At 46.0% G+C, this 57,671-nt stretch carries 54 protein-coding genes and 1 riboswitch (2 of these 55 cut by a window edge); of the genes, 12 read left to right on the top strand and 42 right to left on the bottom strand.

Annotated features, from left to right (window positions below; translation table 11 throughout):
- From argH to FN782_RS08690, 7 genes are all read right to left on the bottom strand, one after another.
- A protein-coding gene (gene argH / locus FN782_RS08660) for an argininosuccinate lyase (protein WP_142505395.1) crosses the window boundary here: on the bottom strand, positions 1 to 1,089 show its 5' portion. Its footprint begins 315 nt before the window's first position; the window shows 1,089 of its 1,404 coding nt (coding positions 1-1,089); it begins with the start codon at positions 1,087 to 1,089; its stop codon lies off the left edge, out of view.
- Entirely contained in the window at positions 1,040 to 2,302 is a 1,263-nt protein-coding gene (locus tag FN782_RS08665; protein WP_142505396.1) for an argininosuccinate synthase, read from the bottom strand. The genes argH and FN782_RS08665 overlap by 50 nt, the downstream gene beginning before the upstream one ends.
- A 239-nt stretch (positions 2,303 to 2,541) precedes the next feature.
- Positions 2,542 to 2,994: a hypothetical protein gene (locus tag FN782_RS08670; protein ID WP_142505397.1), complete on the bottom strand. Its 453-nt coding sequence runs from the start codon at positions 2,992 to 2,994 to the stop codon at positions 2,542 to 2,544.
- 211 nt (positions 2,995 to 3,205) lie between these two features.
- On the bottom strand, positions 3,206 to 3,643 hold the full coding sequence (locus FN782_RS08675) for a DUF350 domain-containing protein (RefSeq protein WP_142505398.1): 438 nt from the start codon (positions 3,641 to 3,643) through the stop codon (positions 3,206 to 3,208).
- 31 nt (positions 3,644 to 3,674) lie between these two features.
- Positions 3,675 to 4,913, bottom strand: coding sequence for a glutathionylspermidine synthase family protein (locus tag FN782_RS08680; RefSeq protein ID WP_142505399.1), 1,239 nt, complete (start codon positions 4,911 to 4,913; stop codon positions 3,675 to 3,677).
- Between the two features lie 9 nt (positions 4,914 to 4,922).
- Positions 4,923 to 5,234 (bottom strand): hypothetical protein, encoded by a 312-nt coding sequence (locus tag FN782_RS08685; protein ID WP_246064902.1) that lies wholly within the window; start codon positions 5,232 to 5,234, stop codon positions 4,923 to 4,925.
- Complete coding sequence (locus tag FN782_RS08690) at positions 5,235 to 5,696, bottom strand: hypothetical protein (RefSeq protein ID WP_142505400.1); 462 nt, start codon at positions 5,694 to 5,696, stop codon at positions 5,235 to 5,237. It lies immediately after the preceding gene.
- 151 nt (positions 5,697 to 5,847) lie between these two features.
- On the opposite strand from FN782_RS08690, the gene FN782_RS08695 reads away from it, so the two are divergent.
- Positions 5,848 to 6,753 carry a DUF4349 domain-containing protein gene (locus FN782_RS08695; protein ID WP_142505401.1) on the top strand — a complete coding sequence of 302 codons (906 nt, stop codon included), beginning with the start codon at positions 5,848 to 5,850 and terminating at the stop codon, positions 6,751 to 6,753.
- A gap of 406 nt (positions 6,754 to 7,159) precedes the next feature.
- Here the strand turns inward: FN782_RS08695 and FN782_RS08700 are convergent, their stop codons facing one another.
- From FN782_RS08700 to FN782_RS08715, 4 genes are all read right to left on the bottom strand, one after another.
- Positions 7,160 to 7,681 carry a peroxiredoxin family protein gene (locus FN782_RS08700; RefSeq protein ID WP_185956165.1) on the bottom strand — a complete coding sequence of 174 codons (522 nt, stop codon included), beginning with the start codon at positions 7,679 to 7,681 and terminating at the stop codon, positions 7,160 to 7,162.
- Positions 7,682 to 7,695: 14 nt separating this feature from the next.
- The gene (locus FN782_RS08705; RefSeq protein ID WP_142505403.1) at positions 7,696 to 8,229 is read right to left on the bottom strand and encodes a MauE/DoxX family redox-associated membrane protein; all 534 of its coding nucleotides are present in this window, start codon (positions 8,227 to 8,229) and stop codon (positions 7,696 to 7,698) included.
- A complete protein-coding gene (locus FN782_RS08710) occupies positions 8,226 to 10,028 on the bottom strand; it encodes an ABC transporter ATP-binding protein (RefSeq protein ID WP_142505404.1) in 1,803 nt (600 codons plus the stop codon). Before FN782_RS08710 ends, FN782_RS08705 begins: the two co-directional genes overlap by 4 nt.
- A 1,242-nt stretch (positions 10,029 to 11,270) precedes the next feature.
- The gene (locus FN782_RS08715) at positions 11,271 to 12,254 is read right to left on the bottom strand and encodes a helix-turn-helix transcriptional regulator (RefSeq protein WP_142505405.1); all 984 of its coding nucleotides are present in this window, start codon (positions 12,252 to 12,254) and stop codon (positions 11,271 to 11,273) included.
- A 290-nt stretch (positions 12,255 to 12,544) separates the two neighbouring features.
- Between FN782_RS08715 and FN782_RS08720 the strand changes: the two genes are divergently transcribed.
- From FN782_RS08720 to FN782_RS08740, 5 genes are all read left to right on the top strand, one after another.
- Positions 12,545 to 13,261 carry a response regulator transcription factor gene (locus FN782_RS08720; protein ID WP_142505406.1) on the top strand — a complete coding sequence of 239 codons (717 nt, stop codon included), beginning with the start codon at positions 12,545 to 12,547 and terminating at the stop codon, positions 13,259 to 13,261.
- Positions 13,251 to 14,264: a sensor histidine kinase gene (locus FN782_RS08725; RefSeq protein WP_142505407.1), complete on the top strand. Its 1,014-nt coding sequence runs from the start codon at positions 13,251 to 13,253 to the stop codon at positions 14,262 to 14,264. Before FN782_RS08720 ends, FN782_RS08725 begins: the two co-directional genes overlap by 11 nt.
- Before the next feature lie 103 nt (positions 14,265 to 14,367).
- Complete coding sequence (locus FN782_RS08730) at positions 14,368 to 15,288, top strand: ABC transporter ATP-binding protein (RefSeq protein WP_142505408.1); 921 nt, start codon at positions 14,368 to 14,370, stop codon at positions 15,286 to 15,288.
- Positions 15,281 to 16,006: an ABC transporter permease gene (locus FN782_RS08735; RefSeq protein ID WP_142505409.1), complete on the top strand. Its 726-nt coding sequence runs from the start codon at positions 15,281 to 15,283 to the stop codon at positions 16,004 to 16,006. The genes FN782_RS08730 and FN782_RS08735 overlap by 8 nt, the downstream gene beginning before the upstream one ends.
- A gap of 98 nt (positions 16,007 to 16,104) precedes the next feature.
- On the top strand, positions 16,105 to 16,923 hold the full coding sequence (locus FN782_RS08740) for an undecaprenyl-diphosphate phosphatase (protein ID WP_142505410.1): 819 nt from the start codon (positions 16,105 to 16,107) through the stop codon (positions 16,921 to 16,923).
- A 122-nt stretch (positions 16,924 to 17,045) separates the two neighbouring features.
- Here the strand turns inward: FN782_RS08740 and argF are convergent, their stop codons facing one another.
- From argF to argC, 7 genes are all read right to left on the bottom strand, one after another.
- Positions 17,046 to 18,017 carry an ornithine carbamoyltransferase gene (gene argF, locus FN782_RS08745; protein WP_142505582.1) on the bottom strand — a complete coding sequence of 324 codons (972 nt, stop codon included), beginning with the start codon at positions 18,015 to 18,017 and terminating at the stop codon, positions 17,046 to 17,048.
- A 2-nt stretch (positions 18,018 to 18,019) separates the two neighbouring features.
- On the bottom strand, positions 18,020 to 21,265 hold the full coding sequence (carB, locus tag FN782_RS08750) for a carbamoyl-phosphate synthase (glutamine-hydrolyzing) large subunit (RefSeq protein ID WP_142505411.1): 3,246 nt from the start codon (positions 21,263 to 21,265) through the stop codon (positions 18,020 to 18,022).
- Complete coding sequence (locus FN782_RS08755; RefSeq protein WP_142505412.1) at positions 21,258 to 22,325, bottom strand: carbamoyl phosphate synthase small subunit; 1,068 nt, start codon at positions 22,323 to 22,325, stop codon at positions 21,258 to 21,260. Before FN782_RS08755 ends, carB begins: the two co-directional genes overlap by 8 nt.
- On the bottom strand, positions 22,303 to 23,496 hold the full coding sequence (locus FN782_RS08760) for an acetylornithine transaminase (RefSeq protein ID WP_142505413.1): 1,194 nt from the start codon (positions 23,494 to 23,496) through the stop codon (positions 22,303 to 22,305). The genes FN782_RS08755 and FN782_RS08760 overlap by 23 nt, the downstream gene beginning before the upstream one ends.
- Positions 23,465 to 24,259: an acetylglutamate kinase gene (gene argB / locus FN782_RS08765; RefSeq protein WP_142505414.1), complete on the bottom strand. Its 795-nt coding sequence runs from the start codon at positions 24,257 to 24,259 to the stop codon at positions 23,465 to 23,467. The genes FN782_RS08760 and argB overlap by 32 nt, the downstream gene beginning before the upstream one ends.
- Positions 24,260 to 24,366: 107 nt before the next feature.
- Positions 24,367 to 25,611, bottom strand: coding sequence for a bifunctional glutamate N-acetyltransferase/amino-acid acetyltransferase ArgJ (gene argJ, locus FN782_RS08770; protein ID WP_142505415.1), 1,245 nt, complete (start codon positions 25,609 to 25,611; stop codon positions 24,367 to 24,369).
- A 29-nt stretch (positions 25,612 to 25,640) separates the two neighbouring features.
- Positions 25,641 to 26,672, bottom strand: coding sequence for an N-acetyl-gamma-glutamyl-phosphate reductase (gene argC, locus FN782_RS08775; protein ID WP_142505416.1), 1,032 nt, complete (start codon positions 26,670 to 26,672; stop codon positions 25,641 to 25,643).
- A 150-nt stretch (positions 26,673 to 26,822) separates the two neighbouring features.
- Between argC and FN782_RS16825 the strand changes: the two genes are divergently transcribed.
- A complete protein-coding gene (locus FN782_RS16825) occupies positions 26,823 to 26,993 on the top strand; it encodes a hypothetical protein (RefSeq protein ID WP_185956074.1) in 171 nt (56 codons plus the stop codon).
- Between the two features lie 243 nt (positions 26,994 to 27,236).
- Here FN782_RS16825 and FN782_RS08780 read toward each other — a convergent pair whose 3' ends face one another.
- The gene (locus FN782_RS08780) at positions 27,237 to 27,986 is read right to left on the bottom strand and encodes a sulfite exporter TauE/SafE family protein (RefSeq protein ID WP_246064908.1); all 750 of its coding nucleotides are present in this window, start codon (positions 27,984 to 27,986) and stop codon (positions 27,237 to 27,239) included.
- Between the two features lie 178 nt (positions 27,987 to 28,164).
- On the opposite strand from FN782_RS08780, the gene FN782_RS08785 reads away from it, so the two are divergent.
- Positions 28,165 to 29,061, top strand: a complete 897-nt coding sequence (locus FN782_RS08785) for a LysR family transcriptional regulator (RefSeq protein WP_142505418.1) — start codon at positions 28,165 to 28,167, stop codon at positions 29,059 to 29,061.
- Between the two features lie 290 nt (positions 29,062 to 29,351).
- Here the strand turns inward: FN782_RS08785 and FN782_RS08790 are convergent, their stop codons facing one another.
- The 4 genes from FN782_RS08790 to FN782_RS08805 form a co-directional block, all read right to left on the bottom strand.
- Positions 29,352 to 29,666: a c-type cytochrome gene (locus FN782_RS08790; RefSeq protein WP_142505419.1), complete on the bottom strand. Its 315-nt coding sequence runs from the start codon at positions 29,664 to 29,666 to the stop codon at positions 29,352 to 29,354.
- Positions 29,667 to 29,817: 151 nt separating this feature from the next.
- Positions 29,818 to 30,021 (bottom strand): hypothetical protein, encoded by a 204-nt coding sequence (locus FN782_RS08795; RefSeq protein WP_142505420.1) that lies wholly within the window; start codon positions 30,019 to 30,021, stop codon positions 29,818 to 29,820.
- Positions 30,022 to 30,165: 144 nt separating this feature from the next.
- Positions 30,166 to 30,951: an enoyl-CoA hydratase/isomerase family protein gene (locus FN782_RS08800; RefSeq protein ID WP_142505421.1), complete on the bottom strand. Its 786-nt coding sequence runs from the start codon at positions 30,949 to 30,951 to the stop codon at positions 30,166 to 30,168.
- Between the two features lie 113 nt (positions 30,952 to 31,064).
- Entirely contained in the window at positions 31,065 to 32,207 is a 1,143-nt protein-coding gene (locus FN782_RS08805; RefSeq protein ID WP_142505422.1) for a conserved virulence factor C family protein, read from the bottom strand.
- Positions 32,208 to 32,394: 187 nt separating this feature from the next.
- Between FN782_RS08805 and FN782_RS08810 the strand changes: the two genes are divergently transcribed.
- Entirely contained in the window at positions 32,395 to 33,180 is a 786-nt protein-coding gene (locus tag FN782_RS08810) for a YwqG family protein (protein WP_185956166.1), read from the top strand.
- Positions 33,181 to 34,051: 871 nt separating this feature from the next.
- Here the strand turns inward: FN782_RS08810 and FN782_RS08815 are convergent.
- A complete protein-coding gene (locus FN782_RS08815; RefSeq protein ID WP_142505424.1) occupies positions 34,052 to 34,444 on the bottom strand; it encodes a hypothetical protein in 393 nt (130 codons plus the stop codon).
- Positions 34,445 to 34,819: 375 nt separating this feature from the next.
- On the opposite strand from FN782_RS08815, the gene FN782_RS08820 reads away from it, so the two are divergent.
- Positions 34,820 to 35,689 (top strand): MBL fold metallo-hydrolase, encoded by an 870-nt coding sequence (locus FN782_RS08820; protein WP_142505425.1) that lies wholly within the window; start codon positions 34,820 to 34,822, stop codon positions 35,687 to 35,689.
- Positions 35,690 to 35,889: 200 nt separating this feature from the next.
- Here the strand turns inward: FN782_RS08820 and FN782_RS08825 are convergent, their stop codons facing one another.
- The 11 genes from FN782_RS08825 to FN782_RS08875 form a co-directional block, all read right to left on the bottom strand.
- Complete coding sequence (locus FN782_RS08825; protein WP_185956167.1) at positions 35,890 to 36,318, bottom strand: hypothetical protein; 429 nt, start codon at positions 36,316 to 36,318, stop codon at positions 35,890 to 35,892.
- A gap of 134 nt (positions 36,319 to 36,452) precedes the next feature.
- Positions 36,453 to 37,566, bottom strand: a protein-coding gene (gene prfB, locus FN782_RS08830) for a peptide chain release factor 2 (RefSeq protein ID WP_142505427.1) whose coding sequence is annotated in 2 segments (ribosomal slippage) — positions 36,453 to 37,493 and positions 37,495 to 37,566 — 1,113 coding nt in all. Because the reading frame shifts where the segments join, the coding sequence is not laid out codon by codon here.
- An 81-nt stretch (positions 37,567 to 37,647) separates the two neighbouring features.
- The gene (secA, locus tag FN782_RS08835) at positions 37,648 to 40,188 is read right to left on the bottom strand and encodes a preprotein translocase subunit SecA (RefSeq protein ID WP_142505428.1); all 2,541 of its coding nucleotides are present in this window, start codon (positions 40,186 to 40,188) and stop codon (positions 37,648 to 37,650) included.
- 269 nt (positions 40,189 to 40,457) lie between these two features.
- The gene (gene hpf, locus FN782_RS08840; protein WP_142505429.1) at positions 40,458 to 41,015 is read right to left on the bottom strand and encodes a ribosome hibernation-promoting factor, HPF/YfiA family; all 558 of its coding nucleotides are present in this window, start codon (positions 41,013 to 41,015) and stop codon (positions 40,458 to 40,460) included.
- Positions 41,016 to 41,197: 182 nt separating this feature from the next.
- The gene (locus FN782_RS08845; RefSeq protein WP_221930173.1) at positions 41,198 to 41,401 is read right to left on the bottom strand and encodes a cold-shock protein; all 204 of its coding nucleotides are present in this window, start codon (positions 41,399 to 41,401) and stop codon (positions 41,198 to 41,200) included.
- Between the two features lie 319 nt (positions 41,402 to 41,720).
- Complete coding sequence (locus FN782_RS08850) at positions 41,721 to 41,993, bottom strand: HU family DNA-binding protein (RefSeq protein ID WP_142505431.1); 273 nt, start codon at positions 41,991 to 41,993, stop codon at positions 41,721 to 41,723.
- A 189-nt stretch (positions 41,994 to 42,182) separates the two neighbouring features.
- Positions 42,183 to 42,887, bottom strand: coding sequence for a ComF family protein (locus FN782_RS08855; protein WP_185956168.1), 705 nt, complete (start codon positions 42,885 to 42,887; stop codon positions 42,183 to 42,185).
- Between the two features lie 5 nt (positions 42,888 to 42,892).
- A complete protein-coding gene (locus tag FN782_RS08860; protein WP_142505433.1) occupies positions 42,893 to 44,533 on the bottom strand; it encodes a DEAD/DEAH box helicase in 1,641 nt (546 codons plus the stop codon).
- A gap of 60 nt (positions 44,534 to 44,593) precedes the next feature.
- Positions 44,594 to 44,989, bottom strand: coding sequence for a glycosyltransferase family protein (locus FN782_RS08865; protein ID WP_142505434.1), 396 nt, complete (start codon positions 44,987 to 44,989; stop codon positions 44,594 to 44,596).
- Between the two features lie 198 nt (positions 44,990 to 45,187).
- Entirely contained in the window at positions 45,188 to 46,384 is a 1,197-nt protein-coding gene (gene metK, locus FN782_RS08870) for a methionine adenosyltransferase (protein WP_142505435.1), read from the bottom strand.
- A 173-nt stretch (positions 46,385 to 46,557) separates the two neighbouring features.
- The gene (locus tag FN782_RS08875) at positions 46,558 to 48,837 is read right to left on the bottom strand and encodes a S8 family peptidase (RefSeq protein ID WP_142505436.1); all 2,280 of its coding nucleotides are present in this window, start codon (positions 48,835 to 48,837) and stop codon (positions 46,558 to 46,560) included.
- A gap of 110 nt (positions 48,838 to 48,947) precedes the next feature.
- Here FN782_RS08875 and FN782_RS08880 point away from each other — a divergent pair, with 110 nt between their 5' ends.
- Both FN782_RS08880 and FN782_RS08885 read left to right on the top strand, forming a co-directional pair.
- A complete protein-coding gene (locus FN782_RS08880) occupies positions 48,948 to 49,892 on the top strand; it encodes an LCP family protein (RefSeq protein WP_185956169.1) in 945 nt (314 codons plus the stop codon).
- A gap of 252 nt (positions 49,893 to 50,144) precedes the next feature.
- Positions 50,145 to 50,777, top strand: a complete 633-nt coding sequence (locus FN782_RS08885; RefSeq protein WP_142505583.1) for a YigZ family protein — start codon at positions 50,145 to 50,147, stop codon at positions 50,775 to 50,777.
- A gap of 81 nt (positions 50,778 to 50,858) precedes the next feature.
- Here the strand turns inward: FN782_RS08885 and FN782_RS08890 are convergent, their stop codons facing one another.
- The 7 genes from FN782_RS08890 to FN782_RS08920 all read right to left on the bottom strand — a co-directional run.
- Positions 50,859 to 51,656, bottom strand: coding sequence for a MetQ/NlpA family ABC transporter substrate-binding protein (locus FN782_RS08890; RefSeq protein ID WP_142505438.1), 798 nt, complete (start codon positions 51,654 to 51,656; stop codon positions 50,859 to 50,861).
- A 24-nt stretch (positions 51,657 to 51,680) separates the two neighbouring features.
- The gene (locus FN782_RS08895) at positions 51,681 to 52,337 is read right to left on the bottom strand and encodes a methionine ABC transporter permease (protein ID WP_142505584.1); all 657 of its coding nucleotides are present in this window, start codon (positions 52,335 to 52,337) and stop codon (positions 51,681 to 51,683) included.
- Complete coding sequence (locus FN782_RS08900; RefSeq protein WP_142505439.1) at positions 52,330 to 53,328, bottom strand: methionine ABC transporter ATP-binding protein; 999 nt, start codon at positions 53,326 to 53,328, stop codon at positions 52,330 to 52,332. The genes FN782_RS08895 and FN782_RS08900 overlap by 8 nt, the downstream gene beginning before the upstream one ends.
- 89 nt (positions 53,329 to 53,417) lie before the next feature.
- Positions 53,418 to 53,530: riboswitch (SAM riboswitch) on the bottom strand.
- A 430-nt stretch (positions 53,531 to 53,960) separates the two neighbouring features.
- The gene (locus FN782_RS08905) at positions 53,961 to 54,608 is read right to left on the bottom strand and encodes a sugar transferase (RefSeq protein ID WP_142505440.1); all 648 of its coding nucleotides are present in this window, start codon (positions 54,606 to 54,608) and stop codon (positions 53,961 to 53,963) included.
- A 179-nt stretch (positions 54,609 to 54,787) separates the two neighbouring features.
- Positions 54,788 to 55,720 (bottom strand): SDR family oxidoreductase, encoded by a 933-nt coding sequence (locus FN782_RS08910; RefSeq protein WP_142505441.1) that lies wholly within the window; start codon positions 55,718 to 55,720, stop codon positions 54,788 to 54,790.
- Between the two features lie 335 nt (positions 55,721 to 56,055).
- Positions 56,056 to 57,312 (bottom strand): glycosyltransferase family 4 protein, encoded by a 1,257-nt coding sequence (locus FN782_RS08915; protein WP_142505442.1) that lies wholly within the window; start codon positions 57,310 to 57,312, stop codon positions 56,056 to 56,058.
- A gap of 22 nt (positions 57,313 to 57,334) precedes the next feature.
- Positions 57,335 to 57,671: the 3' end of a glycosyltransferase family 4 protein gene (locus tag FN782_RS08920; RefSeq protein ID WP_142505443.1), read on the bottom strand. Its footprint extends 764 nt past the window's final position; 337 of the gene's 1,101 nt are visible here — the last part of the coding sequence; its start codon lies off the right edge, out of view — the gene reads right to left on this strand; its stop codon occupies positions 57,335 to 57,337.

Genomic DNA, 57,671 nt, shown 5'->3' on the forward strand with positions numbered 1-57,671 from the left:
AAAGCCTTCTTCAGCGTTCTCGCGCATCTTTTTCTCATTCACTTTCATCCCTTCCACCATGGGAGCCATGAGCGCCAACGCTCCCGTCAGTGTTTCAACCGTATCAAAAATCCCTTCCTTATCCTCTTGCATATCTTTATTATAAGCAAGTGGCAAAGCTTTCAATGTGGTCAATAAAGCAATCCAGCTACCCATAACACGCCCTGTCTTGCCCCGGATCAATTCCGGAACATCCGGATTTTTTTTCTGGGGCATCATACTGCTCCCGGTACAAAACGCATCATCCAGTTCAATGTAACCAAATTCCTCACTGGACCACAAGATCAATTCCTCCGACAATCGGGAAAGGTGTACCATAATCAATGAAGAAATCGATAAAAATTCAACCAGATAATCCCGATCGCTTACCGCATCCATGCTGTTGTCATAAAGCCTTTTGAACCCCAATTCCTCCGCCACCTGTTCCCGTTGGATGGGAAATGTCGTACCGGCGAGCGCTCCCGCTCCCAAGGGGAGCATATTGACCCGTTTGTAACTATCCACAAGCCGCTCAATATCTCTTCCAAACATATCGACATAAGCCAAAAGATGGTGAGCCAGCCTCACAGGCTGAGCCCGTTGCAAGTGGGTGTATCCAGGAAGAATGGTATCGACGTGCTGCTCTGCCTTGGACGTCAAGGATTCTCTCAGACCGAGCAATCCCTGTACCAAATCCAGGGTCCGAGCTCTGACATACAGATGCATATCCAAAGCGACTTGATCATTTCGACTCCGACCGGTGTGAAGCTTTCCGCCCACGGGTCCCACTTCTTCAATCAAGAGTTTTTCAATATTCATGTGAATATCTTCATGGGTGACGGAAAATTCCACCTCACCGGATTGAATTCGCTTTCTGATTTTTTTTAATCCCTCTGTGATCACTTTGGCCTCATCCGGCTCAATAATGCCACAATCCCCCAGCATTTTTACATGCGCCAGACTTCCCCGGATATCTTCCTCAAACAGTTTTTGGTCAAAATCAATCGATGCTGTATATTCTTCAACGAGCCGGTTGGTTGGCTTCGTAAAGCGACCGCCCCAAAGCTTCATCTAGATCTGAATCCTCCTTTTTCTGATTCACCTTGGCGTGAACCTCGGTGGGCAATCCCCAAAGTTGAATAAATCCAACCGCTGATTGATGATTGAAGGTGTCATCAGGAGTATAAGTTGCCAGATCCTCCCGATACAGCGAATGCTCCGATTGTCTTCCCATCACAGATGCCTGCCCCTTGAAAAGGCGTACCCGAACGGTTCCTGTCACGGTTTGCTGGGTTTCATCCATAAATACATCCAATGCTTGCTTCAAAGGGGAGAACCAAAGGCCTTCATAGATGAGCTCCGACCATTTGTTTTCAGCCATCGTTTTAAACCGTGTCATCTCCCGCGTATGGGTGAGAAATTCCAACTCCTTGTGCGCATGAATCAATGTGACTGCTGCCGGACACTCATAAACTTCCCTTGATTTTATGCCTACCAGCCGATTCTCTACATGATCAATCCGCCCCACTCCGTGCTTGCCGGCAAGCTGATTCAGTTTATTTAACAACTGATCAAAAGGCATCTTCTCTCCATTTAGAGCAACCGGCTTACCTTTCACAAACGTGATCTCCACTTCCTCCGGCTGATCCGGGGTCTTTTCCACTGATTGGGTCCATTCATAGGCTCCTTCCGGAGGTGAAGCCCAGGGGTTTTCCAACACACCACACTCACAACTTCTGCCCCACAGATTCTGATCGATACTGTACGGGTTATCCAGATCCACGGGTACCGGGATTCCATGATTGCGGGCATACGCGATTTCTTCATCCCTGGACATCGCCCATTCACGAACCGGAGCAATCACTTCCAAATCAGGATTTAAGGCTTTAACCGCCACCTCAAACCGAACCTGATCATTTCCCTTACCCGTGCACCCATGAGCCACCGCTACGGCTCCTTCGCTTTCCGCTGTTTTCACCAATATTTGAGCAATCAGGGGACGGGACAAGGCAGAAACCAAAGGATATTTTCCTTCATACATCGCATTTGCCTTTAATGCAGGTAGCAAATAATGTTCCGCAAAGGACTGCCGGGTATCCACCACCATTGATTTGACAGCACCCACTTTTAGCGCTTTTTCTTTAATAAATTGAAGATCCTTTCCTTCTCCCACATCCAAGGCCACAGCGATCACATCATAACCATAGTTCTCCTTCAGCCACTGAATCGCTACCGATGTATCCAACCCGCCTGAATATGCGAGTATCACTTTCCCTTTGCTCATCCGAAACACCTCGTTATAAAAATTCATCTTGTTGCATTATTATACATATCACTTCATAAAAAGTCCATACCCGTTTTTGTATGAAATACAGGAATGGATCTGAAGGAGCATCAAGTGAACCTATTACATTTGTGGACGGCAAACGTGCAGAGACAGAAATCACTCCCCACACTTCAATGAATCAAGAATACCTCCTATAAAAAGACCGTTTCCCTCAACAAGGAAACGGTCTGCTGCCTTTATGCCGATGCAGCTTGGGCTTCCATGATATTTTTGAGGTTTTTTAAGTAAACGGCGAGGGAGCGTCGAGCTTTCCATGCGATCAACCGCGTCTTTAACGCATTTCCCCCTACAGCCATACTGACTTCACAATCACAGGACAGCTGAGTCTCTTCCTGTTTCTCTTCCAAACTGAAGAAGACATCCAGATAGGTTTGGGGCAAGTACAACCGAACACCAAACAGATCCGGTTTGCGATAAGCGATGATCTCTCCCTCAATCATCCGTTGCTTTCGGCCGGGTCGGAAATGCAATGTAAACGTCGTTCCCTTCCATTCACCGTTTTCCGGCAGTTCTTCATACGTCATTCGATCCAAGCGGGGAAGCCACTGCTTTAATTTCCCTTCCATCTCCAGGGATTCAAAAAGGGATTCTTGTAATGTTTTTATCCCTACATCCATGGTAAAATGCATACTTCTTCCCTCCTTTAAAAGGTTGAAACCAACCCTCCACCCTTTCAACAGTCCATTATCATACTCGGTTTTTCACTGGAGGTAAAATTTCTGATTTTTGGGAAATATAACTGTCTAACTCTCCTTATGTCTAAAACTTTAATCTCAAAAGCCCCCTCGGCTGAAAAGAGGATACAAGCCAAGGGGGCAAACAGATGTTTCTTTTCCAAAATCAGTAACTGATCAAGGCAGCCATCAACAATCCAGTAGAGATGCTTAATAAAGAAGTAAAAATCCCTACAGACACATTTCCGTTTGGAATTTCAGAAACAATTCGAAAGGGGGTAATGAGCTCAAACAGGTAAAAGATGATCACCTGAAAAACAGCCCCGATCACTCCCCAGATTACCAAATCCACAAGCCCCAATGAATGGTAGATGGCGGAGGCCAGTACCAAACAGAGTCCAAGCAGCTTCCCTCCCAGATCGTAAGCGGCTGCTTTTGCCGCATGAAACGCCTGGGAATCGGACGCATCTGCCCCTTCTTTAATCAGCTGAATTTCCCGGTAGGGGGTTGTAAGCAGGAACAAGAGTGCTCCCAGAACCACCAAAGGAATTGTTACACCCAAATAGGACAAAAAATTTAATATATAACTCCATTGTTCTAACAAATGAATACTCCTTTCCCTTTTAAAATATGGATCAATTTGACAGACCGACCGGTAAATAATAGGCTAGATTGCCGGTGATCGGTCCATCCACTCGCGCCAAGATTGCAGAAGCCTGTCCTCCAACCCAAAATGATCCCCAAAGCAAATGCCCCTGATAGCGCCCTTTCAATGTTTCCGTTACAACCGTCTCCATCTCCACCCGCTTTTGATAAACCATCATCTGATGGAGATACAGCGATTCCTGATTGGTATGCTCCATCTCTCCATTGGGACCATAAAGGTGAACCGCATCTCCTTCCCGTCCAAAAACGGGTTTCATCACATAAGGCTTTCTCCCCAGAAACCGATTTTCCAAATAGGTAGGTAACATGTAGGTTCCCACCGCTTCGCGTTCTCGACTGTCCAGAAATTGACCGGTTTCAAAGAGATTCCAAATCAAGGCTTGCAGTGCTTTGCTTTGCGAAATAAGAGCTACCGGAGGATTGATCACCGACAGCTTTCTCCGGGCGATTAAATCCAGAACATGGGCACCTGTCGGATAACCCTCTTCATCTGTATCCTTGGCTAAAATCTCCAGGGGATGGAGACGATACAAGAGATCGATGGGAATGGACTTTCCATCCATACCAGCCGTTAACTGATCCCCTTCCACCCGAAGCTCCTCCAAAGGAACAAAATGCCCTTTCAGTCCGGAACGATTCATCAGATAACGCGTGGTGCCGGCATCTTCCTTATGCCAACCGAGAGAGCTAAAGAATACCCGATCGGTTCTCTGCCCCATTTCCCGGTAACGCTGGACCGCTTCCTGAAACGCTTCCACAATCTGCCGATCCATTCCGGCATTGGGGTTTTTTAACCCCGCCATCCGACAAGCGTAACCATTGACATAAAAAGCCTCTACCACTCCGGTGGGAGTATCACTGTTAAATTCCAACATCTTTAACCCTTCCGGGGTTTGGGCAAAGTCAAATCGCCCAATCACCGTTGGAAGACCGTTTCCAAGATGGACCTGAACGGCTTTCCATGTCTCCTCAGGGAGAGCCAGCTCCTTTAACAGCTCATCGCCTCCCAGCCGTACCACTTCAGACACCCTGGCAAATACACAACCCAGCGCCTCTGTTGCTTCAGACAACTCTCTTCGAAATTTCCCAGAGATGGAATGAACCGATGCCAGAGCGTATTCCTCACCTTCAAACCAGTCCCAAGTAAAGATCCCTTCCTCGCGCAATGGGAGGTACAGATTGCGCCGTCGTTCTTCATAGTTTTTCATCAGACTGGATCAACCCCCGCGTGAACTGCCACTGGACCTGCCAATCCCGCCTTTGGCTCCGGAAACTTTTTTAAACACCTTTTTTCCGTTTTTGTAGAAATAACTGCTTCCCGTAACCCCGCTTCCATCATCGCAATAGCCATCTTCATCCCGGTCTTGACAAACCTCGTCATCGCAGTATCCATCCTTGTCTTTGTCCCGACAAACAGTCTCCGGTTCCTGATCGGTACATCCGGCCAAAAGAGCCGCCATCGCAAACAGGCTGACAACCCGTCCAGTCCGGCTGCCGACCCAATCCATCTTGACTTCCCTCTCTTGCATTCAGGCATCCTCCTTCATCGGTATGGCATAGAATACAAACACTTTTCGATTCTCGTCAATTTCTACCGATGTTTTCTCCCATTGAGCTCCTTCAATATGGAGTACCGAACTGGTCAAACAGAGCAACACCTCAGAATAATGTTGAAAATGAAGGGTATGAACCACGGGGTAGTAAAACCCACTCTCCTTAAATTCTCTCACTTCCACCCGAAACCCGCTCCACTTCGGATGAACCACAACTTCCTGACTGACCACTTCTTCATCGTCTGCTTCCCGAACCCATATCACATATTTACGACCGGGTTCCACCTCTGTCGACACGGTTTCATAAACGCGGCTGCCTTTCACCAGATAATCACACAAAAAGCGAAGGGCAGCTCCCTCTTCCTCCATCTCCTCATATTCATACACCAAAGAGTTTTCTTCTTCATCCCCCATCACTCGATATTCCAATTCAGCCATCCTGTTCCACCCCCTTCCCCCTCTCTCTGTTTCAGCTTACCTTGTTCATTAATTTTGGTAAAGAATCCGAGTTTTTTAAAATGGATATCTACCCGATCCGCAACTTTTCCCCCTTTGTTTGCGTCCAACAGAAAAGATCGGAAAGGAGAGGATGATCATTCGCAGTTTATGGATCTGTTCGTTAACCTGTCTATTGTTTTTCAGCCTTTTAGCAGGTTGTGGTCCATCCAAAGAGACTCAAATGTCTCAAACAGCCAATGACTCTGCCGTTCACCGGTCGGACCCGCAAACGACTACGGAGAAACAGGAAGGACCCTCTGCAAAAGGATCTTCTGAATTAAAAAAAGCCCTCAACAAAAAGGGCTCCGCAGCCACAACGGAAAAACGAAAAGTGATTTATAAAGGAAATCTGCAAATCGAAGTTCCAAATCTAAAACGTGCAAGAACCGCATTGGAGAAGAAAGCAGAAAAAAAGGACGGGTATCTGGTTGAAGCTTCGCAGTCACGCAACGGAAAAAAAGTAACCGGAACATGGGTCTTTCGGATTCCCCAGGATGCATTCCATTCCTTTTTAAAGGATGTTGAGCAAACAGCAACGAAAACGCATTCCCAACATATCTCCGGCAATGATGTCACAAAAGAGTATGTGGACCTTCAATCCCGTTTAAAAGCGAAAAAAACAATGGAAAAACGCCTTCTTCAGTTGATGGAAGAAGCAAAATCCACAGAGGATCTCCTTCAGGTATCCAAGGAATTGTCCCGCGTTCAAGAAGAAATGGAACAGTTGAAGGGTCGAATCAAATATCTGGAGGATCAAACCGCATTCTCCACCGTCACCGTTCATGCAACCCAAATCTCTCCCCTGGGACAACATGAAGGAGAACCTGAACTCATGGATCAAATCCATACAGCATTTCTTCAATCGATCGGCTGGTTACAGGATGTATTCCGGGGTGCATTAGTGGTCGGAGCCACCTTGATTCCTCCGGTCACTATCCTTGCCCTGATCACCTTCCCTGTCGTTTGGTGGATTCGCCGTCGCAAAAAGAATATTTGAAAAGCATTTCTTATCAATTAAGCTGAGGGATACTTCAAAATCCATCAGCTTTTTTCTTATATAAAATGAACTGAAAAAGTTTAACCCCAATTCAAAATATAAAAATATCAACGCCCCCGATGTTGGTTGTTATTCTATGAAAAGGAAATCCTTTATATGGATAAAGATTACTGTTATACCTCAAGTAAGAGATCAAACCAAGTGCAAGACCCCATGATTAACGGCACAAAAAAAGAACAGGCCTCACTTCCTGCTCCATCCATACCCTTATGGGGTAGCTGGACTGATTTTTCTCTCTTTTATTCATGGACTGGAAACCCCCACCCCCTCCTTCTATGCAGTGAACCCTGGTTCAAATATAGACCGTCTTCTGAATCATAATGAAGAAGTGTCTAGAGTCCCTGCTTCAAGCCGCTGAAGGAGGAGCCATCAATCCCTCTTCCACTTTTTCAATCATTCCCCGTTGATTCACCAGGACAGAGTAGGGAACACTTTGTACCCAATAATCCGAGGCCACTTCCGGAGCCCGCAGATAATAAACTTCCGGGGGCAACGCTGCAACAATTTCCCGATCATCTTTTTCTGCGTCTCCGTTGATGACAACCAGATGAAAGTCCTGGCGGGACTTGAGGGAATGCAGATCTTGAATACTGGACTTACATGCCGGGCATTGCGTGTTAATAAAGAGAAGCAGCACATTCTTTTCCCGAAGCAACCCTTTCAAATCAACCAACCGGCCCTGTTCATCGTTTTTTTCAAAAACCGGAGCTTTCTCCCCGGATTGTAGCCCCTGCATGCGAATCCCAGGAATCTCACGAATCTTATTGATAAAAGACCCCAGATAACGGAGAAGCAGAAGCATCAGTCCCAATTGGGCGATCACCAGCACCAATTCCACCAACACAATCGACTGAAAAAAACCTGTCATGTTTCCCATCCCCCTTAATCTGTTGCCAATTTTTCGATTTTCCGCTTGATCTCCCAGAACCCCTTGAGGTTTCCGGCAATCAGAATGACTCCAACCGCCACCAATGTCAGGAGCGTCTGATGTATCCATCCCATCTCCGGGGAAGAAGCTAAACTACTCATCCACCCCAGCACAACCATCGCCATCAGAAAAAGATTTCGGACCACAAGCCCCCAACTCAAACGGTCACTTTCCAATACACTCCCGCACCCGCAGGAGATATCTTGATTCCCTCGAACCAAATTGATGACCACAGCACCCGTATACAGAAACAACAGCCCTAAACCCAAACCTATAGTGATGGGTTGAAAACCAAAAAGGAGCAACGTGAGGGCAATATAACATTCACTGATCAAAAACCCTCCCAGAAACCATGGAACCCATCCGGAAGGGATGATCCGATAGGCAGTCATCAGTTGGGTATGGCGATCCCATCCCCTCCATTTGCTCCAGGCTGTTGTCAAAAAAAGAATCGCCAGTGTCATCCTCAAGAAAAATGAAACAATCATCCTATCGATTCCTCCTTTTGCAGATACCACCGGGCTTGTGTCCGGTACAGCCGACTGTATTCACCTCCTGCGGAAAGGAGTTCATCATGGCCTCCTCTCTCCACCACCTTTCCAGACCGCATCACCAAAATTTCATCGGCCAGACTGGAGGCTCCCAACCGATGTGTGATAAAAATGACCGCCTTATCTTTGGCTGATCGGAACAATTGCTCCACAATGTCGATCTCAGACCGAGGGTCCAGAGCAGAAGTTGGTTCGTCCAGAATCACCACATCGCTGTCGCGAAACCATGCGCGGGATAAGGCCACTTTTTGCCACTGTCCCCCTGACAGTTCATTTCCTTTGTTAAAATAACGTCCCAACAGCGATTCGTATCCTTCGGGCAATTGATTCAGGTAGCGATCAATGTCCGTTTTCGCCGCTGCCGCTTCAATTTCGTCCAGCCGATTCATCGATTCCACCCGTCCAAAACCAATATTTTCCTTGGCCGTCAGGTTGTAACGGATATAATCCTGGAACAGCACGGCAACCCTCCGGTGGTAGGAAGCCAAGTCAACGGAAGAAAGGGGGAGGCCGTTCACCCGAATCATCGGGGAATCCAGTTCATATAATCCGCTTAGACACTTGATCAACGTGGTTTTTCCCGAACCGTTCTCTCCAATGATCGCAATCTTTTTTCCGGGGTAAATATCCAGATGGATATCCTGGATGGCTGGTTCCTTTTGATTGGGGTAGCGGAAGGTGAGTCCTTCAATCTCTATCTCACGAATCCGGTCCACGGAAACTAGGGAAGTCTCCTGGGTGGTACGCTCCTTTTGATTCAGAAATTGCTCAATATCCCGGACATAGAAGCTTCCTTCGTAAAACATGGAAATGGTGCGGGTAGAACTGGTCAGTTTATCCTGAACATTCTGGATGGATTGCAGAACGGCCACCAAATCCCCAACCAGCACCTGTCCACTGCGGATCAAAAAAACCACCAATATTCCCGAAGCTGCATAAGTCAGGGTTAAAAACGTCCGTCCCGCCATGTTCCATCGGCTTTGCTTCTTAATCAGATCCAATTTTTTATCCGCATCCAGCCGAAAAATGCGGGACCACTCCCGGATCAGATAATCCCCCAATTGAAAAAGACGCACCTCTTTCAAATGGTCCCGGAGGCTAAGCAAGTATGATAAATACTGCTCCTTTCGTGTGAAAGGGGTGAGATATCGCATCAACTGGTAACGCATCCCGCCAAAGCGCATATCGATCATTAAAACCGGCAAGGTTCCGATGATGAGGATCACCGTCAATCCCCAATGAATCCCCATCAAATAACCGACCAGAGAAGTAATCGTAATCAGGTCGGTTCCAAAGGAGAGGGCCTGCTTCACCATGTTGGTCAGTTGTTCACGACTTTCCACTGACCGTTGAAACCGGTCATAAAAGACAGGATCTTCAAATGTAAGGAAGGGGAGGCGGTTCACTTTTTCCAAGAGATTCTTTTTGATCGATAGACCGATCAAGTTATCCATTTTTTGGTCATTCACTTCCGTCCAAAGCGAGAGAGCATAGCCGAAAAGAATCACCACCATCTGAAACGACAGCAATGTAAGAACGGCAGAAAATCCCTCTCCCGTCTGAACCATCCGAACGACCTGGTTAATCAGTTCTTTGGTCATCCAAACCATGGACAGGGGAATTAAACCCAAAAGAATGCGAATGGTTACAGTCACAAAAAGATAGGATTTATGGGTGCGCCAAACCACACCAAAGGCATATCCCACCGCTTTTAGAACCTGACGCAAGTTAGACAAGCCATTCCCTCCCTTCACAAAAACAAATGAATCTGAGATGATAACCAAAGTAAGGAATCAGGGCATTGTATTCCACAGATTTAACCTCACTGGACCGGCTCAGAATCCGTTCTTTTACCACAACCGTAGGGGCGGCACTCCCCAAGAGAGCTTAAATTACTTCACCCGTAGTAACACTTTTGGCAACATTCAAAGTTGCTTCCCCCAGCATACTTGCACCGGACAAAGCAGTTATAATCAGAAATACGGCACCAATCACCCTGAGGTTGATAATCCTTGACGCCCATCATGTTTTCGATAAATTTCATATTCTATCCACTCCTTTTAGATCAAACTCATTCTGGAGTGCCGCCCCTGCGGTTGTGTAAAAAAGAACCCTTACAATGAATTATCAAGTAACAAAAAGCCACGCCCATCAATCACCCTTTACCACTTGCTCCCATCACCCATAGGAACGGTACCCCGAATGATTCAAACTATCTTACCACTCAACCTCGCACTTAATGCAGCAGTACCACTCTCCGCGACCATCGATCTGACACTTGGTGTAGCATCTCCAATCCACATTATTGCAATTCTGTGCTTGTACATCCTTAACACCCATGAGGGACTCCATCATTTTCATCTCCAACACTCCCTTTCATGATTTGAAATGACAGCGGGGTACCGTTCCTATGAATAAAGGGACTTTTTTAATCTCCGACTGCTGATTCCGTTCATGGCCATGGGGACGGTACCTCGGAAAGGAATAGAATATCAGCAGTCAGCCCAATGGATCCCTTTCACATTTTCAACCGCTAATTTTGCACGACAGGCAGCAACTCCACTCACTTCCGTTTACGATACATTTCAGGTAACAACTGTAATTTACCGGCCAAAAACAACTGGAAGCTTGTACATTTTTCACACCCATCAAGGATTCCATCAATTTCACCGTATCAACACTCCCCGTTTGATTTTGATTCACTCCGAGGTACCGTCTCCATGACTTTGATCAGCGATTCTGTTCCTTGCTTGTCCACTATCATTGTAATCATCATTTTTTGGTTTTTATATCACAAAATGGATATCTTATATCACAAAACAAACAATTTACATAATATTATTAATACCAGGGGGTTGATTGTATATTCCACTGATCTGATTTCATTCATAAGTCATAGGGACGGTGCCCCGGAAAGACATCAGCAGTCAGGTCAATGGGTTGCTTTCAAAGTTGGCAACATCTTCGCCAACCCAAAATTATATATTGGAACGATACTGATTTGGAGTCATCCCATATCTTTTTTTAAACAAAGAGATGAAATAACTGATATGGGAATATCCCACATCCTGTGAAATGTGGGTAACACTTTGGTCCGTCTCCTTTAACAGCCAACTGGCTTGATCCAAACGCAACAACTGCAGATAACCCAATATCGTCGTATGATACAGTTCCCGAAAACCTTTGCGTAACTTGGATTCATTTAAATTGACTCTCAATGCCAGCTCACGTACCGAAGGAGGGTTGGTGAGATCCTGCTTCAGAATTTCCGCTGCATCCCTTATCCTCTCAATATCACGGGAATGCAATGTTTTCGGTTCATCATTTATACCGAGGAGCTGATTGAGGCGTAGTACAAACAACTCTGTCGCCTTGCTTTCCAAATAAACTGCTTCCATCCATTCATCAGAGGGAACGCCATGCAAGATTTGTTGCAAAGCCATGTGCATATTTGAAGTGAGAGATACACTGGAAAAGCATGCCCGTTCTGTTTGCAGATTGGCCAACTCCGCAGGAAGAGAATGTCCGGCTTTTTCCGCAAATGTATAAAACGTCTCCTGGTCAACTGCCAAACTTACGAAAGAAATGGGTTTTCTAATCGGTAAATGAACCTTAAAATTCATATAAGGACCGTAATACATGTTACATCGTCCCTTGGTGAGAAATTCCGTTTTCCTCTTCATATCCATCAGCCCTGGAGCGTAGCCATCCAGACAAAACTTCATTGAAATCAGAGGTGAATCAATTTGCAGATTATACTCAAATGGACGGTGTAACCATAATCGATAGATACTTAATTCAATCCCTGATTGGAAGTGATAGGTTTTGATCTCCCCCTCCCCCAGCTCCTGAGATGTTTTCCAATATTGCTTGATTCCACTGAACTGAATGCTCCCTCCCAAATGGTTATAACATTGTTTCACCATTTCAGATTTATCCACCGATTCCATCGAAATATCCATTCCCTTCCCCTCCTATCAAATATTGGACTATTCTCTTTATACCTCTTTCATGATAAACAATTCAACAAATTATTCTAAAAATTTTATTAATATGAAAATATATTTCTTTACAAAACCAAAAAAGAACGACTTCCCTCTTTCCGGAAGCCGCTCCATTCATCGATGCATTTAAAATATATTTTTTGGATAGCTCATCGATCTAAGCACTTGGCAGAATTCCTGTGCTATAAATAAAGTTGCACGGTTTCATGTAGGGATTTATGATGGAGGTGAAATGAGGCGGTGAGAAGATGGATGATATTCAGATACTGATTGTAGATGATGAAAAAGAGATCCGGGATTTATTGAAAAAATACTTGGAGAGAGAATTATATACGGTGGATGTAGCGGTAAATGGAGAGGAAGCTCTCCATTTATTTGACAAAAAGCCATATAATCTTCTGATCTTGGATCTCATGATGCCCAAAGTAGATGGGATTGAGGTATGCAGAAGAATCCGAAAGGAATCCAATGTTCCCATCCTGATGCTTACAGCGAAGGATCAAGAGGTGGATAAGGTTTTGGGGTTGGGAATTGGGGCGGATGACTACATTACCAAGCCTTTTAGCATCAATGAAGTGATCGCCAGAATCAAGGCTCTTCTGAGGCGGTTTTTGATACTGGGCAGCAAAGAGGAATTACGTGAAAATCAGGCAACGATCGCGTTTAAAGACTTAACGATTGACGTGAAAAAATATACACTCACCATCGCTGAAAAAGAGATCCCTTTGACAGCCAAAGAATTTGAACTGCTGAAATTTCTCGCTTCCCATCCCGGACAAGTGTTTACCAAAACACAGCTTTTTCGCAATGTATGGGGCAGCAACTATATAGAAGATGACAATACCGTGATGGTACACATCCGAAAGCTCCGAAAAAAAATCGAAGCGGACCCTTCCAAGCCCCAATATATTCAAACCGTATGGGGGATTGGATATAAATTTGTTGGTGATAAAGATGAAAAATGACAAAATGATGGTTCTCATTGTACTTCAAATCATTGTCCTCACAGGACTTTTGATCATCGATCTCAATCAACAGATGGAAGATGTCTTGAAATGGCCTCTCGTGATCGCTCTCTGGATGATTGCGATCACGTTTTTACTGATGAGACTCCGCCATCTTACACAACGAAAACAGATCAATACAGCGTTAAAACGGGCAATAAACGGAAATTTAAAAACAAGGCTTCTGGCTAATCAGGATCAGGGATTCAATGAATCGATTTTTCTGATCAATGGACTGATTGAACAAATGGAAAAGGTGCAAATTGAGTCCATCAAATCCCAGGAAGAACGAAAACGAATTTTGTCCAGTATTTCCCATGACATACGCACCCCTCTTACATCGATTATTGGATATATTGATGCTTTAAAAGATGATATTGCTTCATCAGAAGAAGAAAAAAGAGAATATCTTGAGATTATATCCAGGAAGTCCATCGGCTTAAAGCATTTCTTGGATGAACTCTTTAATATGGCAAAGATCGATGCCAATGAAATTTCATTAAAGGAAGAAAGGATCGATTTTGCAGAGATCACCAGAGAATCGATCATCGAATTTTTACCTGACCTTAAAAAAGAAGGAATGGAATTAGACGTCCAGATTCCTGAAAAACATTGTTTCATTATGGCGGATCGCCTAAGTTTGATGCGGGTCATCAGCAATTTAATCAAAAATGCTGTACAGTATGGAAACGAAGGGAAGGTATTGGGGATTGAGCTTACGGAAACAGCCCAGGAATATCAGTTGCTCATTTGGGACCGGGGACCAGGGATTCGAAACGCAGACCTTGGAAATGTGTTTGAACGAATGTACCGTGGAGACCAATCCAGAAATCATTTACATGGCGGGAGCGGACTGGGCCTAGCCATTGCGAAAGCACTTGTCGAAAAAAATCACGGAAGAATTTGGGTGGAAAGTACTCCATGGGAAAAAACGACCTTTGGCTTCTCCATTCCCAAACAATGAAACAGGATTTCACTTTAAGAAACAGTTAAGAATTGTTTAAGCCGCATTTAAAATCATCGTTCTATAATGAAGCCATGAGCTGATGGAAAGCAGGTGTCCAAACATGAGCGAGATCATTAAAACAACCAATCTAACAAAGATCTATGAAACCCAGAAATCAGTCGATAACCTCAGCATCACGGTCAATCAGGGAGAAATCTATGGTTTTCTCGGCCGCAATGGTGCTGGGAAAACAACGACCATACGCATGTTACTGGGGTTAATCAAACCAACCCATGGACAAATTGAAATTTTTGGTGAAAATCTGTTCAAAAATAAAAAGGGGATTTTAAGGCGAATCGGATCCATTGTGGAGGTTCCTGGCTTCTATGAAAACCTGACGGCCAGGGAAAACCTGCAAATCAATGCAAAGATCCTAGGGATTCACAAGAAAAGTGCTATCGAAGAAGCATTGGAGATCGTCGGGTTGCAACACGAAACAAAAAAGCTGGTTGGCAAATATTCATTGGGTATGAAACAGCGATTGGGGATCGCCAGAGCCCTTCTTCATTACCCTGAGCTGTTAATATTGGATGAACCCACAAACGGTTTGGACCCCATTGGAATCAAGGAAATACGAAGGCTTATCAAATCGCTGGCAAAAGAAAGAAAGATCACGATATTAATCTCCAGTCATATATTGTCGGAAATCGAGCAATTAGCCGATTCGATGGGAATCATTCATGAAGGAAAGCTTCTGGAAGAAATCCCGTTTGATCAGCTTCGGCAACGAAATCGCAAGTATTTGGAGTTTCAGGTATCCAACGATCATAAAGCAACGATGCTTTTGGAGACTCATTTTAATATTTTTGATTATGAAGTCCATGGTGAAGGAACTATCCGCGTCTATTCCCATTTGGGCCAACAAGGCAAGCTTAACAAAGTGTTTGTGGAAAACGATATTGAAGTATTAAAAATCAACATCAGCCAGGACAACCTGGAAGATTATTTTGCAAAGTTGGTTGGGGGTGGCACCATTGGTTAATCTTTTATATACAGAATTTTTGAAACTCAAACGTTCCAGTATGTTCTTAATCAGCATTCTCGGTTCATCTGTCGCTCCTTTTATCATCGCTGTAGCTGCCTATATCCACCAGCCCACTCCGCCTATGACATTTGATGAGCTGTTTTACGAAGCCAATCTGTATACGCTGTTAATCATCGGTGTCCCTTTGTATGGAGTCGTAACTGCCTATTTATACAACCGTGAGTATATGGAAAATACATTAAAAAATCTATTAACCATCCCGGTCTCCCGAATCGGTTTGATTCTGAGTAAAATGTTGCTCCTGTTTATGTGGATTATGATGTTAACCATGGTTGCCTGGGTGGTAACCCTGGTGTTGGGAATCATCACCCAGATTGACGGTCTGAACACCTCTTTATTGCTCCAATCGTTGAAACAATTTATCATTGGAGGAATGCTCGTATTTAGCCTTTCTACTCCGATTATCCTTGTTACCCTTGTAACAAAAAATTATGTTCCAACGATTATTTTTACCGTTGTGATCACTCTGATCAACGTGATGGCTGGAAATTCAGAACATCGGGCTCTATTTCCCTGGTATGCCGCAGGAGATATCGCGAATGATACCCTTCTGCCAACCTATCCGCCGGAGTATTCCTATCTATCCATTGCTGCTACCTCAATCATTGGATTTATTTCCATGATTGTCTACTTTAAAAAGGTAGATATCCATTGATCATCACTTCTCAATCACTTGGGAGTACTTCAGGATACCCGTTATTATTATCGGAAGATTGTTTCACTTTACCACGCTACATTGGAGGATTATAAAACATGACTGACATCGGCTTACTACTGAAATATGCTTTATTGGGACTCCTACAAGGAATTACCGAACCGATTCCGGTTTCCTCAAGCGGGCATCTGCTCATTGCCAGTGAATTATTCGGTTTGGAAATTGAAGGGCTAAGCTTTGCAGTTTTTATGAATTTTGCCTCACTGCTGGCGGTGTTGATCATTTACCGTAAAGATTTAATACGGTTGACGGTAAATGGATTCCGTTACATAACAACCGGCGAACGGCAAGCAAAAGACGACTTTATGTTTATTGTATATCTGATTATTGGCACCATCCCAGCAGGCGTAGCGGGTGTCTTATTTGAAGATTACATTAAAGAGGCATTGGAAGGCATCTTGATCATCGGCGTAACATTGATCATCACAGGAATCGCACTCTGGGTGATCCGCAATTTGCGCGGACGAAAGAATGATCAAAACCTTTCGCTGAAAGATGCCATCATTGTCGGTCTTGCCCAAGCTGTCGCACTGATTCCTGGTATCAGCCGTTCAGGAGCAACGATTGTGGCCTCAATGGGCATCGGCATGAAACGTGACACGGCGCTTCGCTATTCTTTTCTGTTATACATCCCGGTCAGCGTCGGGGGCATGATCCTCTCCATTACGGATTTAATGAATGATCCAAAGATAGATACGCTCCTCGTACCATACCTTATTGCCTTTGTGCTTTCATTCATCGCTTCGTACTTTTCATTGAAATGGCTGATGAATATTATGGCAAAGGGGAACCTCGGCTACTTTACGGTTTATTGTGTAGCTGTCGGATTGGCAGTGATCGGGTACTCACTTTTCTAAGTTGCATGATTTTCATCACTTTCCCACCCATGGTTCACACAAATCAATTAGTCGATGAACAAACCCCATAAATCAGGGAGGCAGATGCCTCCCTGATGGTTACTTATATTGATAATTTCGCTTTAACCCAACAATCCTGCCAACAGAGCTTTTTGTGCATGCAGTCGATTCTCAGCCTGTTGAAAAACGACAGAATGGGGACCTTCCATCACTTCCGCTGTCACTTCCAGGCCGCGGTGGGCAGGCAAGCAATGAAGAAATAACGCTTCGGAGTCGGCCAGCGACATCAGCTTCTCATTCACCTGAAACCCTTGAAAATCCTGAATCCGTTTTTCCTCTTCTTCTTCCTGTCCCATACTGGACCATACATCGGTATAGACGGCATCCGCTCCTGCTACAGCTTCCTCAGGAATCCGAGTAAAGGAAATGGTAGCCCCGGTTTGTACGGCGGTCTGAACGGCCTGTTGAACAATGGTTTCATTGGGATCATACCCTTTTGGAATCGCTGCAACCAAATGGATCCCCGTTGCAGCCGCCGCTTCCAGGAGCGAATGAAAGACATTGTTTCCATCCCCGATATAAGCCAGCTTCAGACCTTTCAGATGTCCTTTTTCTTCTTTTAAGGTGAGCAAATCCGCCAATGCCTGGCAAGGATGATGAAGATCCGTCAGTCCGTTGATCACGGGAATGGACGCATGCTCGGCCAATTCTGCAACCAATTCATGGGTAAAGGTACGAATGAGAACAGCGTCCACATAGCCGGACAAAATCCGTGCGGTATCCTGGAGGGTTTCCCCTCGACTCAATTGCAGTTCATCCCGGTGTAAATGAAGGGTATGCCCTCCCAACTGTTTCATTCCCACTTCAAACGAAATCCGTGTTCTGGTAGAAGGTTTGTCAAAAATCATCGCCAAACTTTTTCCGTTTAAGCACTGACATTCTTTTCCCGCAACTTGCTGTTTTTTCAACTGCATCGCTTTTTCGGTCAACAACTCGATCGCTTCCAACGGAAATGCCGACAAGGAGAGACAATCCTTTCCTTTGAGTGAAGGGGCAACGCCACTTGCTGTCTCCTTTACCAACCCTTTTTCCATGCTCACTTTATCATCGCCTCCTTGATTCCACTTGAGTATAGGGGTGTAACGGACCACTCGTTTGCATTTCTTAAATTGTTGATGCGAACCCACCAATGGAACGTATCGATGGATGTAAAACAGGGAACCTGCCATTCCAGGGCCAACTGGCGGAGGCGAAATCCATTACGCCCTTTTGCTCCGCTCCGGGTGGGAATATTGAGGATCAGCTTGGGGACCTCTTTTCGGAACCACTGTTCCAGGCTGTCCGGGGAGATCGTTTCCACCGAAGTCCATCCCCTCTGTTGCAGGAAAGCGGCTGTCCCCTCCGTCGCGGTCAGATGAACGCCCCGTTGGACGAAACCGGCAAGTGATTCATCCAGTTCTTCTTTCATCGCATCGGAGACAGAAAGAAGAAGATGGGTTCCTGGGCCAAAGGGAGGAAGCGAACCGTTCACAGCAAACGGAAGCACTTTGGCCACCGCTTCTTCCAATGTGGCTCCTATTCCGAGGATCTCTCCGGTCGAGCGCATCTCCGGTCCCAGTGCCGGTTCCGCTCCAGGCAGCTTGACGGAGGAGAAGACCGGTCCCTTTACCGCCTTCATCCCACATTTCTCCATGAGTCCCAATGGAGCAAAGGTATAAAGCGGTTCTCCCCATTGAACGCGGGTTGCCCATTCCACCATGGGCACACCGGTCACTTTACTGATCACGGGGACGGTTCGGGATGCCCTTGGATTGACTTCCAGCACATAAACATTGGTGTCATCCAAGACAAACTGGATATTTAAAAGTCCTTTGTGGGAAAGCTTTCTGACAATCCGCCGGGTATAGTCTACAATCCGGTTCTTTTGTTCATCCGTCAGGTCCGGAGCGGAAAGAATCGACAAACTGTCTCCCGAATGAACTCCGGCTTTCTCTACATGCTGGACCAGCGTTGGAATCGCCAGATCCTTTCCATCCGTCACCGCGTCCACTTCCACTTCCATTCCTTCCACAAAGCGATCCAACAGGATGGGATAAGCTTCCTTCGGCAACGAATCCGTAAACCAATCCAGGACCTCTTTCAGCTCTTCCCTGTCGCGAACCACTTGCATCCCCTGACCACCAATGACATAGGAAGGACGGATCAATAAAGGATACCCCAGCTTTTCAGCAGATTGGAGCGCCTCATTGGATGAATGGGCTGTTTCTCCGGGAATATGGGGGATCTCCAGCTGATTCAACAACCCATAAAATCGTTGCCGATCCTCCACTTGATCAATGATGTCAGCAGAGGTGCCCAATACGTTCACCCCAGCCTCTTCCAGCCCTCGAATCAGACGGACGGATGTCTGACCGCCATACTGCGCCAACACCCCTTCCACCCCTTCTTTTTCCACCACATGAAGGACGTCTTCCACCGACAGCGGTTCAAAGTAGAGGCGATCAGCCGTGGCGTAATCTGTACTGACCGTTTCCGGGTTGTTGTTGATCACGACCGACTTCAGTCCCAGCTTCTTCAGTGCATATGCTGCATGAACGGAACAATAGTCAAATTCTATTCCTTGTCCAATACGGATGGGTCCAGCCCCCAACACCAGAACACGACCCCCGTCATCCGGGTCATCCACTTCATCTTCTCCCTCCCAGGAAGAATAAAAGTAAGGCGTTTCGGCAACAAATTCCCCCGCACAGGTATCAACACACTTATAGGAGGGAGACCATCCGTTCTTTTTCCAACGCTTTCGAATCTGATCTTCTGATACCTCAAACCAATCCGCCAACGCAGCATCCGCTATTCCTTTTGCCTTGGCTTCCTTTAACGTTTTGTCATCCACCGTCTCCCAGGAAAAAGATTTCAACGTTTCTTCCAAACGAACCATGCCATGAATGCGATATAGAAACCAGGAAGAGATGGCAGTCAGATCATGAATCTTTTCCACCTTCCAACCTCTTCGAAAGGCTTCTGCCAAAAGGAACAACCGTTGATCATCCGGTTGAGCAAGGCGCCTTGTCAATTGCTGATCAGTCAGATTCTGTTCTTTTGGCCCCAACAGTGTATATCGACCCAGATCCAGGGAACGAATGGCTTTATACAGAGCGGTTTCAAAATTTCTTCCCAAGGCCATAACCTCACCGGTAGCCTTCATCTGGGTTCCAAGGAGCCGATCTGCTTTTGGAAACTTATCAAAAGGCCAACGGGGTAATTTGACGACGACATAATCGATAGCGGGCTCAAAACTGGCGAAGGTATGACCGGTAATGGGATTCAGACATTCATCCAGCCGATACCCGATGGAAAGTTTCGCTGCCAACCGTGCAATCGGATAACCTGTTGCCTTCGAAGCCAACGCACTGGATCGGCTGACACGGGGATTCACTTCAATAATCCGGTAATCCCCGGTCTCCGGATGGACAGCAAACTGAATATTGCATCCCCCGATCACGTTTAATGCCCGAATCACTTTGCAGGCAACGGTGCGTAACTGTTGATACTGTTGATCCGTTAACGTCTGGGATGGTGCTGTCACAATACTGTCACCTGTATGGGTCCCCACGGGATCCAAATTTTCCATATTGCAGACAGCGATACAGGTATCATTGGCATCCCGCATCATTTCATATTCAATCTCTTTCCAACCAAGGATGCTTTCCTCAATCAGAACCTGCCCAATCGGACTGGCGGTCAGTCCCTGTCGTACCACCCGTTCCAGCTCTTCAGGGCTCCGGGCTACACCTCCACCAAAACCACCCAGGGTGTAAGCGGGTCGAACAATCACCGGAAATCCAATGGTATGCGCAAACCGGATGGCTTCCTTTACAGTGGAAAATGTCTGGCCAACCGGTACCGGTTCCCCAATCGCTTCCATCATCTGTTTGAAGGTTTCCCGATCTTCCCCTTGTCGAATGGTGTCCACAGGCGTTCCCAACAGTTTTACCCCGTAGCGCTCCAATACCCCTTTGTCCTGAAGTTCCACCGCCAGATTCAGCCCGGTTTGTCCACCTACTGTGGCAAGTAACCCCTCAGGACGTTCTTTGTCAATGATCCGGGCGACGGCTTCCGCTGTAGGAGGTTCTGTATACACCACATCTGCCACATGGGGGTCGGTCATAATCGTTGCCGGATTATTATTGACGAGAATGACACGGATTCCTTCCTCTTTCAAAGCAAGGCAAGCCTGGGTTCCGGAATAATCAAACTCCGCCGCCTGCCCGATGACAATCGGTCCCGAACCGATCATTAAGACGCTTTTCACTGGGGGCGTGTTGGTTTTCCCTCTATCCATGAACCATCACCTGCTTTTTTTCCTTCATCATTTCGATAAACCGATCAAAAAGTGGCATGGAATCGGCGGGACCCGGATGTGCTTCCGGATGAAACTGGACAGAAAAGATCGGATATTGTCGATGAGCCATCCCTTCCACGGAACCATCATTGACATGTAGATGCGTCACTTTCCATGCCAAATGATCCAATGAAGAAGGACAAACCGTATATCCATGGTTTTGGGATGTAATCCAGACCCGCTCTGTTTCCGTCTCCCGCACCGGATGGTTGCTGCCCCGGTGTCCAAAAGCGAGACGTTCCGTATCCGCACCCAAAATCAGTGCCAACAGCTGATGCCCCAGACAGATCCCCATCGTGGGAATTTGGGTCACCAATGAAGCCCACCGGTTCAGATAGGGCTGAAATGCCTTTGGGTCCCCCGGTCCGTTGGAAAAAAGAAGCCCATCCGGAGCCAACTGTTCCAACTCATCCGGCTCCGTAAACCATGGAACGACTGTGACCCGGCATCCTCGTTGCAGAAGCGTGTTGATGATGGACGTTTTCACCCCAAAATCAATCAGAACGACATGAAACGGATTTGGACCTAAAGAGGGATAAGAGACGGGCTTCTGTACTGAAACCCGATTGACCCATTGCAGAGACAAGGGATCAGGCCATTTCTCCAACTGAATGCGGGGGTGAGTGGAAATCACGCCCCGGATGGGACCCGTTTCCCGCACTTTACGAACCACTGCACGGGTGTCTACCCCAGCGATGGCGGGAATATTCCAGGCATCCAGCCATTTCCCCAAATGGTCACTGTCTTTACACCATTCATTGACCACAATACCGGCACAACTGGGAAATTTGCTTTCACTTTCTCCAGGAACCTTCCCGTAATTGCCGATCAGGGGGTAGGTAAACGTTACAATCTGACCGCTGTAGGAAGGGTCGGTCATCACTTCCTGATAACCGGTCATTCCGGTGGTAAAAACGACTTCCCCCGGAGATTCTTTGGGAGATCCAATCCATCTCCCCGGAAAAACCTCTCCATCTTCAAAGATTAAAAACGCCTCCATCCTCAACAACCTCCTCCAACAGATGCAAACTTTCATCGATGATGGAAACCGCTTGTTCCACCTCTGCCACTTCTGTTACCAATGGCGGTAACAACCGAAGAACCTTGGGTCCCGCCATGACAGCCAGTAACCCCTTTTCCTGCAAGATCCTGATTAGTGGTGCCACCGGTTGGTTCAGCTCCACTCCCCACATTAATCCCTGTCCGCGAATATCCACAACCGAAGCGTGCAAAGACAAACGCTGTTCCAATTGATTCTGAAGATATTGGGCCGTTTGCTTCGCCCGAATCAGAATATCCGTTTCTGTCATTTCTTGCAGGACGGCTTTGGCAGCTGCCATCGCCAAGGGGTTGCCTCCAAATGTACTGGCATGGCTGCCTGGACCAAAGTGCTTTTCCAATCCGCTTCGACCCAGCATCGCCCCGACAGGGAATCCGTTTCCCAAACCTTTGGCTACAGTGACGACATCCGGTTGTATCCCTGCATGTTGGAAAGCGAACAGGTCTCCGGTTCGACCGATGCCCGTCTGCACTTCATCCACCATCAACAAAATGTTTCGTTGACGACAAAGCCGTTCCAACCGCTTTAAGAAATCTGACCCAGCCGGGCAGATCCCTCCTTCACCCTGAATGATTTCCAGCAGGACCGCCGCTGTATGTTCCGTTAAACCGGACTCCAGAGCTTCCACATCATTATATGGGAGACAGCGGAAACCCTCCGGCAAGGGAGCAAAGCCTTGTTTCACTTTCTCCTGACCGGTGGCAGTCAATGTAGCCAGTGTCCGCCCATGAAAGGAAGAATGAAAGGTTACCACTTCCGGCTGGCTTAATCCTTTCGATTCCGAACCATACCGGCGGGCCAGCTTAATGGCTGCCTCAACCGATTCAGCTCCACTGTTGCAAAAGAAAGCATATTTCAACTCGGTTTCCTTTGCCAACAAAGCCGATACCTCTTCCTGTTGGGGGATGTGGAACAGGTTGGAGACGTGCCACAAATGGTTTAACTGTTTTTGAACGGCTGATTTCACTTCAGGATGGGTATGGCCCAAATTGCAAACGCCCAGCCCGGATGTAAAATCCAGATACCGCTTTCCTTGATCATCCCAGAGCCAGCTCCCTTCTCCCCGGACCAGATGCAGGTCACTCCGCAGATAGGTGGGAAATAAGGCCATGCGTCTTCACTTCCTTTCTGATTCGGGTGCCTGTATTCATCAGGCATCCGGAAGCACTGCCATCCACAATCACCACTTCATGAACAGCCGTTTCCACGGCTTCAAGTGCTGCCTTTACTTTGGGAACCATGCCTCCCTGAATGATTCCTTTTTGAATCATCGTTTGTACCTCTGTCGGAGTAACCTGGGAGAGAACGCGGTCCCCTTTCATAATTCCGGGAACATCCGTCACCATGAACAACCGTTCCGCGGATAGGGCCTGGGCAATGGCTCCGGCGACCGAGTCAGCATTGACGTTGTATCGCTGTCCCCATGAATCCATGCCCAAAGAAGCCACGATTGGAATCCATCCCCGATCGATCAGATCATATAGGACAGCCGGACAAACACTGCTTACTTCTCCCACCCACCCCAGTTTGGGATCTTTTTGACGAACACTTAGAAGCCCTCCATCCACTCCTGAAAGACCCAGCGCTGAAAAACCAGCCGTTTGAAACATGGCAGCCAGCTGTTTATTCACCGAGCCGGCCAACACCATCTCTGCCACCTTTAACCCTTGGTCATCCGTGACACGCAATCCATCGCAAAACTGAGGCGTTAAACCCAATCGTTCCTGAAGTCGGCTGATCTCAGGGCCGCCCCCATGGACAACCACCGGGTGAAAACCCTTTTTTAACAGATGGCCACAGTCTTGGAAAAAGGACGAATGCAACGTTTCCAACACACTTCCCCCAACTTTGATCACCACCGGCTGAACCCGCATTCTCTCTTTCCTCCCCCTTCTTTTACCTCCATGTTCGTTGCTCCCCGTGCTAGCCCTTTTCCTTTCTGGTCCGTAAACCTGTGGTGAACCGTTCACTGAACAGGGTCCTACGTCCGATAGCTGGCATTGATCCGTACATAGTCATACGTGAGATCACACCCCCATGCCGTTGCCTCCGATGCTCCCTGGTGAAGGTGAATCCAAATCCGGACCGGATCTTTTTCCAGCTCCTGGCGAGCTGCTGTTTCATCCATTGGAACCGGATGGCCTCCCTGAACTGCGCAGACAGAGCCGATATAGACCTCCACTGTTTCCGGATGAAAAAGCACACCACTGTATCCAAGAGCACAGACAATTCGTCCCCAATTGGGATCGGCTCCGTAAATGGCTGTTTTTACCAGATTGGAACCGACAACCGCCTTTGCCGCCTTTCGTGCTTCTTCTGTTGTCTCTCCCCCTGTGACCGTCACTTCCACCAAACGGGTCGCTCCTTCTCCATCCCTGGCAATCTTTTGCGCCAATCCTTGTGCCACATGTTTAAACGCTTGATAAAAAGCTTTCCAATCCGGATGATCTTCCGTGAGGGGCGTATTTCCCGCCAATCCGCTGGCCATAACGGAAACCATATCATTGGTGCTGCAATCGCCATCCACTGTGATCATGTTAAATGTTTCATCCGTTACCTTCCGAAGAAGGGTTTGTAAAACAGTGGATTCAATCGCAACATCCGTATTGATAAAAGCCAACATAGTGGCCATGTTGGGATGAATCATCCCGGACCCTTTGGCCACTCCGGCCACTCTCACTTCCCGCCCCTCTACCTTCAAGCGTACTTCTTCCGCTTTGGTGCATGTATCCGTCGTCAGGATCGATTGACAAAAATCTTCATGTCCCTCCGTTCCCAGCGAATCCACCAAACGCGAAATCCCTTTTTTGACCCGATCCATGGGCAAACGCTCGCCAATGACACCCGTAGAGATGACACCGATCAGGTGTTCTGGGATCGCCAAATATCCAGCTGCCTCCTGCCGCATCGTTCGGGCGTCTTCCAACCCTTGCAAACCCGTACAGGCATTGGCCTTTCCACTGTTCACCACCATCGCTTGCATTCGTCCCTCCACCTCCAACCCTTCCTTTATAACCTGGAGTGGAGGGGCTTGAAATCGATTGGTTGTATAAACAGCAGCCGCCGAAGCAGGCACTTGACAAAAGAGCAGTCCCATATCTTTCCGTTTTCTCTTAATACCCGCATGAAGACCTGACACCTGAAATCCACGGGGCGATGTGATCTGCGGATTCTGTATCACTTCATATCTGTTCTCTTCTCTCACTGCGATCCGCAGTTGTTCCATGGTTTCTCTTCCCCTTTCCCCTTCCAAACTTATGGATACTGCGGAAAACCTTGCAATCCCGCTGTCTCCGGCCAGCCCATGCGCAAATTCAAGTTTTGTACGGCCTGACCCGCCGCTCCCTTGACCAAATTATCAATCGCAGCCATTCCAACCACCGTCTTTGAACGCTCATCCAGATAAACTCCGACATCACAGAAATTGCTTCCCTGAACCCCTTTGGTTCGAGGAACCTGATCTTCCCCAACCACCCGAACAAAGGGACTTTCTTCATACGCTTCCAGCAAAACTTCTCTCACCTGGGGTAAAGTCCATCCCTTTGCAACCGGGCCATACACCGTTACCAAAAGCCCCCGGTTCATCGGCACAATTTGCGGAGTAAAGAGAACCGTTGTTCGCTGTCCACCCGCGATCCCGGCATATCGCTCCATCTCTGGGGTATGTCGGTGTTTCCCCACTTGATACGGAAACAGATTTTCATTGATTTCACAGAACAGACTTTGCTGCTTTACACTCCGCCCCGCTCCGGACATCCCCGATTTACCGTCAATGACCACAGAATCTCCATCCAGAATTCCTTGTTTCAGTAAAGGAATCAGTACCATTAAAGCCGCTGTCGGATAACAACCCGGATTGGCAATGACATTCGCTTTCCGTATGGATGGGGCAAACCACTCACTCAACCCATATGCTGACTGACTCAACCAGAAATCTGAAGGAGGCTCTCCCTTATACCACTTGCGATATGTTGAACCGTCTAACCGAAAGTCAGCGGCAAGATCGATACAGATCCGTCCCTGTTCAACCAGGGAGGGAACCCATTGACTGCTGACGCCTGAAGGTGCAGCAAAGAAGACAATATCCGCTTTATCGGCCAATGACTCCGGGTCCCCTTCTTCCAATGAGTAATTTAGATGGGACAGGTGGGGGAAAGCCTCCCGCAATTCTGCTCCCGCTTTCGACGAAGAAATTAATGTTGTTAACGTCACATATGGATGATTGCTCAGAATCCGAATCAACTCTGCACTCCCATAGCCTGTCGCTCCCACAATCGCTGCGTTCATCCCTTTTCTCCTCTCATTCTTCTGCATTCCGCAATCAATTTTGTATCATTATACATACATATTTATATTTATTCAATGCAAATCGAAAAAAAAACAGCGAAGAATTCGCTGAGAGACTGCTGACAAGGAGAATAGGAGGGGGGATTTCCGGTGGAGCATCCTTTTCCGACGACCCAGCGGAACCCCTGGAGGTCCCAACCGTTTAGCGGATATTTTGTCCGCTGGTTGGGACCGGAGGGGGTGAAGCGGACTCCTTCCTCTTCTTTGCTGGAGGAAAGAGATGCGGAGACGGAAATCCCCTCTCCCCCTACTTTGTCATAAACCTCCAGTTTATGGATTAACGATAACTGAAGCTTCCAGATTGCTCCGTTCATACTGTCAATGATTTGACATAAAACCGACTACGGAGAAATAAACGGACATTAAAAGCTGATTTCTCCAATACAAGGAAAAATCAGCTCTAAAAGGAAGTTCATTTGCAGATCACTTAGTTAGTGTAGCCTCCAAAACCTTTCCATTGCGAAATAATCGTTAGACTGTGTGTGTAGATCAACCTTGCTAAGTTTATATCATTTTATAGACCATCTGCGTTATCAATAAACAGATAATGGAAACCAACAATGGTTTGGCGATTTTCAAGGGGACTCTTGGTAAAACCAACAGGCCCATCTGTGAACCGATCATGGAACCCAAAGCCATCGCGATGGCATAGGACCATTGAAAGAAACCCGTCTGATAAAAAATGATAAATCCTCCTGCACAACTTCCAAAAATCAAAGCCCTTGTCAGTTGAACAGCCTTTAGATAGGTATGATGTTTTTTCATGTAATATAAAATGCCAAATGTAGAAGAGCCAGGGCCAAATCCCCCATCATAAGAAGCGATAAAAAAAGGAAGCAGATATTCCCAAATGTTATGCGAAGATTTCTTTTCCTCCATTTGAATAGACTCCATCCATCTCCTGTTTTTAAGGGTGACGATGAATGCGAAACAAAGCAGAACGAAGGCAATCATATTCATTGTTTTTTCGGAAACATGAGCTGTAAATAAAGCTCCTCCAATCCCTCCTATCAAGGCGACAAATACATTTGGAATGATTGTTTTAAACCGAAGGTGCTTACGATATATCAGATAGAATACGCTCGAAAATGCAGCAATCCCGGACGAGAATTTATTCGTAGCAATACCTGTTTGAATGGGAATACCCGTCAACAGCATCGCTGGTAGAGTAATGAGACCTCCACCGCCCGCTAATGTACCAACAAAGGATGACACCATTCCGATCAAGAGCAGATGAAAAAGTGATCCCTTCATCAGAAACAGACTGATGCCCAGCAAGAATACGGTTGGAATAAGAAACCATACAATGATTTGCCTTTTCATTCAATATCCCCTTTTTGCTTGCTAGTAAGAGGATATATAATAAACATCAATAAATCCAATATATGTTTTTCGTTAATATATAAATATTTTTTATGAAAGGGTTCTATCAATGAATATTCATGCATTGCGTATATTTACAAAAGTTGCTTCCATGAAAAGTGTTACAAAAGCTGCTGAAGCCCTTTCCATCAGTCAGCCCGCTGTAACTGTCCAAATACGAAATTTGGAAAAGGAAACGGGATTGAGACTGGTCGAAACAGAAGGAAGAGGGATCAAGCTTACCAGAGAGGGGGAGTTTTTAGTTGCGCGCGCTGAGAGGTTGTTTGATATGGAAAAAGATATGGAAAACAAGCTGATTCAACTGAAGAACGGAGAATTACAGGACTTGCGAATATCCTCTACCTATTTGCCAGCCAACTTTTTATTGCCCATCTGGTTGGCGAAATTTAAGAACGATTTCCCTTCCATAAAGGTAAACTTATACAGTGGCAATTCAGATCAAGTGATTGAAAAATTGCTTCACTACAAGTCAGACATCGCTTTTGTCGTGAAAGAGGAATGGAATCACCCGGATATAAAACGGCATCACTTAATGGATATCGACTTCTGGTTTTTGGTTCCACATGGGCACAAATACGATGGAAAAGAGGTTTCCTTAAGGGAATTAATGTCGGAGCCATTTCTATTCCGAGAAGAAGGAAGTTCCACAAGGGACATCCTCTTTTCTTTATGCAAAATTCATCGGGTCCCTGTTCCCAATATTGGATTACAATTTCATGGCTTAAATGAATCCATCCGTTCTGTCATGGCGGGATATGGGACCATGCTGGCTCCAGCACTTGCAGTCAAAGACCATTTGAAACGCAAGGAAGTAGGGAGAGTCATTGTAAAAGGGATTGAGATCAGGCGGCCGATCTATCTTTGTAGCCGTAAAGGAGATGAAGAATTGTCCACCAATTTGAACCATTTTATTGAATTTGTAAAAAACAGTTCGATAACAGAATAAAGGACAGACAATGGATCTCCCCAATTCATCTCACCTGGTGAGCCCCTCCAAGGCTTAAAGAGGGACAAGCCGCTTTCACAAAACCAAAAATAAACCTCCTGGGTATAGTCAAGGGCGTCAACGACTGTTGATTCCCTTTGCTATACCCAGGAGGACTCAAAATGAGATTGTTAAATACCTACCCAAGGAAATGGGGTCCGATAAATATTACCCTTCATCCAAAAAGCATTTTCATTGAACAAGTATTATGTCTGCCACAGTATTGCCTATGAACATCAGGCAACACCTGTTCACTTCTTCTCAGCTAACCAAGACGCCAACTTATCCCGCTGTTCGTCAGACAACCGCTTTTGGGCCGGCATCTGCCCCTTCCCGTTCGCTAAAATCTGTTCAATTTCTGACTGGGAGTATTTTTCGCCTACCTTCTCCAGCGACGGACCGGCCGTTCCTTCCAGGTTTCGACCGTGGCAACCCGCACAGTTGTTGCTGTACAGTGTTTTGGGTGAGGCCTCCTCCGTCTCTCCTTTCGGCGGTTCATCCTGAGGTGCACATGCGGCAAGGAGAAGAAGTCCGACCCCAACCGAGATCCCCCACTTCCAGTTCATCAGCCATCCCTCCTCATGGGTAACGTCTCGATCAGACCCGCTTCCTGGCAAGTCCAAACGGTTCCTTGCACTCTCTGACCGAGACTTCGTAACTCAAATCACCCTCTTGCAAGAAGATGGCCCCATTGGCACATCCGCTTGTCAACGGGCTCTAGGACTCCTTTTCCGAAACACCTTCTCTGTGTTCATCTTCCTCATCGTCATCCATATGATAGGGTTTACTAAATGCCCTTTCCAATTCTTCAACTTCCTGTCCCCGTTTGCGAGATACCATAAAATAAGTACCAATCATTGCAAGCAAAATGACTCCCAAACTGATCCAAACCACAGACGGAATCTGTTGTATCCATTCCATATGCTATTCCTCCACTCATATAAGAATAGGAAATTTTACACTCCAAAATATAACGCACCAAACCGACAGAAACCACCCGCCGCTTCCATACACGGCGGGCTCTCAACACTGGTACAACCATTTTTCACAAATTAGAAAAAATGATTATTTCCCCTGAAAGGAGGCTGAACGCTTTTCTAGGAATGCATCCATTCCTTCCAAACGATCCTCTGTGTCAAATACCACTCCAAAGTAGGAGGCCTCCAAACGCAATCCCATTGACAGATCCGCTTCCACACCTTGATTCACTGCCTTCTTAATATAATTCATGGCGATCGGCGCTTGCTTTGACATTTTTTGGGCCAGTTGTTTTGCCTCGTCCAACAATTGATCATGAGGGACCACTTTTTGAACAATTCCCAGCTGATATGCTTTTTCGGCGGAGATCATTTCTCCGGTCAAAGCATAATATTTAGCTGTCGTTTTACCTACAAGACGGGTGAGTCGCTGGGTTCCGCCATATCCAGGAAGAACGCCCAGGGTCACTTCAGGCAAACCAAAACGAGCTTTGTCAGAGGCAAGAAGGATATCCCCGCTCAACGCCAGTTCAAATCCTCCGCCCAACGCAAACCCGTTAACAGCCATGATCACCGGGAGTGAGAGCTCTTCCAACCGTGAGAACAACTGCTGTCCCTGTGTTGCCAACCGTTCCGCTTCACTGGAAGAGGGGAGCTGTCGCAACTCTTTAATATCTGCTCCAGCCACAAATGCTTTTTCACCGGAACCGGTTACAATTAATACACGCAGATCTGCTGAAGACTCTACCTCATCCAGTGCTTGTTCCAACTCATTCAATGTTTCCTGATCTAATGCGTTCAGAACTTCTGGGCGCTGGATGGTTAAAAGACCCCACTTGCCGTTTTGATCCAGCCGGACGTTATTCCACTTCATTGTTTCTCCTCCCTATGCAATGGTTAGGCAGGTAGTCATACACTTTGTGTGGATTGGACCCGTCCATTTATTCGACACAAATAAGAAAACTCCTCTATCTGCACCACAATCCGTTAAAAATCACTGTCCCCTTCGTTTCGGCGGGTCATCTGTTTCCATACGGAACCACTCGCCTCTTCTCCACGCTCAATCCGCTCCAGAGCCATTTTAACCTGCATACTCACTTCAAATTCTGGATCCGCTTGAGCTTCACGTAACGCTGGCAATGCGGACTCATCCCCTGTTTCATATAAAAACATGGCCGCCCGCCAACGAACCAGTTTGCTTTTATCTTTTAGTGATTCAATCATCGGTCCAATCGCATCCGGGTCCCCGATATCCGAAAGGCAATCCCCAGCCGTTCGACGAACTGTAACAGATGGGTCTTTTAATGCCCGGTACAGGCTCGGCAAAACCTTTGCATCACCGATCATTCCCAGGTAAGCGGTTGCCAATCGACGAATCATCGGTTTTGGATCATTTAACGCCTTATCCAACACATCCAGGTCATCCAGAGTGGGGTTCATCTGTTCCAGAAGAGCATAACGTTTTTTCCAGTCCGGATGGTCCAACATATCCAAGGTTACCTTCATCTTGGGCCTTCTTTCAGGCGCCGGTGAATCTGATTCCTGGAGAAGAGCTTGTTGAACCAAATTCTCCAAACGCTTTGGATCATAGGAGGCACTGATTTCTTCTGTCACCTCTTGGCCCAACTCGTCCAACTCTCCATATCGGACCCCCAGTTCTTCCCAGCGACGTTCCATCACCATATTGGGAGAAGCCTTCTGGGCTTCCATAACCGCTTCAGAAAATCGTTCTGGCAGAGCCACACGCTTTTCCTCATCATCGCGGGAGAGTTTCAATTGGATGGGAATCCCCCGAAAGGTTTGCAAATAAACCTTGACTTCTCCAAACGCTTCTGTTGAAATGGAATCCACCGGCTGGCGATGGTTGTGTTCGTTTTCATCCAGCCCAAAAACTTCCCTTACCCCGGAGAGAATCTCTTTCCAATCCGCACGGGGATTTCGCTCAACAGATATAAAATCCGCCACACGGAATACACTTTTCACCCCTTCAATTTGCAGCAGTTGACGGATGATTTCAGGGGCATCCTCTAAATGATCCGGAGTATAAGTCTTCGCTTGGGTAGCTTTCTCGTCTATATTTAGTTTCATGGTATTGGGACTGGGGGTTGGTTCGATTGAATGGAGTTTCATCCATGACCCCTCCTTCGGGATTTCATACCGTCGACTAATCGGATTCTATCACAACTCCTTCACTCTTTCACCCAGTTCCATATCCTATATTTAAGTAACTGTACCATTTCCGGATGAAATCCTCTTGAAGGTTCTTTTTTTCTCAACGGAGAACCGTTTTCAAGCAATCAAAAAAAGGGGGATGACGATGGCCAAAACGATGGAAGACAAGATTAAACAGATGCTAAAGGAACAGGGATTGTCTGAAATGGAAGAGGAAGTGATTCGTACATTGGTACCCTGTCTCATCCTGCACACGGAAGAGCAGGGAGCTGTTCCAGTGGGAACGTCCAAGTTTGGGGGCACTCCGGACCTGCCTTCGGATTGGGGCTACCCTTTAACAATGGGAAAACCGCTTCCCTTTATCGCTCAATACAACTTATCGGAGTTGGGGAAAGCAGACGCCATGCATCCTCTGCCCGATCGGGGCATGCTCTATTTTTTTGCAGCGGTGGATGACCTTCTTTGGGGTGCGTCTTCCGATCAGATCCATTGCGAAATACTCTATGCCGACGTTCAACCTGAAGCGCTGGTCCCAACTCCATTTCCCGAAGATCTCCCGCGAGAAGTCCGTTTTCCGGAGCGGCAGATCCATTTTCGCCTGGAGCAGTCCCTGCCCAATGTAGAAAACCCAAGCGATATGGAAGAAATCTGGTTTGACCTGATGGATCAGCTGTATGAGCTGGAAGAACGGGATGATGGGTACCATCAAGCCTTTGGAGAACCCCTGTCCTTAACAGAAGATATTTTTGATATCTGCCGAAGACATACAGGAAAAAAATCCGATGAATGGGTGCTCCTTCTTCAAATGGATACGGAAGCAGACGATGAAGAGGCGGAATGGGGAGACCTGGGAATGCTCTACTTCTGTATCACACAAGAGGACCTGTTGAAAGGAAACTTCCACGAAGCTTGCTTGGTGGTACAAAAATAGGTCATGACAGGAATGCAATTCATATCGGGCATTCCCCACACCGATCCCTTCAGCAAATAGGGGACTGGTTCTCACCTTTCCCCTCCCCAGACAGGAGTAAATAACACAAAGAAACCGTCCAAGGATCAGGACGGTTTTACAAACCCTCTTATCGGAACCAATCTATTCCCTGTTCTTATTTCAAGATATTGCATTAATCCCCATTCCCTCTCCTTCCTTTGGAGCTTGTTAGGCAATGGTTTGGTTCCAAACAGCATACTCTTCTTAAAACTACCTTAAACGCTTATTTCTTTTCCATTTTAATAAGATGAAATATATCCATCCAATCAAGTGAACAATTAACGTAATAAAGATTAGTATGAAGTAAACCATAATCTCTTCTTGTCCCATTGTTTTAATGATATTAGGTACAATAAAAAAACCTGTGTCAATAATAATCATCCAATTAGGAATGGTCCATATACGAGGGGTATTAGGTTTCCATATGGATATGATTTTAATGCTAACGAGGTTTAATGTTAATAATGACAAGAATATTATTGGGATCGAATCGAAATGTAGGGAGTCTATCATATAAAAAAACATAAATCTCTTCCTGATTTTTCTTTAAATACCAAATTTTATATTGATTTACTATTTTCATTCCATACACTTGAATTGAAAATAACTCGCATATTTATGAAAGGTATTAACATAAGGTCCTCCCATATGGAACCACTCCACCTTACTTCATAGCATTTACTAATCACCGTTTTTCCGATTATATGAGCGTATGGTGCCCCGTTGCTGATGAGCTATATCTGGGGACTATGACACAATAATCACCATTTCGTACCAGCAGTTTAGCTTAAAACATAAACCATTGAACTTATCAATAGATTAATTTAATTAGTCTCTCAGAGTATTCAGCGCCAAGCACATATGTATCGGAATGTCCGATAAATTTTACGATGATTTCATTTTTTCCATTCTTTGATAAACGCAAACCTCGATCAGTACCATCAGTCAACACTAATTTCATATCATAATCAAATTGTTTTACTTCTTCCTTCTGCTTATTGGCATTTTTCACTAAAATTTTAAAGGCATCAATCTCTTCGTCCTTAGTAAATTTTTTATTGAAATTTTCATTCAAACCTGTTCCCTCAAACTCAGAGATATATACCTCCTTTATATTTTTTGTTTTTTCAGGCATTTTTTCTGTATTTTGACACCCTCCTAATACAATTATAAACAATAATGATAAAAAGATAAATTTTCTCATATGATCATAACTCCTTTTTGTAAATATATTGAAATCACGTATACGTTTATGTGAAAAAAGGATAAACGTTCAAGCATTATCCCTTTTCGTTAAAGTTGAAAGCAGTTGAAATGAGATTGGAGGGCATTACCAAACGGGAGATAGCTGAAAAATTGGGGATTCATAATGTGAACCGCTTGAAGGTCTGGCTTCACCCAAAAAGGAGACTGAAAATGAATTTGGCGGTTATCTGGTTCCCTCACCTTCTGGTAATCCCCACACCTCCTTTCACTCTAAAAACAAATCTCCATCATTCACCCACATAAGTGTTAAGCAAGATGCGCATGATTTATAAGGGAGGCAATAGTGAATTTCTCAAAAAAGTGGTGAATGTTTATGGAGAATAACATCCATAAAGAGATGAAGGATTCGATGGATCAGCAATACATGCCGATGACTTCTTTGACAAGCGGGATGGGGCGGGAGGTAACGCCTGATTTATACTGTTATACGAACCAGATTGTAAATTTGTGTTTTGTGGGGCTTCCAGAGAAGACAAATGAGTGGATTTTGGTCGATACAGGTATGCCTGAATCAGCAGGTCGTATTCTTGGTGTTGTGGAAGAACGTTTCGGTGAAAACAGTAAACCCAAAGCGATTGTCCTTACACACGGACATTTTGACCATGTTGGAGCCGTTGTTGATTTAGTGAAAAAATGGCGGGTTCCGGTTTATGCCCATGAAGCGGAACTGCCTTTTTTAACTGGCAAGTCAAGTTATCCGGAGCCTGACGGGTCCGTTGAAGGCGGACTGGTGGCCAAGATCTCCCCACTGTTTCCAAATGAACCGGTCGATTTGGGAAACAACGTAGAGGCGCTTCCAGCTGATGGGAGTATCCCTTATATGCCCGGATGGCGCTGGATTCATACACCAGGTCATACACCCGGACACATATCGCTATTCAGGGATGAAGACCGCTCCCTCATAGCAGGAGACGCATTTGTCACCGTTAAACAAGAATCTCTTTATAAGGTGATAACACAAGAAAAAGAAATCAACGGTCCACCAAGGTACCTGACGACCGATTGGGATGCGGCCGAGGAGTCCGTTAAAAAATTGGAGGCGTTAAAACCGGCTGTAGCAGTAACCGGTCACGGACATCCGATGTCCGGTGAAGAGCTTTCCAAAGGGCTGCAAATATTGGTGAACGAATTTGATCGCATCGCCATTCCGGATTATGGACGCTATGTCAATCGCAAACACTGATGTGACTCTGCCCTCCAGCAGGCCTGTGAGATCCATTTCGGACTTCAGGATTTACTGCGAGGATGAAAGGCTCAGATGATACAGCGACTTAGAAAGCTGATTTTTCCCACACAGGAAAAATCGCTTGGTTTACTTCATTTGTTATTCCATGAAACCCGACTTTTCAATGCAATGCACCCATTTTTCCTGTTGATAAACCGTTAATAATATAATTTTCCCGTCACCTTTGCCTTCTTTCCTCCTTTGAGAAAATAGATCATCACATGATATTTCCCGGTCCCCAATTGGGACAGCGGGATGGATGCTTTCCTTCGCTTTTCCACCTGGATCTGACGCCGTTTTACTGGATGGTATTGGGGGTCGAACACTTCAACCATCAATTTTCCCAAATCATCATCAGGATCAATCAACAATTCAAGGCGGTTATCCCGATCTCCATCAAAATAAAATGCCTTCCCGGACCGCAATGCCTCACTTTTCCCTTCCATATGCCAGATATTGGCCGCAAATTCCCAACAACGTTGATCCCCAGGACAGGGGTTCTCCGAATCAATATACAGGCTTAAAGCATGTAAAGGAGTAAGCAGGATACCAGAAAAGAGAAGAAGTGTCTGCATCCATTGAATCATCGCTATCAAATCCTTTTTCATCGGACATTCCGGTTTGATTTTTCTTCAGTTTTCCCTCCCACTTCCCCTTTCATGAGGAAACATCCTCATTTACTTGATATAAAAAAGCTGCCGAATGATCGGCAGCCTTGATCTTACTGCTCTCCCACATTTATCTGTAGGCGAAGGTATGCTTCGATAAAAGCATCCAATTCACCATCCACCACGGATTGAACATTGCCCACTTCCACATTGGTCCGGTGGTCTTTTACCATACTGTAGGGGTGAAACACATAGGAACGAATTTGGCTTCCCCAACCGATTTCCGATTGTTCCCCTTGAATCTGGGCCAGTTCTTTCTTTTTCTCTTCCATCTGCCGTTCGATGAGACGAGCTTTTAAGATCTTCATGGCACGTTCCCGGTTTTTAATCTGGGATCGTTCCGATTGACAGGTTACCACGATATTGGTCGGAAGGTGGGTGATTCGAACCGCAGAGTCCGTTGTGTTCACATGTTGCCCTCCGGCACCGCTGGAGCGGTAGGTGTCAATCTTTAAGTCCTCCGTCCGGATTTCAATGCTTACATCATCTTCAATCTCCGGCATCACATTGGCGGAAACAAAGGATGTGTGTCGACGGCCGGAGGCATCAAAAGGAGAGATTCGCACTAATCGGTGAACCCCTTTTTCCGCTTTCAGGTAACCATAGGCATTATGTCCTTTGATCAAAAGCGTAACGCTTTTCACCCCTGCTTCATCTCCCGGCAGATAATCCAGGGTCTCCACTTTATAACCCCGCCGTTCCGCCCACCGGGTATACATTCGAAGCAGGATCTGCGCCCAGTCCTGGGATTCCGTTCCACCCGCACCCGGATGAAGTTCCAGAATGGCATTGTTTTTGTCGTAGGGCTCATTCAAAAGCAGCGCCAACTCAAAGGTATCCAGCTTCTGCCTCAGCTCTTTCAGCCCATCAACCGCTTCAGGAAGCATGGACTCATCATTTTCCTCGGCAATCAAGTCGACGATCACCTGAATATCTTCCTGGGCTTCCTCCAATTCTTTCAAGCCCTCTACCAACCCTTTGAGGCGATTATTTTCATCGATCACCTTCTGGGCATTTTCCTGGTCATTCCAAAAATCAGGATCGGTCATTTGCTGTTCCAATTCCTGAATGCGTTTCTCCTTTTGAGGGAGGTCAAAGAGACCCCCTGATATCCGCCAAACGATTGGCTGTTTTGTCCAGTTCCTGACGAATTTCACTCAACTGCATCTTCCACTTCTCCTTCACTGAATATTAAGCTCCACCAGACAGGATATCACAGTTCAGCGCATCCGTGCATCACGGATTCTCTCACCCTGTCCGGGCTGATTGAGCACAACAATGCTTGTATTTTTTGCCGCTTCCACAAGGACACGGTTCATTGCGACCCACTTTTTCCGCTTTTCGTACAGGCTTTCGTTTTTCTTCCTGTTCGGAATGTGGGGACCCGCCGGAAGAAGCGGTTTGATTGGTGGCCACTTCTTCCCGTTCAATCTCTTCTTCCTCATCCAGCTCTGACTTCATCACTAAGCGAACGACTTCTTCCTGAATCTCATGAACCATCTCGTGGAACATTTCAAACCCTTCAAATTGATACTCCCGCAAAGGATCTGTCTGACCGTAAGCACGCAGATGAATACCCTGGCGCAATTGATCCATGGCATCGATATGATCCATCCATTTTCGATCCACTGTGCGCAGAATCACGACTTTGGAGAATTCATCCAACCGCTCGGTTCCAATTTCTTTTTCCCGTGCTTCCAGATGCTCTTTCAATTTGCTGTAAAGAAGATCCACAATCTGTTCCCGGTCCAGACCTTTCAAGTCCTCTTCGCTGATTTCCCCTTCTTTGGCAAAAGAGGCCTGAGCCAACTCCACCACAGGCTCCAGGATCCAGTCTTCCGGCACCTCTTCTTCCGGGGTATGAGCTTCCACTACCCGTTCAATCATCTGTTTCCCCATATCCAAGACAAGGTCCCTGAGGTTTTCTCCGTTCAGCACCTGTAACCGTTGCTTATAGATAATCTCCCGTTGTTGGTTGAGAACATCATCGTACTGTAATACCCAGCGACGGGCATCAAAATTGTTCCCTTCCACCCGTTTTTGCGCATTGGCCACAGAATAGGTAAACATCCGTCCTTCGATGGGCGTATCTTCATCAAATCCCATGCTTTCCAAGCGGTTTTGAATCTGTTCTGGAACAAAGCGGCGCATCAATTCGTCCTCAAAAGAAAGATAAAACTGTGAAGAACCAGGATCTCCCTGACGACCCGACCGTCCCCGAAGCTGGTTATCAATTCGACGGCTCTCATGCCGCTCCGTACCGATGACATGAAGCCCTCCCAATTCAGCCACTCCGTCTTCAAGAACAATGTCCGTTCCGCGACCTGCCATATTGGTGGCAATGGTCACTGCTCCGCGTTTTCCAGCTTGGGCGATAATCTCCGCTTCACGGGCATGGTTTTTGGCATTAAGCACTTGGTGTGGAATTCCACGTTTTTTCAGAAGGCGGGATAGTTTTTCTGACATCTCAATGGAAACTGTTCCAACCAGAATCGGTTGACCGGTAGCATGACGCTTCGCAATTTCCTCCACAACCGCTTGCAATTTGGCTTTTTCCGTTTTATACAGTACATCGGAGAGATCTTTGCGAATCATTGGTTTATGGGTGGGAATCTGAACCACACCCATCCCATAAATCTTCCGAAATTCTTCTTCCTCTGTTTTGGCGGTTCCGGTCATACCCGCCAGCTTATCATACATGCGAAAATAATTTTGCAATGTAATCGTGGCTAATGTCATGCTCTCCCGCTGTACTTGAAGCCCTTCTTTCGCTTCAATTGCCTGGTGCAATCCATCACTGTATCTCCGCCCATGCATCAGTCGGCCGGTAAAATCATCAACGATGACCACACCGTCTTCATTTACCACATAATCCTCATCCCGTTTCATAATGACATGTGCTTTCAAGGCTTGTTGGATATGGTGGTTGATGGAGATATTTTTGGCATCATAAAGGTTGTCAATTCCCATAAAGGACTCGACCCGATCCACGCCTTCTTCCGTCAGCGTAACACTTTTCGTTTTGATATCCACCGTATAATGCTCTTCCGGTTTCAGCCTGCGGATCGCTTTATCCGCCGCATAGTAAAGGTCTGTTGCCTTGTTCGCCTGTCCGCTGATAATCAGAGGCGTTCGGGCTTCGTCGATCAAAATGCTGTCTACTTCATCAATCAAGGCATAGTTCAGCTTTCGCTGAACAACCTGTTCCGGATAGAGAACCATGTTGTCACGCAGATAATCAAACCCAAACTCATTATTGGTTCCAAAGGTGATGTCCGCCTGATAAGCCTCCCGTTTCTCTTCCGGGTCCATGCCTGGCAGATTGAGTCCGACCGTTAGACCGAGAAATTCAAAAACCTGCCCCATCCATTCCCGGTCGCGTCGTGCCAGATAATCGTTCACAGTCACAATATGGACACCTTTGCCGGACAAGGCGTTCAGATAAGCCGGAAGGGTGGACACCAGGGTTTTCCCTTCCCCGGTCTTCATCTCCGCGATATCTCCCTGATGCAGAACAATCCCGCCCACTAACTGTACATAGAAGTGGCGCATCTTCAAAACCCGTTTGGCCGCTTCTCGAACAACCGCAAACGCTTCCGGAAGCAGATCATCCAGTTCTTCCCCTTCCGCCAGACGCCGACGAAATTCCTCTGTTTTTCCTGTCAACTCTTGATCGGAAAGCGCGGAGATTTCCGACTCAAGCGACTCAATGTGATCCGCGATTTTGTAACACTTCTTCAATTCCCGCTCATTTGAATCAGGCAATATCTTTTTCAAAAGCTTTAACATCAGCTTTCATCCCTTTCTCACACTGCACATGGTCAAGCTCATCTTATATAAACAGACAGATTCAACGCAAAGTTCCATGAAAAGGTACTATTTATTAGTTTAACAAAAAATCCCCCTCTTTTTCACGCTTTCACAGAAGCTTTACAGCCAATTACTCAAACAACATTTCAACGTTGAAAGAATAGGAACCTGCAAGGTAACTTCATTCTTCCATAAAAAAGGCAGCCTTATGGCTGCCTGAGATCTGAGCAAATAAGTGATGATCCGCTTTACTCCGGTTCGATCAATCCATAGCGGCCATCTTTTCTTTTGTAAACCACATTGACCTGATCTGTGGCGGCATTTGAAAAGACGTAAAAGTTATGTCCCAGTAAATCCATTTGCAGAATGGCCTCGTCCATGTCCATCGGTTTAAAGTCAAAGCGCTTGGTACGAACCACTTCAAATTCACTTTCATCCTCTGTCTGTTCCTCTTCTAACAAATCGCGGGACTTCCCATTTTCCATATTGCGGATCGTCCCGTCCTGGCGAAATTTACGGTTTACCTTTGTCTTATACTTTCTGATTTGGCGCTCAAGCTTTTCCACGACCCGGTCGATGGAAGCATACATATCTCCTGTCGCTTCTTCAGCACGGATCAGCAATTCGGGGAAGGGAACCGTCACCTCCACTTTGTGTTCATCACGGAACACACTGAGAGATACATGGGCAGGTGTTACAGGTGATGTGGCTTCAAAATACTTCTCCAGACGGCTGAGTTTCTTAACCACATAGTCCCGGAGTGCCTCAGTCACATCGATGTTGTTCCCTCGAATATTGTACTTCATTGAGCAAATCCCCCTTTGCGCCTTCTAATGTATGTATTCCCGTTTCGTTTGAATAATTCCTTCTCTTTTTTGTCTATTCTTTTAAAGAAAATCATTCCATATAAACTGCTGTAAACTTCAATCAAAAATTAAAAACCCTTCCGGACTGATGTCCGAAAGGGGGCGATTTCATTGTTATAGAGTCAGACCTGTTTGATTACGTTCGCAGCCTGCGGTCCACGCGGCCCTTCCACGATTTCAAACTCGACGGCTTGACCTTCGTCCAATGATTTAAATCCTTCTTCCTGAATTGCGGAGTAATGAACGAATACGTCGTCCCCGCCTTCACGCTCAATGAAACCGTAACCTTTTTCCGCATTGAACCACTTGACTTTGCCTTGCATAATAACAATCCCTTCATAAATTGATCCACATGAAATACCAGAAGGGTGTTCCATGTAGATCCATATTAGCACTGCTCCATACAAAAAGTCAAGCGAAATCCGCAAGTAAATAAAACAAAAGCTTTATGCTGAAAAATGTCTATTTATGCTATTGAATAATACTTTCACACTAATAAAATATACAACCAAATACTTATCCACAGAGTTATCCACATTATCCACAAGCTATTCTATAATTAAGCAATTTCACATTCATTTGTGATTTCAGGGAACAAAAAAAGGGGACGTTTCCCCTTTGTATCACTTTACAGATTGGCTGAAGTTATTTAACCGATTCTTTCAGTTGTTTTCCCGGTTTAAAAGCCGGGGTCTTACTGGCTTCAATCTGGATGGGTTCCCCCGTCTGTGGATTGCGTCCAGTTCGGGCAGCCCGTTCCCGTACTTCAAAATGACCAAAACCAATCAGAGAGACCTTTTCCCCTTTTTGCAGGGATTCGGAAATCGTTTCCAAAACAGCATCGACGACTTGACCTGATTCCTTTTTGGTCTTACCTGTTGATTCCGCCACTCGTTCAATCAACTGAGCTTTATTCACGGTGAAGACACTTCCTTTCTATTACTTGAAGCTGGATATAAAGTAGATCTCTATTTCTCTTTGTTTCCCATATATTGGGGTTTTATACCCTGTTTTCAATATAAAATCTAGTAAATCAATATGGGAATAAAATCTTCCTGCAAAGCAAAGACCGCTAGAAATGGGGTGGAATAACGTTTCTATTTCTTGTTACCGGGCAAACGTGAGAGAAAAGACTTGTTTGGCTCCCGCCTCTTTTAGCATCCGGGCACACTCCAACAATGTTGTACCCGTTGTGTAGACATCATCCACCACCAGCCAACTATCTGTAAGCTTGATCCGATAGGCATTTTTTACCTGAAACGATCCCTGAAGAGCAGCGATTCTTTCCCGTCGGCTACTTTGGCTTTGCGGTGGAGTTGGAAATATTTTGTCCAATGTCGAAACCAGAGGGCGGTGCAACTGTTGGGCTACTTGATGGGCCAACCGTTCCGATTGGTTAAATCCTCTCTCCTTCCATTTTTCAGGATGAAGGGGGACATACGTCACCCCATTCACTCGAATCCCCGTTTCATAAAAACGCTCTGCCATCATCTCGGCCAGAGGAACAGCCAGTCGCTCCCGCCCCCGGTACTTCAAAAGGCGGATCAGCTGTTTGGGATAGAAAGTATAACGAAGAACAGCCACATTGCATTGAAGAATCCCCTCTGGATGTTGACGACAATCTCCACAAAGCTGTACCCTTCCCATCTGACGTCCACAAAGAGGACAACATGGGCCCGAAATGGGAGAGAGTCGTAAACAGCAGGATGGACAAATCCGCTCCCAAACGCCTGCCCATGAAACGTTCCGATGGGGGTGATCACACAGACAACAGAACTCTTTTGCCTGAAAAAGAACTTCCCACCACTTCATCCTTTTCACCCCCCAATGAGTGTTCCTCTTTGCTTTGCAATCCGATTGGATTGTTTGATTTCCTTTACGGCCCGTTTTTGCGCTTCCGTCCATACGGATGAAAAAAAGCCTACATCCCCCTTCTGGTAGGAAGCGGATCGACCCACTTTCCCAGCCATTCGCACTAGGATGCCAGTGGAGAAAACCGGATGATCTGCACCGACCACCGCAACATGACATCGGGGAACCGTGACCCCCTTTGCCAGATGCGGAGTCATCACGATTAAGCGTGTCCATCCAGATAAAAACCGCTCCATTTTTTGATCTCTCGTTTCATCCTGATGAATGAAAGCATCACATTTCTCTTTTAAATCCGGAAACCGACACTGAATCCAATAAAGGAAAGATTCCGTATCCACTGTTCGGGGAACAAACACCAAAGCTTGTCCCTGTTTTTGCTTCACACGCTTTATAAAGGACTCCAAATACGGAATGGATCGACCTTTGGCGACCTTTCTCCAAAGGGCCCATACCCTATAAACCTTGGGCACGGGTAGGGGATACCCATGAAATCGGGATGCAATTCTAATCATTTCCCCATTACGTTGGATATTTCTTTTCCATGCATTGGATGGGGTTACCGTTAGAATGATTTGTTTTCCCTGTGGGTGCATCGCACGCCGAATCCCATATCTCCAGACTGAGTTCTCCAACACCGATTCCAAATCGGCTTCATCGATGATTACCAAGTGAAAACATGTATAAAACCGGGATGCCTGTTGAATGGTCGCTGTGATCAGATTTGCGTCTGTCCCTCCTTTACCTAACTCTCCAGAAATCGTTCCTACTGAAACGTTTGGAAAGGCCTGACTCAATCTTTCTCCCACACTGATCGCCTTTTCCTTATAAGGAAACACCCATAACACTCGCTCCCCTCTGTTCAAAACATGACGGATCACCAAAAACATGATTTCCGTTTTTCCCGATCCCGGTACGGCATGGATCAGCATTCTCTTCTCCTGTCCTTCTAACCACTTTAAACACATTGTTGCAGCTTCCTGTTGCGATACGGACATTCCGGGAAGGTTCATCTTCATATCTTCCCTCAATACCTTTCCGGGCAAGGGATGGATCAGAAAAAAAGGGGTGCAGGATCGATTTTTTCCCAAGATGACACATCGGTCACACCAAGCACATTCTCCTTCACAACGAGCGCAAGAACCGGTTATGATCGAATGGACCCCGCTTCCACACCGATAACACTTCCATCTGACTGCCGGCCCTTTGGCAACCACCCCTGGATAAATGGAAGCTCTCCCTGTCAGATACAGCCATTGTAAACCCATGGCTACCTTTTCTTCCGTCATGGATTCATCTTTTTCTTTCATGTATATCCATTGCAAAACCTCATCCCAGATGAGTGCCCGTCCACCAAGATGTTTCATCAAGGTTACAGCAAGCTTCTCGATTGATTCGGCATCTTCTCCCTGAATACGGTCATCCACTTTAGGAATGGCTGGTGGATCGGGATATACTGCTTGTCCAACAGACGAGTAACGCTCACCTGGACATATATGAAGTTTCTTCATTCCCCAAAAAATCTGATCCGCTTTTATGGATAAAGAAATAAATTTCTTTCCTAAAACATGATATGTATAAAAAAACAATGCGTTCCCGCCCCCTTTTCATAATAAACCCCTCCTGGTTGAGAGGGGTGTTCCCAAAATTTAGTTTCTGAGATCCAGTACCAAAGCACCAATGTGTTCAGTTTTCGAGGGTTGGATCTCTTTTAATTCATCCATTCCATTCTTTCTTGACTTAAAATTCGGACGAATACGGATGAAGGGATACTTTCTTTGTAATTGTTGCAGGATCACGTCCGTATCATCTGACGACCCGGAATCAAAACAAATGACCTCAGAAGGTCTACCGGCGATATACTGTTGAAAGATATACGATCGGATAACCCATTCCACACAACTCTGACTGTTATGGGTCAAAAGGATCAGCTGGGAGGCATGCTTGGACGAACCCAAAGGAAAACGGAAGATTTTTGAGATAAGAGTCGACAAAATCCGGATGACCGCAAACAGCACCATTCCTGCCAGCAGCCACTGTTCCATTGCTTTTGTCCCCCTTTCTCCCAGCATATGCACCAGAATCATTGGGGGTTCAATACCATCGATTGGAAAGCGGATCTGACATGTTTTAGTGAGTTACATCATTTCACACACATTCCCTCTTTATTTCTATGAATGGAAATAAAATCCTTCATCGGAAACAAAAAAGACCACTCTAAAGTGGTCTAGTTAAATATGATCCTATTCAATCATTTCCTTTTTCAAGAGATCAGCTTTATCTGTTTTTTCCCAAGGAAGATCCAGATCCATACGGCCGAAATGCCCATAAGCTGCCGTCTCTTTATAAATGGGGCGACGAAGGTCCAATTCCCGGATAATACCAGCCGGACGTAAATCAAAATGTTTTCGAATCAGACCAACCAGATCCTCTTCCTTCACCCGGCCTGTCCCAAACGTATCAATCCGGATGGAGACCGGCTGCGCCACTCCAATCGCATATGCCAGCTGAACTTCACACTTATCAGCCAGACCGGCAGCTACAATGTTTTTGGCTACATAGCGGGCCGCATAAGCACCAGATCGGTCCACCTTGGTTGGATCTTTTCCGGAAAAAGCACCCCCGCCATGACGGGCATACCCTCCATAGGTATCAACAATAATTTTACGTCCCGTCAAACCAGCGTCTCCCATCGGTCCTCCAATAACAAATCGCCCTGTGGGATTTATATAATAGATCGTCCGATCATCCAGCATTTCTTCGGGAACAACAGGTTCGATCACATGTTTTTGTATATCTGTTTGAATCTGATCTAGTGACACATCTTCGGAATGCTGTGTGGAAACAACAATCGTATCAATCCGAACCGGACGATTTTCATCATACTCCACTGTCACCTGGGTCTTTCCGTCTGGACGAAGGTAATCCAAGGTACCATTGGTTCGCACTTCATTCAGACGACGTGCCAGTCGGTGGGCCAAAGAGATGGGCAAAGGCATCAATTCCGGAGTCTCGTTACTCGCAAAACCAAACATCAGCCCTTGGTCTCCTGCACCAATCGCATCGATTTCTTCTTCCGTCATTTTCCCTTCCCGTTTTTCCAATGCTTCATTCACACCGGCTGCGATATCGGGAGACTGTTCATCAATGGAAGTAAGCACAGCACATGTATCTGCATCAAAACCGTATTTTGCACGGGTATATCCAATACTTCGAATCGTATCCCGAACAATTTTGGGGATATCCACATAACAGGTAGTGGAAATTTCACCGGACACCAAAACCAATCCTGTAGTGACAGATGTTTCGCAGGCTACACGGGCATTGGGGTCTTTCGAAAGGATTTCATCCAACACAGCATCAGAAATCTGATCACAAATTTTATCTGGATGGCCGGCGGTCACCGATTCCGATGTAAACAACGTAGGTCGTGAGTTCAATGCGGGTCCTCCTTTAACTACTGAATCATATCCGTTATAAGAAAAGGCTCAGGAGTCATTGGCGTTTTGCTATGTAAAACACCACCCACCGATTCCGGAAAACCTCTTCTTTTCGTGTCATAAAAAAATCATATCAAGGATACATGAAAAGGTGTGGAAAGACAACCTTTCTATTACCTGAAAAACCCAACCTGGTACTCCTTTCCGAGATCAGCTGAAGACCCTTGTATACGAATAAAATAGGTGCCAACATTTAAATCTTGGGAGATTGTCGCACTTCTGTTTCCTTTAGAAAGCTCTAATTTTTCCATGACATTCATATTTTTGTCATAAAGTAAGAGTGTGCTCCCCTCTCCACCCTTTGGTATTTGGAACCGAAGATTGGTTTTCGTTTTTTGCTCGATATCCATCTGATACCAGTCCAAATCATACCCTCCTCCAAATCTCCCTTTTTTACTCTGTCCGTATTTCATCATTTCCGCCGTTTCGGAGGTGTCGTTGGGTTCATAAGAGTCTCCGTCATTCGGTTGGTACTGAACAACAAGGATATAAGGGTCCTGCACGGAATTCGTACCATAATCTGTCACCCGAACGTAGATACTGCCAGATTCCACTTTTAATCCGTACTTTTCACTTTTCCCTTCCGCTTCCTCATCCACCTTCTTTCCTTTCCAGGACCCCTCCCGCTGTATATAGAGCACCGGATCACCGCGAGGACTCCACACATTCAACTCCAGGTTCAACCTTCCCGCTTCTGGAATATCCAGACGATACCAATCATTGTCTCGCTTTTTGTGAAAGGTTCCTTTCAGTGAATTGTAGCCCGGATTTACTTTGACACTGTAAGCATTCCATTGATGATCATTTTCTTCCTGTTCATCAGCTTCTTGCCGAAATTGATTTTTTAGTGTGTATTTCCAGGAAGAATCTGTATCATGGGATAAGCATGCGACCACCTGGCTCCGCGAGAGCGTCAGCCGAACATGCTCTGCTTCCCTTCCACGGTATTGAACCTCTTTTTTCCCCTCAATAAATACTTCCAACGTCACATCTTTCATTCCTTCTTTTTTCCCTGTCAGCGAAAACGTCAGGGTTCCGGGATAAGAAGTATTTAATTGATAACAATCCTGATCAGCTCTTCCATCCAATACTCCTTCATACATCTGGTCAAGTGAAAAAGGCATAGCTGTTTCTCTTGTATTGTTCGGTTCAAATATATCTGGTAAAGGCTCTTCCGTAATCGCTGCATGTACATTAATCATGCCAAAGCCATAAAACTGATTCCAACGATCGCCCGTTTTCAGCTGAGCCGTTTGACGAATTAAATTTCGGACTTCAGCCGGACTCAGTTCCGGTTGACGTTGGAGAATCAAAGCGGCCAAAGCTCCCACTTGCGGTGCAGCAAACGAGGTTCCGGAATCTTTTGCGTACTTTCCTTCCGGAACTGCAGCCCAGATTCCCTCCCCAGGAGCCACCACATCGATACCTGATCCAATATTGGAGGTGGGAACCACTTTCCCGTCCGGACCCACAGAACCAACTCCAAGCACCGTTGGAAATGCAGCAGGATAATAAAGGGGACTGTTGTAGACAATGTGTCCCTCATTGCTGATCCGTGCATTACCCGCGGCACCGACCACTGTTACGCCTTTTTCTTCAGCGAACTGAATCGCATCCTCCATCGTTTCTGAATACGTCCAGCTCCCTTGTGCCAAAACAATGACATCCGCCTTTTCTCGAACCGCAGCGCGTATTCCTTCTGCTGTGAAATACACATCGCCGTCAGAACCATCTTCCATCACTTTGACGGGCATAATACGCAGACTGGATTCTTCCCAATCATCTGTTTTCTTCCAGCCGCTCCAAACCTCGGCAATCACTCCGGCAACATGGGTCCCATGTCCCATTCGATCCTCCGGCGGTAGAGAGGGATCTTTAAGATTCACCCCTTGCATCAGATAAGGCTGCAATGCCGGATGATCCAAGTCCACTCCTGTATCAACAACAGCGACAATGATGGATTCCTTCCGTTTTGGCAGTCGTACCTTTTCCCAAGCCTTGCTCGCCGCAATGCGATCCAGATAATATCTTTTATCCAGATGATCCCCAGTCGCTTCGTCCCGTGCCTCCACTTTATATTTTTGATTGGGATGAATAAACTCCACATCTTCATTCGCCGACCAATATTCCAACCACTTTTCCTCTTCCACACTCGCTTCCAGACGAATGAGCATTCTGACTCCCCCGCCTTCCTCCCTCGTCCGATGAAGGATTTGAACCGTTTGAAGGAAAGCCGGGTCCACTTCGTTATTTTTCCATTTGACAACCCATTCCTTTTCCGCTTTCCCTTTTCCGCCCTTCACCACTTCCGTGTAACCTCCCTCTTTTACACCCTGGCAACCGGAAAGAAAAAGCAACAAAAGGATTAATGTCCACCAACTTATTATCCGCATTGTTCGAATCCCCGCCCTGTCAGCCTGTTATATCAAGCTTAACATGAAACCGCATGGAATGGGATACGAGAACCATAATAACAAATGGAAACGAAAGAAAGGAGATCAAAATGGGAAAAACAAAGCAACCATTCCTGATCATTTTGATCCTGGCTATAGGCGTACTCAGTCTTTTTATCTTAATAAAATCGACAAAAGACCCTTCCCTAAGTCAGTCACCCTCTTCCCAAAGCCCTTCAGAGTCAATCGCACCAAAACCGAAACAAGAGAATCAATCAACCATGCGCTCCCAAATTCCTTCTCCAGTTAAAGACCCAGTCAGCCTGCTATTGATTGGAGTGGATCGAAGAAGAGGAGATGTGGGCCGTGCCGATGCCCTCATGGTCATCACCCTGAATCCTGAGCAAAAAACAGCAAACGTGCTAAATATCCCTAGGGATACAAAAACCCGTCTGGTTCTGGGAAAAAAAACGGCCCGGAATGATAAAATCAATCATGCCTACTCACTTGGTAATGGAACTTCAACCACCGTTCAAACGGTGGAAAAATATCTTGATATCCCAATCCATCATTACATAAAAGTGGATTTTACCGGATTTCGCTCGTTGATCAATCTATTTGGAGGAGTGGATGTACACGTAAAGAACAGTTTCTCCTACCAGGGACATCATTTCCAAAAGGGATCTCAAACGTTGAACGGCTCCCAAGCCCTTGCCTATGTGCGGGATCGTACAGGCGGAAGTGATTATGACCGTCATTTCCGACAACAACAGGTATTAAACAGCCTTTTAGAAAAAGGAACCCATTGGTCAACGCTTCTTAAGCTGAATGACTTATTTCACGTGATACAGAAACATACGGAAACCAATCTCTCTTTGAATCAAGCTTGGAAGCTACTTCGTACATTCCGTGAAATTCCAACTAAAAACCGAACCACGTTGCACCTTACTGGATATGACCAATGGCAACCCCGATATTTTTTAATTGTGCCGGAATCTGAACGCCTTCGGATCCGTCGCATTCTGCGGAAGCATATGGAGTTGCCCCCATACTGAGACTTGTGACTGGTATTTTTTCTTGTAAGAGCTCCATTGGGAATAGTATGATTGAAATACGGTTTCTTTCAAGGAATCTGGTGCAACCCTACAACATCATCAAGACAAACGAACAGTAATACAACCTCTTAAATACCTCAACAAAACGGGAGACAAAGCGTAAATCGGCATCCCTGAAGGGCTGCCTTTCTTTATGGATTGGAACGAATCAATCCGAATCATATCCGGATTTGGGAGGCGGGCACGTTGAAGTTGCCGACTGTTTATTCCACCGTTAAAGAATACAAAGAAACGGAAATCCTCATTCAAAAATCTCGTTTCATTACTTATGTCAACCGGGTTGAATCAGAAAAGGAAGCGGTTCGTTTCATTCAAAATATTTCCCGGAGACACTGGGATGCGACTCATAATTGCTATGCCTATCAAGTGATGGATGGCCAAATCGCCCAAAAATCCTCCGATGACGGAGAGCCTGCAGGAACAGCGGGACGTCCCATTCTGGAAGTGCTTAAAAACAGGGATCTGATTAATACAGTTATAGTGGTAACCCGTTACTTTGGAGGGATCAAGCTTGGAGCCGGAGGACTGATCCGGGCTTACAGCCAATCGGCTTCCACTGGTTTGGATGCCGCTGGGATTCTAGACTGGGTTCTTCACCGCATGATACGGATCACCGTGAATTACTCGGCCATGGGAAAGGTGGAATATGAACTCCGTTCCATGAATGTTGACATGGAGCAACCAAAATTCTCGGATAAAGTGCACTTTACCGTATGGGTACCCGATGGAAAAGAGTCGACGGTCACAGAGATGGTGGCGGAACAGACCGGGGGCCGCGGTGAAGTCATCCTGGGTCAGAAAGAATACCGTCCCATCCCTCGATAGTGACTGGAATCAAACGCCTCTATACGCAGTATCAAGCGCATAGAGGCGTTTGATTATTAAAACATGTAAAGATGGACAAGGTTAAAATGCCGGAACAACTGCACCTTTATATTTCTCTTCAATAAACTTCTTGATTTTGGGAGAATGAAGTGCTTTCGCCAGTTCCTTCACTCTTTTATCATTTTCATTCCCCTCTTTCACAGCCAACACATTCACATAAGGAGAATCTTTTCCTTCAATAAAGAGGGCATCCTTGACCGGATTCAGATCCGCCTGTAACGCATAGTTGGTGTTAATGACCGCGAGATCCACCTCACCCAAAAACCGGGGCAGTGCTGCCGATTCCAGTGTTTTAAACTTCAGGTTCTTGGGATTTTCCTTGATATTCTTCAGCTTTTTGTCCCCTTTGCGGTTATCCAGTTCAATGAGACCTTCTTTGTCCAGCAATAGGAGTACTCGTGTCATCTCACTGGTCGCATTGGGAATAGCGACTGTGGCTCCTTTTTTCAGTTCTGAGATCTTCTTTATTTTTTTGGAATAGGCACCCATCGGTTCAATGTGAACCCCTGTCACCTTTTTCAGATGCCAACCCCGTTCTTCATTCGTCGCTTTCATCCAAGGGACATGCTGGAAGAAATTCGCATCCAGTTCCCCTTCCTCCACCGCTTTGTTCGGAGTTACATAGTCTTGTAAAACGACGATCTCCAATTGAATCCCTTTTTTCTTCAGTTCAGGCTTCACTTGTTCCAGGATTTCAGCGTGCGGAACTTGTGTAGCTCCTACCTCCAAAACCTGCTCCTCATCTTTGTCCCCCCCACAGGCGGTAAGGACCGTAATCAAAGAGAGCGCCAATCCAAGCAAAACAAACTTTTTCCACATCACTTTCTCCTCCTGTCCATTCATTTATCGTTTATCAAGCTGCCGGGAAAACCAATCACCAATCCATTGAACAAGTTGTACCATCATGACCAGCAATACCCCACAGGTTACCAACATTCCATCATTGAAGGACTGAAACCCAAAACGGAAGGCTGCATCTCCAAGACCCCCTCCACCTACAACACCAGCCATTGCAGAGAAACTGATCAAGGTGACACAGGTAACAGTTAGTCCGGAAATCAATGCGGATGTCGCTTCTGGCAATAACACATTCACAACGACTTGGAAGCGGGTGGACCCCATGGAACGGGCAGCCTCAACCACCCCTTTATCCACTTCCCGCAAAGCCGTTTCCACAATCCGGGCGTAGAACGGAGCTGCCCCGGCAATTAACGGAATGGTTGCCGCAGTCGGTCCAAGGCTGGTTCCCACCAAAAATTTTGCCAAAGGAAATAAAAACAATACCAGTATAATGAAGGGAACTGCGCGAAAAATATTTACAACCGTGGCAACCGCCTTCTGGACCCAATGTTTTTCCCAAATTTGTCCTGTATCCGTCACTACCAGCAGAATCCCCAAAGGCACTCCAAACAAAGCTGTAAAGAACGTAGAGATTCCAACCATATAGGCCGTTTCCCCAGTGGCTTGCCAAATCGTGGCCCAGTCGATTTCATTAAACATGGACATTCACCTCCAAATCCGCCTCCTCATGCAAAGAATCCAAAAGCTGTTCTACATCTTCCCGCTTCCCGTCAATCAGGAAGGTCATACCACCATCCGCTTTAAGCTCTCTCTCGGAAACGCTCACTTTTACCCGGCCACTTTGAACAGCGGGACCAATTTTCGCCCATACATCCTGCATTTCATCAGGGCTGCAATGGAACCTCGTTTTTTCCGTTGATTGAACCGGGAAGTCGGAAGATTGCATCCATTCGGTTTGTTGTACAAATTGTTTCGTTACAGAATGTTTTGGATTCCCAAATACGCTTTTCACCTCCCCTCTTTCAACGATCTGTCCACCTTCCATGACAGCCACCCTGTGACAGATCGCCTGAACAACCGACATTTCATGGGTGATCAGTAACAGAGTGATTCCAGTCTCTCGATTGATTTCCCGCAATAAGTCGAGAATCGAGGAGGTTGTCTCCGGGTCCAGAGCCGATGTTGCTTCGTCACACAACAAGACCTTGGGATCATTCGCCAAAGCTCTGGCAATTCCCACCCGTTGCTTTTGTCCTCCGGAAAGCTGCGAAGGATAAGCCTGTGCCCGATCGGAAAGTCCCACTTGCTCAAGTAGAGCATCCACCTTTCGACGAATGGTTTCTTTTGGCTTTTTCGCCATCTCAAGGGGAAAAGCTACATTTTTCCAAACAGTCCGGGATTGAAGTAGATTAAAATGTTGGAAGATCATCCCAATCTTTTGACGGGCATAACGGAGTTCCTTTTCAGCCAGCTGGGATATTTCCTGTCCATCCACCCGAACAGTTCCGTTTGTTGGAGTTTCCAATCCGTTGACCAAGCGCAGCAATGTGCTTTTTCCCGCCCCACTGCGTCCAATGATCCCAAAAATCTCTCCCTGCGCAACATGAAGATCCACGTTTTGCAAAGCCTTGACCGGTTGATTCCCCTTCTGGGAAGGAAAGGTTTTACTGATCCCCTTCAGCTCAATCATGTTGTCAACCTCCATCTGTTTTCACGTCCAAATATAAAAAATCCCTTCTACCAGATGTAGAAAGGATCGTTTTTGTCACCGAACCCTTTCTCTCATCTGCCAGGAACATTTATCCTGCAGGAATTGGCACCATCACCACAAAAACACTGCGGTTGGTTGCCGGGCTTCATCGGGCCAGTCCCTCCACCTCTCTGGATAAGAGAAAAGAACTATTTCAAATTGTATAGATCAGATAGTAACATGCTCTCTTGCTTCCGTCAACTTGAAAAAATAAGGAAGCCAGAGGAAGTCCCATTTCTGAAGGAGGATGTCAATCCTTTTGGACACTTTACTTGACATTACATTTCCATTACAAATAGACCATCATGCACTATTTAGAAGGTAAATGCCTTATAATATAGTTAACAAGCGGTATCGGGAGGTGGCTCAAATGAACTATCCAGTCGTCGGCAAGTCTTTCTGGTTTGGCATTTTTAATGCAGCGCTTTTGAGCATCCCCTTGTGGCTCCTCTTTTATTATTCCCTTCGCTTTCTGTTCTGAAAACAATCCAATTGCACATCAACCATTCATTTGATTCAGCAACCAAACGCACAGAAAAAAGGATTGCACATTGGCAACCCTTTTGTATTATTTATCTGGCTCCGCTTCCTGAAAGAACGACCCAGACCGTCCGTATGAGAATTTTCATGTCCAAAGCAAACGATTGGTTGCGGATATAAAACATATCCAACTGAAACTTTTCTTTGGGAGTGGATTCATATCCACCATTCACCTGAGCCCATCCGGTCAAACCCGGTTTCACCATCAATCGTTGTTTAAAGCCTGGGATCTGCCCAGCAAATTTTTCCGTAAACACATAACGCTCCGGTCGAGGACCGATTAAGCTCATGTCCCCCCGCAATACGTTAATCAGTTGGGGCACTTCATCGATCCGAGTCTTGCGTATAAACTTCCCAACACGGGTTACACGAGGGTCGTTTTTGGATGCCCATTGCGGCCCGTTCTTTTCCGCATCCATACGCATAGAACGTAATTTGATAATGTGAAAACGCCGACCTTGCAGTCCCAAACGTTCTTGCGTATAGAAAGCCGGACCTTTGGATTCCAGCCGAATCATCACCACGGTCAAAATCAAAACGGGAGATATGAAGAGCAAGAGAGCAATGGAAAAAACGACTTCAAAGACTCTTTTACAAAAAGGGTATATGCCGACTGTATATGGCGAACCCTCGGTCCGCGCTTGCGAATCGCTTTCATAAGCTACCGCTTTGGAACGCATCCGCAAACCACTCCTGCCATCATTAGATTCCACTCAATTTAAGTATCTATAAGGAAATGTTACAAGAACATTACAGGCAATCTTCCGTTCAAGCTGTCAACCTGATACAAAGTATACTTCAGATGCCCAAGTTTTACAATACATCTTAGCGTTTATTTTACACAAACTTTACATGTATATTACAAGCAAACTCCATCCATCTTCTTCCGGCAATATTCCATCGTCCAGCGCAGACCTTCCTCCAGCTCAGTACAGGGTGACCAACCAAGAACTGTTTTGGCTCGGTCCACACAGAAACAGCTGAATCGAATATCTCCCGAACGTTCAAGCGCATGTTTCACTTCCACTTTTCCACCGTATATTTCCCCCATCACCTTGACCAAGTCATTCAGCGAAGTGCTCACACCGGTTCCCAGATTCAAGGTTTCTCCATCTCCATGTTCAAGCGCAGCAATATTGGCACGGGCAATATCTTCAACATAGATATAATCCCGTGTCTGCTCCCCATCACCGAAGATTGTCAACGGCTGGTTGCGCAATAAACGATCGATGAATATAGAGATGACGGCACCCTCACCATGAGCAACCTGACGAATCCCATAGACATTGGCATAGCGGAGAATCGTATAGGATAACCCATACAATTCAGCATAGACTTTTATATAAGTTTCGGGGGTCAGTTTGGAAATACCATACGGGGACAAGGGAGAAATCGGATGGTCTTCATCGATTGGAAGATATTCAGGATTTCCATACACCGCTGCTGAAGAAGCATAGATAATTTTCTTGACTCCATGACAACGACAAGCTTCCAGGAGGCGAATCGTTCCCAGAATATTGGTCTGGGCGTCCATCATTGGGTTTTCGACGGATTGGGTAACTTGGGATTGTGCCGCTTGGTGAATCACTACATCCGGCTTTTCCTCCCGAAATACCCAATCAATTGCCTCATCTTGAACGTTCATACGGTAAAAAGGAATGCCATCTTTGAGATGGGTTTCTTCCCCCGTTGAAAGATTATCCAGCACAATCGGCTGATTTCCGTTCTCTAACAATTGGTCCACAATATGTGATCCAATAAATCCTGCTCCTCCTGTTACTAATACTTTCATAGCCAAACCCCTTCTCTCACTCAATCCAATGCTTTTTCATGATACCATTTTATCTTTTGCGATGATCAACAGCCTTTTATTTCCCCCATTTAGTAAAACGTGAGCTGAACCCGCAAAGTTCCATAACAAAAAAGGAAAAATTCACTTGTTCATCCAGGGCAGTTTCTTTCAACCCTACACCAGTTCACCAGAACAATAAAGATTTATCCGATGGCGAATTCATGAACAAAAGACAACATCCTTCATCCAACCATGATGAAATGAAACCATCCATATAAGCGGAAAACACCGGGTGAAGCCGGTGTTTTCAAAAGAGTGCCAGAGGTAACGGACATTTATCCTGATCGTTTCACTTCGTTTATTTTCCTGATTCCATTGCACAATAGAGACTCCAATTCCCGATAAAGATGGGCAGCCAATTTTTGCCTGTCCCCATACTGCTCAATATACCATCGACCCCGATTGGCAATTTGTTCTTTTTCATGGACAGAAAAACTTCTGATCCGTACGATCGCCTCAGCTAACCCTTGTGCACTTTCCGCCCCGCTGAACAAACCGAGACGGTTCCCCTCCACAATTTCACGAACTTCTCCGTCAACTGTCGTTATAATGGGCTTACCCACATACATATAGTCAAACAATTTATTTGGACGAGCTCCCCGAAAGATTTCATTGTCGGCCAGAGAAATGACACCGCAATCAGCAGCATCGATATAGTTATAGATCTCATCTTTGGAAACAGGGGCGTAGAAATGGACATTGTGTAACCCGCGCTCCTTTTTGATCTTCTGGAGACGATTTTTTTCAGGTCCATCTCCGATTAAGACAATCGCATAATGATCTGGCAGATATTCTCCCGCTCGTACCACATATTCCAGTGCGTTAGCTGGACCGTGGGCGCCGGCGTAAAGTGTTAGAAACTGATGCGGAGCAATCCCCATTCGACGTCGACAGGTTTTTCTCTTCATGGAATCCGGTTTCCAGGAGCCCTTGACAATACCGTTGGGAATCAGTGAGATTTTGGCTGCGTCAATCCCCTTGGATTGAATAAATTTGCGCTGATATTCCGTTAAAACAACGATTTTATTCGCTTTTTTATATAAAAACCGTTCCAAACCGGATAAGACTTTGATCATCAGCGGGTTTTTTAATCCGCCCATTTTTACCAACGTATCCGGCCACAGATCCCGTACTTCCAATACAAATGGGCATCGTTTCACCTTGGAAAGAATCCAACCGGACAGAGGTGTCAAGAGGTGGGGAGTGGAAGCAAATAACACATCGGGTCGCCTTCGAAACAACCCTTTTAGTAAAAAGAGGAACGCAAAGCTCAACATATTCAACACACGTCGAATATCATTTTCACTATGGGGGAAAGACCAAATCCACCGCAGATGAAGCCCTGGGACAGGTTTCAGCTCACGCTTGGATTCTTCATCAATCGCCCGGCGTCTGGAATGATTGAATGAGGAAAGCCACAATGTTACTTCCGTTTGTTCTTCATTCGTCCACTCACAGGCCAGTTCATAATGTCGGGTAATCCCGCCGATATTCGGGGGAACAGCATAGTGATTGGCGATCCAAATATGCAATTCGCTTCACTCCCTCAATCCCTCAAAGCTTTTGGTAAAGCTGAATCAACTTTTTTTCTTCCACATTCCAGTTGTAAACATTCCGATATGCTCTCTCTCCATTTTTACCCATCTGTTTTCTCCGTTGATCATTCGTCAGAATCTCGGTCACCTTTTCAGCCATCTCTTCAGGGTTCAATGGATCAACGGTAACACCCGCTCCGCTTCCTTCAACAATCTCCCTCCACAATGGAAAGTTCGTTGCCACAACCGGCAACCCAGCCGACATATATTCAAACAGCTTAATGGGAAGTGATTCCCTGTAATTCTCCACTGGATGGAGGCAAACCAGTCCCACTTTTCCTCTTGCCAGCCACCTA

Origin of the sequence: Melghirimyces algeriensis (assembly GCF_900182565.1) — a bacterium.
In the GTDB taxonomy this organism is placed as follows: domain Bacteria; phylum Bacillota; class Bacilli; order Thermoactinomycetales; family DSM-45169; genus Melghirimyces; species Melghirimyces algeriensis.

Coding starts and splice junctions, on each gene's coding strand:
- FN782_RS08800 (WP_142505421.1), bottom strand. CDS start 30,951: ATGAAGTGGAATAACGTCCGGCTGGATCAAAACGGCAAGTGGGGTCTT.
- FN782_RS08715 (WP_142505405.1), bottom strand. CDS start 12,254: ATGGATATTTCGATGGAATCGGTGGATAAATCTGAAATGGTGAAACAA.
- FN782_RS08785 (WP_142505418.1), top strand. CDS start 28,165: ATGAATATTCATGCATTGCGTATATTTACAAAAGTTGCTTCCATGAAA.
- FN782_RS08670 (WP_142505397.1), bottom strand. CDS start 2,994: ATGCATTTTACCATGGATGTAGGGATAAAAACATTACAAGAATCCCTT.
- FN782_RS08740 (WP_142505410.1), top strand. CDS start 16,105: ATGACTGACATCGGCTTACTACTGAAATATGCTTTATTGGGACTCCTA.
- FN782_RS08685 (WP_246064902.1), bottom strand. CDS start 5,234: ATGCAAGAGAGGGAAGTCAAGATGGATTGGGTCGGCAGCCGGACTGGA.
- FN782_RS08890 (WP_142505438.1), bottom strand. CDS start 51,656: ATGTGGAAAAAGTTTGTTTTGCTTGGATTGGCGCTCTCTTTGATTACG.
- argJ (WP_142505415.1), bottom strand. CDS start 25,611: ATGGAACAACTGCGGATCGCAGTGAGAGAAGAGAACAGATATGAAGTG.
- FN782_RS08730 (WP_142505408.1), top strand. CDS start 14,368: ATGAGCGAGATCATTAAAACAACCAATCTAACAAAGATCTATGAAACC.
- FN782_RS08665 (WP_142505396.1), bottom strand. CDS start 2,302: ATGAGCAAAGGGAAAGTGATACTCGCATATTCAGGCGGGTTGGATACA.
- FN782_RS08900 (WP_142505439.1), bottom strand. CDS start 53,328: ATGATTGAGCTGAAGGGGATCAGTAAAACCTTTCCTTCCCAGAAGGGG.
- FN782_RS08825 (WP_185956167.1), bottom strand. CDS start 36,318: ATGATTCAATGGATGCAGACACTTCTTCTCTTTTCTGGTATCCTGCTT.
- FN782_RS08795 (WP_142505420.1), bottom strand. CDS start 30,021: ATGGAATGGATACAACAGATTCCGTCTGTGGTTTGGATCAGTTTGGGA.
- FN782_RS08855 (WP_185956168.1), bottom strand. CDS start 42,887: ATGAAGTGGTGGGAAGTTCTTTTTCAGGCAAAAGAGTTCTGTTGTCTG.
- FN782_RS08880 (WP_185956169.1), top strand. CDS start 48,948: ATGGGAAAAACAAAGCAACCATTCCTGATCATTTTGATCCTGGCTATA.
- FN782_RS08865 (WP_142505434.1), bottom strand. CDS start 44,989: ATGGAACAGTGGCTGCTGGCAGGAATGGTGCTGTTTGCGGTCATCCGG.
- FN782_RS08875 (WP_142505436.1), bottom strand. CDS start 48,837: ATGCGGATAATAAGTTGGTGGACATTAATCCTTTTGTTGCTTTTTCTT.
- FN782_RS08680 (WP_142505399.1), bottom strand. CDS start 4,913: ATGAAAAACTATGAAGAACGACGGCGCAATCTGTACCTCCCATTGCGC.
- FN782_RS08905 (WP_142505440.1), bottom strand. CDS start 54,608: ATGCGTTCCAAAGCGGTAGCTTATGAAAGCGATTCGCAAGCGCGGACC.
- FN782_RS08760 (WP_142505413.1), bottom strand. CDS start 23,496: ATGGCCTTATTTCCCACCTATCTGCGGAGTGACCTGCATCTGGTCCGG.
- FN782_RS08790 (WP_142505419.1), bottom strand. CDS start 29,666: ATGAACTGGAAGTGGGGGATCTCGGTTGGGGTCGGACTTCTTCTCCTT.
- argC (WP_142505416.1), bottom strand. CDS start 26,672: ATGAACGCAGCGATTGTGGGAGCGACAGGCTATGGGAGTGCAGAGTTG.
- FN782_RS08910 (WP_142505441.1), bottom strand. CDS start 55,720: ATGAAAGTATTAGTAACAGGAGGAGCAGGATTTATTGGATCACATATT.
- FN782_RS08720 (WP_142505406.1), top strand. CDS start 12,545: ATGGATGATATTCAGATACTGATTGTAGATGATGAAAAAGAGATCCGG.
- carB (WP_142505411.1), bottom strand. CDS start 21,265: ATGGATAGAGGGAAAACCAACACGCCCCCAGTGAAAAGCGTCTTAATG.
- argF (WP_142505582.1), bottom strand. CDS start 18,017: ATGGAAAAAGGGTTGGTAAAGGAGACAGCAAGTGGCGTTGCCCCTTCA.
- FN782_RS08725 (WP_142505407.1), top strand. CDS start 13,251: ATGAAAAATGACAAAATGATGGTTCTCATTGTACTTCAAATCATTGTC.
- FN782_RS08690 (WP_142505400.1), bottom strand. CDS start 5,696: ATGGCTGAATTGGAATATCGAGTGATGGGGGATGAAGAAGAAAACTCT.
- FN782_RS08820 (WP_142505425.1), top strand. CDS start 34,820: ATGGAGAATAACATCCATAAAGAGATGAAGGATTCGATGGATCAGCAA.
- FN782_RS08705 (WP_142505403.1), bottom strand. CDS start 8,229: ATGATTGTTTCATTTTTCTTGAGGATGACACTGGCGATTCTTTTTTTG.
- FN782_RS08895 (WP_142505584.1), bottom strand. CDS start 52,337: ATGTTTAATGAAATCGACTGGGCCACGATTTGGCAAGCCACTGGGGAA.
- secA (WP_142505428.1), bottom strand. CDS start 40,188: ATGTTAAAGCTTTTGAAAAAGATATTGCCTGATTCAAATGAGCGGGAA.
- FN782_RS08815 (WP_142505424.1), bottom strand. CDS start 34,444: ATGAGAAAATTTATCTTTTTATCATTATTGTTTATAATTGTATTAGGA.
- hpf (WP_142505429.1), bottom strand. CDS start 41,015: ATGAAGTACAATATTCGAGGGAACAACATCGATGTGACTGAGGCACTC.
- FN782_RS08805 (WP_142505422.1), bottom strand. CDS start 32,207: ATGAAACTCCATTCAATCGAACCAACCCCCAGTCCCAATACCATGAAA.
- FN782_RS08780 (WP_246064908.1), bottom strand. CDS start 27,986: ATGAAGGGATCACTTTTTCATCTGCTCTTGATCGGAATGGTGTCATCC.
- FN782_RS08695 (WP_142505401.1), top strand. CDS start 5,848: ATGATCATTCGCAGTTTATGGATCTGTTCGTTAACCTGTCTATTGTTT.
- FN782_RS08810 (WP_185956166.1), top strand. CDS start 32,395: ATGGCCAAAACGATGGAAGACAAGATTAAACAGATGCTAAAGGAACAG.
- FN782_RS08700 (WP_185956165.1), bottom strand. CDS start 7,681: ATGACAGGTTTTTTTCAGTCGATTGTGTTGGTGGAATTGGTGCTGGTG.
- argB (WP_142505414.1), bottom strand. CDS start 24,259: ATGCGGGTTCAGCCGGTGGTGATCAAAGTTGGGGGAAGTGTGTTGGAA.
- FN782_RS08755 (WP_142505412.1), bottom strand. CDS start 22,325: ATGGAGGCGTTTTTAATCTTTGAAGATGGAGAGGTTTTTCCGGGGAGA.